The sequence below is a fragment of the Paenibacillus tyrphae genome, assembly GCF_024158745.1.
In the GTDB taxonomy this organism is placed as follows: domain Bacteria; phylum Bacillota; class Bacilli; order Paenibacillales; family NBRC-103111; genus Paenibacillus_G; species Paenibacillus_G tyrfis_A.
Window position 1 is genome coordinate 1 of sequence record NZ_JAMZAW010000035.1, and the last position, 57,671, is coordinate 57,671.

Sequence of the window (57,671 nt, forward strand, 5' to 3'; positions counted from 1 at the left end):
AACCGGAAGGTATTTTTTGAGAAATCTTCCGTCCGGATCTGCCCGGCAAACGGATAAACGTCTTGAAAAATATGATGATGAATCTTTTTTAGGTGGTCCAGGTCAAATTTTCCGGAGGTTGGTTTTTCCATCAATTCAGCCAAGCGATTACCGGTTTGAAGACCTTCAAAAAATTTAAGCTGCTCTTCATCTCGAATGCCGGCATGATTAATCAGAACTTCGGTGCCGGGGTAGCAATATTTAGATTGTACAAAATCACTCACGGGTTGCGAGCTCAACAGACGCCTTTACGAATTCCGCCTGGGAGATCTCCCCCCTTAATTTTTTTCGAATCAGCTCTTCGCCTTCTGCCGTAACCGTAATCCCCTCAATGGCCAAGTTGGCCAGCGCCTGGCGCAAGGCGTCTTCGATCTTTTCATCTTTAGTCATGTTCGATCCCCCCACATGGATTATAGATATTTCAATCGTTGAAGATACTCGATGTACGCCTTTATCTCATTAAGAGTGTCAATACAACCTTCTCGCCAAATATATCTTGGCGATTTTTGATCCTCTGGACTTGGGTGATTTTCCTTTAAAAGATGTTCATTTTTTTTAATTTCCCCTATTAGCCGCGAGTGTACGATAGCAAGAAGCTCTTTTTCATTAAGAGTAATCTCTCTCATTCTTATAAATTCTCCTTATGACGATGGATCCAATAAGCCTATTCTTCATTTTGGCCCTTAAATTGATTCTCGTAATATGACTTTAATTCTGGCTCTCCTGAATGGTTGAAAAACAGAAGGAACTTCGGATGAACTTGATCCGAATGAACTTGTTTCATTATAATTCCTATTTCCCTAAAGTTCGCATCGCTAGGATCTATAATTCTTACTTCTCTAATTACCATGAGCAACCTCCTTACACAACATATTATTCAGTGAATGTTCATCACTACAAGTGAAATCCGCCTACAGCTTCGTCGATAATGTCCTGATTAATTCCGATGTATCGCAGCGTAATGCTTGGAGCTGAATGGTTGAATATCTGCTGGAGCAGTGCCACATCTTTGTATCGCTTGTAGAAATGGTAGCCGAATGTCTTCCGGAGCGTGTGTGTCCCGATCTCGGCCAATCCGACCTCCGCCGCCGCGCGGTTGAGTATACGGTAAGCTTGCACCCTACCAATGTTCTGTTTCGTCCGGTAAGATGGAAAGAGCGGATCGCTGTCCTTCTTGCCGCGGATATACTCATTTATTATCTCTCGCAGCTCGCTGTTGATCGGGAAGCGCCGCATTTTTCCAGTCTTGCGCTCTCGATGCGTCAGATGTGACCTGTTCCTCACATCCTTTACGTGGAGTAGCAACAGGTCGCCTATTCGCAACCCCACATTTATACCCATGACAAGCAGGAACCAATCACGCTCGCTCTGCTGCCGAAGAACTGCCTTCATCGCATCCAGTTTCTCTACACTCCGAATCGGTTGTACAAATTGCATCCGTATCGCCTCCGTTTTAGAACATATACTCCTATACGGATTAGCGAACGAATGTACTCATATGGATGCTTGCTTGTTTATCAACCAGTTCAAAATGTTGCTTAAAGCATTGTTGCCATAGACCATACATAAGACTTGTTGTAACTTGTATCTAACACATAAGGCTCATTTGAATCTTTATAGTTAATATTGCAAGAAATAATTTTAATATAGGTGTCTCCAACATCGAATACTACTGAAATGTGTTCAGAAGCTTCTTTTCGGAATTTATCCGCAGGGTATTTTGTGCGGTGAACCTGTGCATTGTATACCCATGATAAATCTTTTTCGGCAAATTCCTTTACCTTGGACAAAAATTCCGGGTGCCCATTTGTAATTCGTGATAGTTCATTAAAGTCAATCTCCCAGCTTCCTGATTTACCAGCTTCACCCGTTAAGACACCTTTAACTATTTCCTTTTCTGCATACCATTCGCCTGCAATACTGTTTTTTGGCATACGAACACTCCTCACTCAGACACATGATTTTGTCGAAAATATTAGAATGCCCTCTTATGAACAAATTTATTCATTATGATTCATGCTCAAACAGTTCAACTTCAACATCACGCCCAAAAATTAGTCGCATCTTGTGCATTATCTCCGATTCACGACACGACAATTTAAGTTGTACCCTATCGTCACCTTCCAACTCAAACTCATGCGTATAAGGCAAACTGCTAATCATAATCCATTTCATACATGTAAACCTCCTATTCATTTTGTTACTTTTTTGAAAACCAATTCGGTATTCCAACTAAAATAAATAATAGAAATAACAATGAACCTGATAACCAAACTAAATATTCGATGAAAGATTCCATGATTTACACCTACTATTCATTTTGTTACTTTAAGAATGATTTTTTCAGCCAAAGCGCCCACAAAAATAAATGAGAAAGCACCGATAAACATAAGCCAGGTATTCCAACGAACCCCATCTATAGGGATACCATGAAATTTCGCGTAAATAAATGCCCCCGATACTAAAAAGATCATCAATACCATTGGAAAGCAATAGAATATGCGAAAAAGCATCAAAGTTTTAACACCTCGCTATTCAATATGTATCATCATGACTACGTGGGACGGACGTTATAGCATTGTTGCCATTTGGCTTATGAATGGTTTCGGGTAACTAGCTATTGTTACGAAGCTATTCCCATCCTGATGATCGGTACAGCATGAAAATAGATTAATAAAATTGCCATAAACATCAAAAACAATCGCTATGCGTTCGTATTTTTCTGCCCCTTGAATATTCTCCAAATTAAACCTATAGACGGCAGCATTTTTAATCGAGAGAGTCCCATAATCATTAATAAACTCCGATACCTTATGAATAAATTGAGGATGGTTATTCGTAATTAGAGCAAGTTCATCCATGTTGATTTCCCATTTCGGGCTTAGCGTTGTGCCGATGTTTGTTACCACCCTTTCAACATTTTCTTTTTCCTCATACCAAAGTTCGCTTCTATCCATTACCGCAACTCCTTATGAAAATGTATATTCATCGAATTACTTAATACCACATACCATCCGTTGCATAATGCCACCATTCGCCATCAGTAAAATGAACATGTAAGCATTTCTCTTTGGCATTCCATGTAATTTTACTGATGTTATCTCTGGAATATTTCTTTCTCATTTCAGAACCCATTGCATTATGATGACTCTCGAAAACTCGTTCAAAAAGTCGCTGCTGATCTACAGTCAACAAACTAAATCCAGTCGAATAAAATCCCATATTCTCATGCACACTCCTCTATTCAATATGTTCCTTAACAGTCGGAGACAAGGGAAATTGATATTCAAATTGTTACTTCCTCGATCTACGATTTCGGTAGGGACTCCAAAATCTATCTATCGTTCTAGTCAAAGCAATTCCGAAACAAAGAACTAAAATTCCACCAAATATAAACAATAGCCATCCCCAGAATCCCATGAAACCACCTTATTCATTTTGATGTTTTGAAGATTTCAGAAAAGAGAATCCATGCATCATCCTCATTTTGTTCAGCCGTAACATGGACCTCAACAAAAACTGAAGAGAACATTTTATTTGTGAATTGATACTTGTTCATAGATGATGTTGCACCGATTATTTCAATACTCCATCCATTTTTCAAATGTTCCATCAATACATCCTCCTTGCCCCGTTCCAGTCCTTTGAGATATTGTTCAAGTGCTTGCTGAATCCCTCTATAAAAGTCGCTGTCAGCATCCATCTTCTTATGTTTTTCCTGTGGGTTCTCCACCCCGTCAGCAAAAAAGCTTGTGTCTAATAGCGGCTTCCCTTCCCTAATATCGAACCGGAAATGAGTTTTTTCAAATTCGTTAATTTGGAGAATCCCCCAAGAACCCGCCTGAGGCATTTCTAGTTTCGTTATCCGATAGTAACTCATATCATGCACGCTCCCTATTGGTAATTCTGCAGCTACTTCCAGAAGTCTTTCAGCTTTATGTTATTTGCCTTTAGAAGAAATATCGCAAGTCCTACAAGACCCAAGAACATAAACACATACTGCATAAGGCCGCCCCTTTCGTCGCTTCACTATGAATTCACCCTCTGGATCATTTCTTGAAATTTCTTAGTAGCCCAGATGTAAAATTTATCGTGACGATCAGAAGAAAAAGAATGATACTCCCAAATACAACTCTTAAGCCCCTATACGGGTTACTTCGCAATAGTTTTAACATTAATTTGGCTTTTTCTTTATCGGATAGAGAATTGCTTCGAAGTTGCCGTTCAATTTCAACATTTTTGGAGATGCTATCCATAGTGACCTCCTTCAACTTATTGATCTTCGTAATATTCCCTTAATTCTGGCTCCCCTGCTCTATGGCCAGAACGTATACTTAACGAATTAAGACTCGCGGCGAACAGATTTCCAAGATTTAGATGACTCTGGATTTTGATCAACCCGCTCTATTTGTTGTAGCAACGTCAGTTCTTCTTGTCTTTCCAATTCAGCCAATCGCTCGTACATAGCTTCAAACAGCTCGTAACTAACAATGACCGTTTCTACATTTCCATTCTCAGTAATGAATTGTGGTAAAGATTTGGCTCTTTTCCGCACTTCACCGAATTTCTTTGATGCTTCCGAGCTCGAAATTAGCTGGTCAACATCGAATTTGGGCTTATACTTCGACGTACCCATCTTCTGATTCCCCTTTACCAAAAATACAATTCTACTTACTTATTATACCATAAAGTACCGTAAAATGATACGGAATATTTAACGGAATCAACTTCTGTCTTGGCCAATTTACGCGAGCTTTAGTTGAACCAAAGAAAAACAAAAATGCTCCGAGGGCAAAGTCCCACGGAGCATTTTGACCGATGCTTTCGGATTTATAAATAAAATACCATATATTTCTTTAATTGTCTATTACCTCGATCTGTGTTGCCTCCAATACTCGTCATCATCAATGATAATCGGAACGTCCACCGATTTCTGGTACCCGGTCGATGAAGTCGCCGTGAATCGGAAAATCACCGTGCCATTCTTCCAGCGCATCATTGATTCGTCCCACAAGCTTCCCGTCCAAACACCATCAAACTGTCCGCCGCTGTCTTTTGTCAGCCTCGTCGTGAAAATCATGTCCATAATGTTCACGTCCACGTTAACCACATTCCCTATGGTGTCCGCTTTAAGCAGGAATTTTTCGCCTGGGAAAAAGACATCGTAGGTTCTCGGAGCATTCTCTGTTTTGGTCTTGGAAAGATTGTACTGGATCCGGTTTTTATTCCATTCGTCGGTATGGTTCACGTAGCCGACCAATACGATAGGGCTGACCACAATTCGTCTCGTGACGCTATGGCTCGCGCCATAAGGATCGGTCGCCGTCAGCGTCACATCATAGTCTCCAGGCTTTGCAAACCGAATCAGCGGGTTTTCGGCCGTATCGGTACGAACCGTGTTCCCCGGCTCATGGATCTGCCAGTCATACGTGAGCGGATCCCCATCGGGGTCTGTAGACTGATTTATCAGCTGGATATGATCGCCTTCCCATGCCGGGCCTTCGAAGATATCGGTCGGCGGGTTGATCTTCCACGTGAAAGCAGCTACAGGCGGACGGTTCGTAAACATCCAGCGCGTTTGCGACCATGCCGAGTCCGTGTACTCGTCCCAGACCTTCACTTTTACTTGCACTTTAATGCCGGCCGGAAGTGGATCCACCACCTGGAAGCTGCCGGTCCCTTCTTTCGTGTTCCGCATCATTGGGCCGGTATTCACGAGCTCGGTACCGTCCTCTTTCGCGATAATCAAGTGATATTTGGTGAACGTGGTGTCTGGATCCGGATCGGTCTGATTCCACGTAATCAGCGGCTTCACGCCGCCAATGGATGGATTGTCATACGTTCCTGTTGGAAACGTCAGCTCGGCAACCGGCGCAAAGTTGATCCGGAACCATCCGATATTCGACCAGTTGGACCACAGGTCACCGTCACTTACCATTACTTTCGCATAGAGCAAAACGCCATGAGGCAAATGGCTGTCTACCGTAAAGTCTCTCGGCCCCGGTGGATTGTCCTGATTTCGAGTCACATCGTAAACGACGTTTTCCTTGCCGTCTTCATACCGCTGAATGACCTGCAGCCTAAAAGCTTTCAGGTTCTGGCCATCGATATCGTTCTGGATCCAAGACATCGTCGGTGTCGTCGTGCCGATAATGTTTGGCGAGCTTTCATTCGGCCCGTTCGGGAACGTCAATGTCACCGTTGGCGGACTGTTGAGCCTCATCCACCCAATGTTTGACCAATCCGAGGACCGATACGCATTCTCCGCCCGTACTTTCACTTGGTACAATTCCCCACGCTCGATATCCATAGGCAGCTGCCACGATGCCGAGCTGTGCGGCGGCGCGTATTGGTCCTTTAATCCGCTGCCGACGACCAGGCTACCGAATTTGTCCAATACTTGCACCTCGTAACCGGTGAAGTTCAGGCCCGAATTATCGTCTTGGTTCCAGGTGATGGTTGGCTTCGTTGTATAGACGATCGTCGGGGCATCCTTCGAACCGGTTGGATGTGTCAGCTGCACAGTTGGCTTGCCGATCTCTGGCACTCCACCCCGGAGGGTAATGGTTGCCGTCGCCGGGTACGACTTCGCACCATACTCGTCAATGACCTGCAAATATACGGTATATGTCCCCGCCTTTTTCGGCCTGGTCAGTTTCTCCGCGACAAACATGCCGTCCGGATCGACGTAACCATATTCCCGGGACACGATCCCGCGCATGCTGCAATAATCGTAGCCCGTCACATCGGGCGCGCTGCAGCGTGCCGGGTCCCCCACCGCCCGATTCGGATCGAATCGGTCCGGATCATAGGACGTATCGTTCCAAGCGACTGTGCCGTCTCCGTTCTCCGCGAGGGTGAACTGCGCGACTGGCCTGCGGTGAACGATCAACTTTTTCTGGAACGTATTGGACCATTTGCGGTATTGATCAAATACCATGCTCGCCCATAAATAGTTCCGGTTCGGATCGTCCTGCGCCCGTAGCGTGAGCATGTATACCCCAACCGCATCAAAGGTTTGCTGCGGAGCGTCGAACGTCTTCCCGTTCAGTGTGGACAGTCCTTGATTGTTTAGGAACTTCGGCGTATGCGTTACTCCCCAGCGGAAGTTGCCTGCCATCGGATCATTTTCCGGATCTTCAAACAGAATATTTTTATACCGGACGTTGGCCGATGCCGATCCGTTTTCCCAAATAGCGTAGTCGGACATCCAATCCCGGCTATCCTGATTCTGCTTGATTGAAATGGCCGTGAATGTGACAAACGACTTGTCAGTGAACGGCCCCATCTTTCCTTCCGCGAACGTGGCGTCCTGTACCTCAAACACTGGCACGCCGTTCATGAATACCTGAATGTTATCGCCTGATAGGCTGATTTTGAATAGATTGTCCGTGTTATCGAACGGCCACGCCTGGCTGCGCAACACGGTTCGGCTCCCGCCGACGTAACGGCTTAGATAGAGCGTAGAGCCGTCCGTTTCCAAGCTGTACCGGTTGGTCGGGTCGAGCATCCGGAACGAAAAGCCGCTTAGGCTTGTATCCTCGTTCGGACTTGTCATTTTCATTCGGAACGTAATGTCCGTATCACGATAGCTGTCCGGAGAAACGAACTGACCGAGAACAAACCCTTTCCGTAGTACCGGATCTTGATCCAAAGGACCGCTTTCGAGATACATGTACTTATCGGTTTCCGTGAAGTAATAACCATTGCCCATTTGTCTTTTTACCGTATTGTACATCCCCAAAAACAGGCCGTCCCCTACATAAAATCCGCCTAAGTAATTGTCTCCTCGCTCTTGTTCATTCGATGCTTCATTCAATAATTCGCCCTCATGAACATTGAAACGGCTGCACTTTCCATCCGTCCCCCAGGAGCAACCTCCTCCACCATCATTGAATCCGCCACCAGGAGTTATGCCAACTGTGTACGGATAGTTGTATGGAACAGGTCCGTCCGATACCGCGCCGGTGTCCATATTCACGTATTGTCCGAAGCTGTGGTGGTCGCCACGACCGTTCATCAGATCCATATTCGTGTAACTGCGGGTCAGCAAGGTCCGGTTATATGGATTTACAACGAGCGCCGTAAAATTGTTGTAAAGCATTTCTCCACCCAATGACGTGTTGGAAGGATAGAACCAGTCCATACCCGCCAATCTGGCGGTCCATCCCATGCTCAAGTCGTTGTTGATGCGCAGCAGATAAACGCCGATCGGGGCATCCTCGTTATATCTTCTGTCGATTTTAATGTATCCGTCGGCCCGGTCGCAGGAGCGTTTAATGTAGGTATAAAACTCCCCGTCCGGCCCTTTCCATAACCCGTTTAGATCACTGTATTTACATTGATAGTCTTCGACATACTGCTCAGGAACCGGGCGCCCCAGCATCGTATTATAATATTTTCTTTGGTATTTAATCGTGCTGTCCGGGAACGATTGTCCGCCTCTTCTGACTTCCTGGAGCTGCGGATTAATCTCGACGAACCCAATGGCAGACGCCCCATTACTAGAGTTCTTCTGATACACGATGACCAGGCTTTCGCCTTTTGTCATCAGCGAGAACGTCTTCCGTCCGACATAATCCTTTTCATCAACCGACATTCCGAGTACTTCCCAGCCGCTCTTGAGCGGATTGTCCTTATTGCTCGAAAGCAGCTTACCGGTATACGCATCGTATGCCTCAATCATAAAGGAGTTGTTGGCCTTGCCGACGCCGCACGTCCAGCTTCTCGAACCATCGTCGTTGCGGCAAGTGGTGAAATAATCGTACATTTTGATGTTCGAAACCTTGTAGATGATTCCGCCTGCGACCTCATACTTCACAGACCCTTGATACTCGCTCTCCAAGTATACTTCTTTCGTATAGGTCGGCCCATTCGGAGAATCGCGGAACGGTACGGCGACAGTATACTTGTCCGGCGCGAGGATAAAATCATACGGGTCCCGATCCCATAGATGAAACAGGTTGTTAGCTGCATTGTTCCATTTTCTGCTGTACTGCGGCAGCTTCTTTTTATTAAATGCGTACAGCTTCGAGCCCTCGTCAAAATAAAGATACGTTTTGTTCGTACGTACGAGCGAATTGAACTTCGCTGGAGCATATCCGGGTACATACGTCCTCGCATCCGGATCCCAGATCGTTGATGGGACTAAGATGGGGGTACTGGTCAGCGTGGATCTGCCGTTCACCCACTGATAAACCGTACCTTTATACGAGCTGACAAAGTTTGCGCCGAACCCGAGGTCCGGCCATAGGAACGTTCCGAAGACGTTGGTCGGTCCTTGTGGCGGATTATCTCGCTTGATGATGCTTTCCTGGCGCTCCATCTCTCTTCCCAAGCCCGCCCGCAGGACAGCGCTGCCCTCGGCAGCCCACCGGTAAACATAGTTATTGATCCGGTTATTCGTGTTCGTATCGAACAGCGCCCACGAACTTACGATTGTACTCGCGTTAAACATAATAGGCGGATTCATGCCTGGCTGATCGTTCTGCCCTTCAATGGCAAAGAAAACGTGCGGCGCATTATTGACAATATCCAGCGTTCGCGGCGCTTCCGGCTGCGTATCGGATGCCATGGCGCTTTTCCCGTAATCCTCCGTCACTTGGACATCAAACAGATACTTACCAACCATGTCGGCCTTAAATACAAGCGTGTTGTTATCAAAGGATACGACTCTTCCGTCTGTTCCTAGAACATCCAGCCACGGATCGTCTTGGAAACCGTTGTTTGCAGCGTCGTATTTGAACCGCCATTTGACGGAAACGATCTGATCGCCGTCTGGTGAGTACGATTGGTTCCGGATGGTGACCGTTTGATTCCGGATACCGAGCGGCGGCACGACGATTTTACCGACCGGGGGTAAATCCGGATGCACGATAATGTCGCACGAGCTGGAACTGGTCGATTCCAAGCCTGAGTAATCTACGACTTTGGCCAGCGTGACAGTCGCTGTAACGTCCTGCAGGGTACCGTTATAGTACTTATCGAGCTTGTTTACCCATAAGTCCTTTGAATGGTCGATAGACTTCCTCGCCGGGCTCCAGCTCTTATCTGCGTGGATCGCTCCAGGAGGGACAGGACGATTTTCTTTAATCTCCTTGGGCGCTGTACAAACCGCAATAGGGTTCGGCTCCAAAACGTTCAATGTCACAGTTTCCGTTCGCGTTCCGCCGCGCCCATCGTCGGCGGTTACTTTGACATTAAACATTCCCGCCTTATCGGCCTTGATCCGATAATAGCCTTCCGCATCAAGTGTCTTGCCCCATTCCTCGTGCAGCTGCTTCCCTATTTTTTGGACCCATGGATCTGTGTTTGAGTCGAAGTCCCACTTCCACCGAATCGGATCGTTGTCCGGATCGGAGGGTGACTTCGGATCTGAATTATTATCGTGGATCACGCGGACGTTCACGATATCATCAACCAAGAAATATTCCGGTGGAAAAATACCGTACCGATCTTGGTTATAGAACCAACCGGCTTTAAAATATGGCGGTCGATTATTCGGATCCGGGAGAACTGTTAGTGGTTTTTCCTTAATCCAGTCCGTTTCTCCGCAGGAAGTTTCGATTTTGATGGCAATGTTATTGACTCCCTCCCCGAAGTAAAACGGCCGGCCGTTCGGATAAGGGAACTGGCTGTGGACGGTTTGGCCGTTGACCCGGTTCGTCTTCCAATACTGACCCTGGTATATAAACCGGTAGCTGTGGCCGGTATATGTACAACCAGGCGGGATTTTGAAGTTAATTGGCTCCAGCTCGAAATTATCCCGGATTTTGATCGTTTGGCCGGGTATAATTCTAAAGTCGCCGTCAATGCCAACATCTACAGGAAAATCGAACGGCTTGTAGTTGTTGTCTTCCCCGCCGTCCGGGCCTTCGTCGATCGTATTGTCCGAATCGACAAAAAATCCGATCAATAGTTTTCCTGGCTTCATCGCCGTATACTGAAACGTGCCGGTAATATCCACGTTCTGAGCTGCGTTTGTAAAGGATTCTTTATAAATCGTTTTGCCATTGGACCGGTCTTGAAACAGGATCGAAAAAGACTTGTTTTTAATCGGCTCCCCGACATTCCGGAACGTGTACGTGAATGTTGTCGGCTCTCCGATCTTCACTGGCCCGTTCGATACAAGATCAATAGGAATCAAGTCTGGAAAGGTTGGCTTTTTGTAGAACACTTCAATCCGGCCTTCGAACTTATAGGTTTTGGCGCTCCAGCGGGTATCAGCGTCCATAACATAATTTCGGCCTTCTTGATTCTTGTTATAATTTTGGTTACTTTCGGGCCAAAGAATATAGTCTGTTTTTCGAGAATTAAAAGCTGATGTAAAAGGCTTGGAAACTTTTAAGTATCCGAAGCCATCTACTTTTCTCCCAAACTCTTCTACTTGAAGCCCTCTGGCGACTGTAACCGCCTTTGTAATTGTAATGCTTTTAGGCTCTATACGATCCGGCGTAATTTTTTCCCCATTAAGACTTTCATCAAAGTAAAAATCTTGTGGAGGCTCAACCTGATACGCTGTCGTAACCGCTGATCCGTCCCATTTCCGCAAGTCAGGTTCGTTAAAAGTAATATATTCGCCTGACGGATAAAGCTGGGCGTCACTGGGAAACAAACCAGGGCAAGGAGATGGTATCGAATCAGGCGAACCGTTACAACTTCCAGGAAATTGATAATGCTTGGTTCTTTCTCCCTCCGTATCCCAATATTTCCCGCTAGGGTCACGCCAAATAATATGACCAGGATTAGTATAACGTTTTCCATATAACGGGACAGGAACACCGCCCGTTAAATTTTTAAACATGAGATTATCATTAGTCACTTCATAAGCATTTGAATCAATTTTTCTTTCCGCGCCGGTCTCATCCTTCATGTAAACTTCAACACGCTCAATTATCTGAGTTCCTGAATTTAACGGTACTGAATAATTCGTTAGTGTTGATGACTGCTCGAACGTTTTAAAGTTGATCGCGGCCATGATATAGTCCGGTCTTAGCAAGACGAACACGGAGACACCTAAAATAAAAATTGTGGCTGCTGCAATGATTTTCTTCCATTTTTTTGATATAAGCATAGCAGCCTGCCCCCTTAACTATTCTTTTTTTGCAAGATCAAATTCAGCCCCATTGTTTTCATACATTCGAAGACTTGCATAACCGTATTTTTTCATTTGATCTTGAACTTGTTCCCTTGGCAGTACGAAAAAATACCATCCATCAGGAGCAAAATCTGATGCACCAATCCCTGGAATAAAAAATCTATTATCTACTTCACCGTTCACGTCAACAATGTTTACCCTCATAGATCCAGTCACAGGTGCTAATTGCCCCCATAATGTATATGTAAGAGGGGCTTTCGTTTCATTCGTTATCTTCAAATTCAAAGCAACAAGGTAATCATCTTTACCTATAGGTTTTCCATCGACTTTCTCTAGTTTCCCTTCAAAAGTGGACCTAAAAGCTCCGTCTTTCTCCTTTAAATCCATAATTAAAACTTGGTGTACTTTTACGGTTGCGGTGGTTTTCTCCAATGGCATCTTATAAGGCAATTCAACAACGTGCCCCCCCCACATGGTTTGCACGTTGCTGCCGGTCAGCTCCACTTCGGCATAACTCGCCGCACGCTTATCAACTTCAAGCTTCTTGCCCTGGCTCACATCCAAGATCCGTTGAATGATTTTAACAGACTGTGCCCGCGTGGCCGACTCTTCTTTACCGAGCTGGCCGTCAGCCATGCCGGTAATCAAACCTTTCTGCGTGGCCAAAAACATAAATTTCTTGGCGTCGGTGTTATCCTCCGGCGCTTGCAGCGTCTTGTCGGAGGCTCTGACGGCCAGCCGTGCCATTTCCATCCGGGTAATAGGGGTATTCCAATCCCCGGTTGTAAAGTCCTTGTATTGGTGAATTCCGGCTTCTACGAGAGCGGCCACATACGGGGCGTACCATTCACTATTTCCCTGCACCGGCTCCGCCTTTAATCCGGCTGCTTTCGCCGTCATGGTCATGAACTCTGCCCTCGTAACGGTGTGATCAGGCTTAAACGATCCGTCCGGATAGCCGTCGATGTATCCGGCTGCCACGATGGCCTTAATATCCGGCTCTGCCCAGTGACCGGAGATATCGCTTAGAGACACTCCGGCTTTTTGTTCTGCAGCCACCTTTGGTTGCTCCGCAGCTGCCGGCGTCGTAACTTGATTTGCATTCGCGCTGCAGGCGCTCATTAACAACATGGTCAACATTAATGGCATAGTTTTCAATACTCGTTTCATTGAAAATTCCTCCTAAAAAGATTTCCCATCACTTCACCTTATTAAACTTTGCGGTTGTTCTAGAGGCCGTAAGGATCATCTGTCCATTCTCTAATTTGAAATCACACACCGCAGAAACCCCTCCGAAATTGAATTGGAGCTTCTTATTCTCATCTAGAAAGCTATATTTTCCACTGCTTGAATCGGCTAATACGTAAGTTCCATCTTTAAGAAACTCAATGGTTTGACTGAATGGCCCCGTGTGAAGCTTATCAATAATTTCCCATTTACCTACGACATCTGGCTTGTTATCGCAAGCGGCCATTACAGTTAGCAAGCTTATAAGCAAAAGAACAATATAAGATATTTTCTTTAGGTTTCTCTGATATATGTTCAACGTTTTTAAGCTCCTTCCTAAGATTATCTTTCCTTCCAGGTATGAGCCGCCGTCCGGAATACCGGTGGTGCGTTCTTGAACACGGCTCTGTATCTCGGCCTGCCGAGATTCACGGTGATTACAACAGTAGGATTCGTAATGACCATCGTAAAGTAATTGGACTCGTGCTCGTATAGCTTCGGAAAGGTCGTATTGGATTCGTCAAAAAATTCGATTTTATAGCTCATTTGATCGAGCCAATAAGTGCCGGGGATCGGCTTAAATTGGTTGTCCAGGCTCAAGTGCGTTTTGAGCATGTATTCCGCTGCCTTGATCCCCTCGGCTTGGTTAAAGACCATTCTTCCTTCTGCATATTGATCGTTCTGGATATACTGAGCAGCTGCAGCAGCTGCTTCCTCGGCTGCGTATTTGGCTCGAAAATCGTAACGCTGGAACCGATCATGGTCTTCCTGGAAGTACAGAAACGCGGTGCAGAGCAGGACCATTGCAAAGCCCAAAAGAAACGTCTTCATGGGGCCGGGACCTCGCTTGCTACGGCGTCTTTCAGAATGTAATCCGTTTTATTGGCTTCATCCGTGACGCCAAAAAATCGACTTAGCGCTAAGATCCGTTTTATGGGAACCTTCACTTCGTAATAGATCATTTCCCGTTGATCGAATGCATTCATCCGATATTTGGGAGTCGTTGTTGCCGTTACGCTAATTTCGCTTTGATCGACGTGTAATTTTGCCGCAATATCGGCTTTCATCGTATTGATGTTGTCCGTCGTAAAATATCCGTCTGTGCGGGCCTTTTGAGCAGCTTTATGAACAATCTCATTCACCGTCTGCATGTTGTAATGGTTCGTGCTGTTAAGCACATACTGAACCGGAAAAAACATTAGGAGCATGATCATGCCGCTCATGATGATGAATTCTTTCAAACGTTTCGCTCCTTCCTATCGAAAGAGGACTAAGCCCTCTTTCTTTACGGAGTCGTAACCGTACCTGCTTTTTCGATCTCTTTATAGTTGTTGATCATGGTCCCTCCGGTACGCACAGATTCGCTTTTTAACGAATTCGTGTTACCGGAGACGAAGATATTTATAATAAGAACTGCCAGAACAACAAATGTAACAACAGCTATGAATTTTGATACCATGGAATGATTCCTCCTAAATTTTGAATTAAGGTCTTGTGACGTTTCCCGTTTTTTCGATTTCTTTCATGTTATTGATCATGTTATTGCCTACGCGTGTAGACTCGCTTTTCAGCGAGTTCGTATTTCCAGAAACGAAGGTGTTAATGATAAGAACCGCCAAGACGACAAATGTGACAACAGCTATGAATTTTGATACCATGGATTTCTCTCCCGCCCTAGTTAATTGTTTTCATGCCTTCTAGCATGTCGATGAAGAACGCTACTGTGAGAAAATTTAGTAGTGCAGCAAACGAAGCGATACTTACTACGGCATAAATCAGATAAGCTTTGGCTTGATTTCGCCGCATCTTTTGCGTTTCGCGTTCGCGTTTTACGATCTCCTGAAAGAGAATCATCTGTCCCTTCAGCTCAATAGGATTCAGCACTTCCAGCTTGTACAAAATGTTGGCCAGCTCCTCACCTTCCTTGGTGCCGACCGCTTTTTTAAAGTACTCGCAAGCCTCCTCCCTCATCCCCATACTCCACATAGCAATCATTCGGTTAAAAATGGGCCTCATAATTTTTGTGAATTTCCGGAGCTGATCGAGGATGAAGCCCGATCCGGGAGGTTTATTTTGCTTAATCACGGCTAAGTTTTTCAGCTGCGAGATGGCCCTGTAAATCTCTAGATTTTTTTTATACCGGTGATTCTCCGTTAAAAAATCAATCGCCATTTTGAACGGTGTTTTCCGGTTAAAAATATGGGTTTTAGGGGCGCTGATTAAAAACAAGATGATCACATACAGCAATTGGTTTTGAATGGCAGTGCCGTCTTTCATTTGGAGAATCAGCAGAAAAAACATCCAAACGACGAAAACAACATAACGACCGATTTGATATTGTACTGCATTAACCCGGATCCCCGATTCCTCGAACATCGGATTTAACGTTTTTTCGTCGATCCGATTTTTTACGATTTCTTGAAGCTGATTAAATCGATTTCGTCTGAGCTGGACTTTATCGAAATTAAAGGCAAACTTCATTTGGTAAAAGCATAAGAACGCCAGCATAGCGAACAGCAGCACGACGAGATAATAGACTACGTTAACCGGTAGAATAGAGCTTCCCTCCTTTTAAAAATCATTTTTGGGTCGCCTGACGAAGTAGTATACGATCGCGTTAATTAATATAAATAACATCGTAAAGATAAAAAACTGAAATCCCTGCGGATTTTGAAACTGGTAAGCGATAAACTTCTTAATGTTAAAGCCGAAGAACTGGAACATTGAGAACACGCTGGCGATATACAGCCCCGGTGCCAGGTATTTGATCATGATAAACGATTCGGTATTGAACTGCTTGTCCTTTTCGGTAATTGCTTTAAGCTCTTTGAGTTCTTCGAGAATGTCTTCTAAAGAGACTTGTACGTTATCACCATATCCAATGGATAGGAACATGTTATTTGCCAGCAGAATCGCCCATTCTGTCTTGATGGAATAGGTAAATTCTTGGATGATCTCGTCAAGCTCCTCAATGTTTCGGTACTGTTTTAGTTCAATTGCCATTCGAAACAGCGCTCTTCTTGTAAACGGTTCGTTCTTCAAATGCGGAACAGTTCGATCCACGGCCTCGATCATATTAAACCAATTGATCTTGTACTGGTTGATCAGCTCGGTCACGAGTCCAACAGCTTCATAGCTGCTTTTCACGCGAATAACGTACAACCGAAGCAATAGAAAAACGTAAGGTGATATACCGAACCCGAATGAAAACATCAAGCTTGTGAGAAGAGGCTGTTTGGCGCTGAGACAAAACAGTAACGCAAGGACCATAAGCACCGCTGACAGCGTTAGAAATGTCAGGATGATATATGGTGACTTTCGATTGAGCGTAACTGAAATCAGCAGCTCCAAATGCCGGTAGTATTTATTTTTCTTTTTTGATCCCTGCTCTTTCTGATTGTCACGATAGCGCTTGACCGTCTTTCTGCTTTTCAAGGAAGGCATAAGCAACGGCATTATAACAAGCCATGAACCGGCCAGGATCAAAAGATAAAAAACGAAACGGATTACCATCTCCATATTTCCGGACATCTTAGGATATCACCCCCTATTTGGAATTAGCGGCATCAGCTTGTCGCTTGGCTAACGAATACCGCATCGAGTTTACATCGTTGAATCCGCCTCGCCCGATCGCCATCCGGAGGCTCGTTGCGCCGGTGCCTTTCCGGTGCAATGAGAAGATGGCTCGGTGTGTCAAGGGGACCGTGGAATACCGGACCGGAGGGAGGATATGCCGCGAAAGCCCCTTGATGCACCGGAGGGCTGCGGTACACTCCGAGCGCAGCGACAAGGGGAGCCAAAAGGCCGCGAGCTTCCGGCTTGCCGGAAGGTATCCATCTTTCTCAATAACGAACAATCATCCCTTGATGAACTTCATGTACGGCAACTGGAATACAGATTGGCCGTTCATAGGCTTTTGTTCCGCAAGCTTCTTCAACTCTTTTTGAAATACTTGGAACGCCTCATAATCCTCCTGCTGGGCGATGGCTTCTTTGTCAGCTCCAATGTCGTATTTAAAGGTCCAGTCGTCTTTTAAAAAGTCATAACGGCAAATTTGGTGGATTGAAATCTCAAGCGTGTTGGGGTTATAGCGAATTTCAAAGATTCCTTTCAATCGCTTCTGAGATTTATCCTTAAGCTGCGTGAATTCAAAGAGGTAATGATACCCCTTGGCCATTTTGATTGTGGTCGCCCAAATATCGCCACCAAACTGCTGCACAATTTCCGTAGCCACGTCATAACAAAAATCGATCGGGTCGGATGTATGATAAGTCATTTTGACCCGCCTGGTCCCCTTCTTAGTCACATCCAGAGAGATTTTTAGGGCAATGCCGTCCCTAGCCTCCGCCGTGATTAAATAGTCCCCGTCGGACCGCATGAGTGGTTTAATTATCTTACTCAGCCGGTCGCCGTCCGCAATCATTTGTATAATCGGTGCCTTCGGCATGATGACATGCAGAGGAATCTCCGGATCGGTCTCGATCTGAATTCCTTCCAGCGCCGGGTCCTCGTATGATTGCCACGTCGTCAAAAATGTCGTTTTCGCGCTTCGGACCGGGCCGACAAAGGCAACGTTATAACCTACTCGAACTTGAGCCTCAAGCATAGGAATGATCCCCGCAGGGATTGTTCCTAGCTCTGCTTGTTTTTCAAACGTATAAACGTCCACAACGTACTTACGGAAAACAACGCTTGTCTCCTTGGCCAGCGAATCCTCGTAAATCATGATCCGGGTGCCATCGAGCATATAAACTTCGTGATAATCTTCATCACGCCGTTTTTCCGGCGTGCGAAGTAGCAACGCCGAAATGAGTTGGTTCAGCCGGTCACGGGAAATTGTCTGTTCGCGAAGCTCGGGGCGACCGTTCATCAAGAAATAAATCCGTTCCCCGATGATCTTGGCCGACGAGCTGCCAGGCATGTTTTTCCATTCGTAGATCCCGGCCACGCCCCAAACTTCCTGAAAAATAGCCGTAGTAATATCGGGGTACCATTTTGGCTTCCACTCATGGATCAGATTATTTTTTTTTAAGTACTCTTCAATCTTTCCCTTAAAGAAGTTAACCTCGGACGAATATCCAATAATCGCCTTCTTATGACGCTCAAGGAGTTTGTCGGATGATTCCTGGCCTTTTCCTTCCGAATCTTCCCACTCCGCGTTGAAGTACATCTTAACGGACTCACATATTTTCTGAAACCGCTCGAATTGCGTGTTCGTTGCTTTGACGATTCGATCTTGCTGTTTTGTGGACTGGCGATGCTGCTGCTCGATGTATTCGTCCAGAAAAAACGGTTGCGATAAGGACATAACTATTCGCCCCTCCGTTTACTCCCTACAATCCTAGAAAGCCAGCCTGCTTGCGGCTGCAGATTGTTTTTGTATTCAATCTTCATTTGTGCAGCAATAAGCTTGCACACCTGCTCCACCTGAGCGTTGAATCCCTCATTCTCATAATGAATCAATGATTTCTGATCGATTTCAGCTTGCCATCCGGAGAACTCCATATGCGGAATCGTCCCGGCCAAACTCATTTTGTAGAGATCCGCAAGCTGCTTGCCCGTATAGATCGAGCTGGTATTGACATATTTATTTGCAATCAGAAGAAAATCGTTCGTTTCCATTTGCAACGCTTTGAATATTTGAGACTCCATTCGCTCAAATTCTTTTCTGGCCGTTTCCTGTTGGGTTGTCACGAGGTAACGGATGTTCGAGCTTCGTAAAGCTCCGACCGCTAATCCAGTACGAATGTTGAAGCCCGCATCAATGATAATGACATCGAATACTTCCCGAGCCAGTTGGATCAAATTTTCTAAATGCTCCGGATGATAGTGCCGAATGTCCAGCAGGCTTTTAGGCCCCTGCAGCACGAACAGTCCCTTTTGCTGGATGCATGTGTGGAACAGCTCGTCCGCTGTCAGGATGTTGTTGAACAGCCGGATCTTAATATCATCAATGCCGACGTTCTCTTCTTCCCTGATTTTGAAATAATGGGTGCCAGAGTTTTCATTCAGGTGAAGCAGCGCAACTTTTAAATCCGTATTCTTGGCGAGCATCTCGGCGCAAACTTGGGCTGTCATGGTCGTTCCAACCTTGCTGTCTGCACCGAAAAACACGGCAATATTTTGATTTCTGCCCCCGATCTCAGGGAACAATTTTTTAATAATGCGATCGACAATTTGATTCATGGTCAGCATCGGCGGGATCGTAACGATATTTTTCGATTCGCATATCGCCGTAATGTTTTGCAGCGCCTGATCGTTGCTCAGGTTTGAAATCATGAAAAAGACGACTTGATTCTTCTTTTTCTCTTGCCGTCCGCTGTAGAACAGGGACAATTCATTGTGATGCACTTCATGGTCGCTAATCACGACTACCTGACTATCCCGCGTGTCTTCCAGGGTTTGAGCGATTACGACTTCGGTAAAATATCCAGTATCGTTCAATGCTTTTTGCAAGTCTACATCAGCGCTGACCAGGCTTAATTTCATTCGGCTCCTCCCCCTCTGTGTACATGAGTACGAATTTATGCCCGTTTCTCACAGATTCTTCCATGCGTTTCATGTCTTCCAGTGTGGCAATCACTTCAATGTCTTTCACCACGGAGCTGCCGTCTATGCGGTCCACTTGACTCAGTGTGACGACCTCCCTATTCGCGCCATCTTTCACGAAGGCAACAATGGCCTTAAAGATCGAGGTTTTAAGATTGGCCCGCAGCAGCTTCTCCTCTTCGCTGTTATGAAGCGTCAGCGGGGCCTCAGTGCTGACGGTTTCTGGTTCTTTTTTCTGGCCCGGCATTCCGTTTTTAGTGGGGTCAGCCTGCGGCTTTTTATCTTTTTGGGTCAGAACGTCAGCCGCGACCTCGTAAAAATAAACCGTATCGTTTTTACGAATGGTGTTTGGTACCGAATAAATCCACTCGTTCGGTATCTTGACAAGCAACTTGTTCCCATCGGTAATTCGTTCCTGCTTATCGAAGTATTGCGGATCGAGTTGGGTATGTTTTGGTATGTAGTGCTTGGCGACCATTTGGACGAGCTGGCTCTTTTCCGTAATGGCATTTGTTATTTTTTTACTCTCTTCCACCTTGATTGCGGAGATCATTCGGTCTTCAATAACAGCTCCTCGCTTCACATCCTCGTTTAACACTAGGACTTCATGGTAGAAATACCGCTCGCGGCCATCGATTTCCCACCACCACATGACAGCAATCAGTAACCCAATTAGTACAATGCCGGTTAGCGGCAAAAGGAATACCATCGCTTTCTTGATACTTGTTTGAAGCTTTGAATTGTACAAGCTTCTGCTCCTCCCATCTCTCTAATTCATGGTCCGATTTACCTATGAATTTAGTTGCATATTTTACAATCTTTATAGTACTATAATACCATATTTACAAAATGCGGTAAAGCAGTATTACAGTAATACGGTATAAAAAGTAAAAAAAAAAACTCCCTCCTTTGATACAATTACATTCGCATTGTCGATACTGGGTAGTTGGAAAAGGAGGGTTGAATGAGGAGTGACTAAGTTGTATTCGGATCCCAAGTTGCCGGACGTAAAGAAGTGGTCGGTCTATGTGCCAAAAGACCGAATTTACAAAAAAATGAAACAGCTTTCTATTGAGCATGATGAACATATTAACAATATGGTTATCGAAGCATTCGAAATTTACATCAAGATATTCCCGGACATTAGCGTTCTTCGAAAGGAAGCCGAAGCACTTCAAATTCCCCTTGATGAGTATATCAAACACATTATTTCGAACCGCCAACAGGAGCAACAGGACTAGCATGATAGGGCTATCTCCAAGTCGATGTCGCTGTATGGATGTTGAAGGAAATGATCGGCACCCACGCGCAGAGCAGAGAGCAGATAGGAGTTACTTGCTTCCTCACTAATGACAACGACCTTCATATGCGGATAGTCCGTCTTGATTTTTTCAACAAAGCTAAAGGCTTCCAATTCCGCATGCTGGATATTGATCACGCAAATTTCGATAGGATTGTTTTTCAGCGTTTCCATTGTCTCATGGGAACTGGTTTCAAATATTTCGAGTTCATCAGAGAAAAAATATGGACCCCGGCCCCTTTGATCCACTAGAATAACCCCTTTTTTTCTCTCTCCTTTCTTTTTGCCATTCTGGCCAGATAAAATTACCTGATTTCTCCCTTGAAGTTTCGCTTCATACGCAGCATCATCGGCAAGCTTGATCCATTCTTCCAGGCTCATACCGTCCCTCCACTCACATACGCCAGCTGAGAAGGTGACAAAGCGTTGTTGATCGCCGTCGTGAACGGCCACCGGCTCGCGACGTGCCTGCTCCAAGATGCTGTTAATTTTCTGATAAGCGTCCTGACCGCTACATCCCGGCATCAGTACGACAAATTCTTCACCGCCGAATCGCCCCAGGATATCACCACCACGGAGATTTCGCTGAATCAGATTCGCCAGTCCCTGCAGCACAAGATCCCCTACATGATGGCCAAAGGTATCATTGATGGACTTGAACCGGTCCGCGTCGGTAAAACTTAGCGACACAGGCGTTTGTAACCGGCGCGCTCGCTCCATCTCATACCGGAGCTGTTGTTCAAAATATCGGCGGTTGTACACTTTAGTCAGCGGATCTCGAAAGGCTGTTTGTTCCAGCTCGTAGGCATGGTCAACAAGGTTTTGGATCCGCGTCAGCAGCTCCTCAATCTCGAAGGGATGTATGAGGACTTCCATGGCCCCGAGCTGAAAGTACTTTTCCTTTTGCTTTTTGTCTTTCGCGAGCACACATACGGGCAAAAAGCGAAGCAGCATGTCTTCCTGCAAAAATTTGAAAAGCGTTTCGACCGGAAAAAAATCATCTTCCTGGTATAGCAGAAATTGAAACTTCTCTTCCTGCAGGAGCTGCTTCGCTGTTTCTATATTGCCAGCTGTACTTGTTGTAAAGCCTTTAGATTGAAGCACGGCGGACAAATTAACACGAAAGTCCTTGTCCCGATCTACAATGAGTATCCGATACAAAACTAACCCCTCCCCTTTTTAAATATTTTGGAGAATAATCCGGGCTTACGGACCAACGGCTGCAATGGAAAGGACGGCGGGACAAGCTTCCGGATGAGCGGATAGCAGGCTGCTAGAAGCTTTTGTGAAATTTCCGGGTGATCCTGCACCAACTTCCCCTCCCATATCGACTCTATGATGTCCTGATAAGGGACATAAGGGTGTATGCACGTCGGCAATATAGGGAGTGAGCGGATCCATTCACTTCGATGATTGGTCAGCTGCGTCTCAATATCCCGATTGGCCACAACATGGACCGTTTTCCCTTTTTTCTTCAAGTCAGCAAGAAATTCGGTATGCTTGAGCGTATCGGGCCGATCGAATTTAGACGGCGCCGGATCACAAACAAAGACGACTTCGTCCGCATCCAGACAAATGTTTTTGACGCTATCATGCTGCCAGGCATGGGAAACGTCGTATAAAACGATCGGACTTTTCACCGAAAGAAGCAATTTGTACGTATGCTCGTAGCTCCATTCCTGCTTAAATGTCGGTTTAGGGTTAGCCGGATACCAGGTCGTCCCTCCGTCCGTCCATTCGACTTCCCGACTCACGCGAATGCCAGTTAGGATTTGATCTGCCAGAAACGGATATGGTACTTCTCGGCCGTTATCATTCAGAACCGGTGCGTACTTATCGCCATAGAGCAAAGAATAGAGCTCCGGTGTGTTCGCCGGCGATTCGACGAGAGCGTTCGGAACACCCAAATAATTGAGCAATCTTGCAATCGTGATAGCGACAAAAGAGGACCCGGCTCCCGGATATAGGCTCCCGATTACAATCGTCTTATTAGGGAGCACCTTATACGTTTCAACCTGTACAACCTTTTCGACTTCCCGAACGGTTTCTTTAACGACTACTACTTTTTCTTTTTTTCCACGTTTCGATTGCGCTGTGTCTTCTCGTTCGGGCAGCTCTGGCTCCTCGTCAAATAAATGCCAGCGGGCGGCATTTCCAAGGTGGTAACTCATAGAGAGCTGCTGCGAGAGGTACGGCCGTATGTCCAGCTCGTCCGGCTCTTCGTCCTCGTCTTCGGCAACCGGCAAGGCCGGTGAAACGATATCATACACGCCTGCGCCGACAAGAGCGGATATGGTCGAGTCTCCCGGCTGCCTTCCAGGAGCGATCAGAACGACGCGTGAGCTTCTGGCCACACGATACTTACGCAACCCCTTAACGATATCAAAGTCGGAGCTGCAGCACGTTATATCGACGATCAGAACGTCAATTGCGACGCCTGCAGCTGCCGTACAAATTTGGTGAAACTCTTCCGGCTTAAATGAGCCGGTTCTTTCAAACAAAATATGCTTGCCTTCCAGTACATCCTTGATGTCATCTGCGTACTGATTCGCTATGATTCCATACACGCTTTTCTCACCTCGTTTTACGTTTACTGAAAGTATGGCAGCGGATCGACCGGCGTTCCTCCGATTCGGACTTCCAAATGAAGATGCGGACCGGTGCTATTCCCGGTTGTTCCAACCGCGCCGACAACGTCGTTTGCTTTGACCTCTTGCCCGGCTTTTACGGAAATTTTGCTCATATGATAGTATCGCGTTTCCACGTTGCTCGCATGTTGAATAATTACGGTATTACCGGCCGTCCCCATCATTTTCGCGTAAGTGACTTTTCCTTCTTTCACGGCCACGATCTGCGTTCCTTCCTTAGCTCCAATATCCAAACCGGTATGTACCTTGGATGTGAACTCTATAGGGTCTACCCTCGGCCCAAACCGCGATGTGATGGTAAAGACGTTCGGTACAGGCCATACAAAATCTTTGGTCGATGGCATCCAGCCTGGCGGCATCGTTTCGCCCCCGCCCACATCTTTAAACGCAGATGCATCATAAGTCATATATCGCTTCACGTCTTCGATTTTGTCCGCTCCGAGCTTTCCATCGGCCACAAGCATCTGCAGCACCTGATCAAAGTCCCGCTCGTAATATACCGTCCTGTAATACGAGCAATCGAAGCTTACGGTGTTTCCGTTGGCGTCCATTGCGGAACACGTCTGTTCAACTTTTACCTGTTCTTCGCGAATGAAGTATTTCTTGTAACTATAGGCGCGCCCTTCGCTCGATTTGGAGAAATCTTGTTCGAGTAGCACGGCATCGATCGCCATGATTTTTTGCCAGTTGATTAAGACGCCGCCGGTTTCGTTCTGGATCGTCTTCACTGCATTCGAATAAAAATTGAATTCGGCAGTCGTTTTTCCCATTGGAAGATGTTTGTAAATCATGATCGGAGCCGCGAAAAGCATGATGAAAATAACAATACAAGCAAAGGCGGCCCCTAAAATGATTTTTAAGGCTTTATCGGGTGGAACGAGCTGGGCGGCTAGTTTTAAAAGCCATATCGGCATTAACGTCCGCCGCCCTTTCCGAACATTTCAAGCTCAAAGTCAGTTACGTCGATTTTGGCATGGATGCGCCGGTTCCCGGCCACAAGGAGGGCTTCGCCGCGTTTCCCTTCGGTCAGTGTTTGGATTTCCCTTTCCGAGAGCGTCATGAGCTTTGTCAGCGCCTCGATATCTTTGTCACCCTGGCCCATAATGAGCTTGTACACAGGGTTATCAATCAAGGCTTGTCCATACCGCTGCACGGCCGGATCCATGAAGTCTACCATGTTATGCGTGATGACCATAAGTGCTCCTTCGTATTTCCGAATCCGCTTGGATGTATTGCGAAGGAACTGTAATGCCTGTGGCGTATCCGGGTCCACGAGAAGATAGGCTTCATCTACGGCCAGAATTACTTTTTGCGTGCGATCTTTAGCAATTTCGCTCCAAGCCCAAGATAAAACATTGAAGAATTGGGCTTTCCGGATTTCTTCGTCGCCGCCCAGCAGCGTGTGTATGTCCAGTACGACGAAATCAGAATCGGCTTTGATTGTAGTTTCACCGGCCCAGAGCGCCTGATCCGCACCTATCGCGGAAGCACGAAGCATAGTAGCCAATTGCCGCCATTCCGGATCTGCGTTTTCTTCTTTGGATTTGCCATCAACGTATTCAAATAGGTGAGTTGGGTCCGGCCATTCATGATTTTGAATAGTGAGCGGATCCGTGTTCCACGTTATTCCCTTAGCCTTATAGATTTCTTCCCACGCGACCTCCAACAAACCTTGTTGGATCTTCGTTATATTTTTTAAATACAATCTATAAAAGGTCCGCAGGGTTTGGAAATGAAGCGCTAATGGTCCAAGGGTAGATAGCTCGGAACTGTAGAATTTTTCTTCTTCGTCATCGTCGTCATCTTCCGGTACCACGCGCACTTGGAACGGATTAATGCGGCCTTTTCTTCCTCCCCCGCAATCAATCCAATCGCCACCCAGGTTCTTGCACAAGTCCCGATACTCACGCTCCGGATCGATGATGATAATTTTTGTCCCCTGTGCAAATTCGTTCATCAGGATTTTTTTAATTGTCGTCGATTTCCCAACACCTGGACGCCCCATAACCGTCATGTTGGTATTGGTCCGACTTCCTTCACGCATCCAGAAATCGATCAGTACAATACCCCCGGATCGATCTGTTCCCAGCAGTACGCCTTTACCATCATTGATTCCGGAATATACAAACGGATACGATGCTGCGATGGTTTCTACCGGCATATTTCTCGCGCCGATATCTGCAATCTCCGGCTCTAATATTTTGAATGGTCCTGCAGCCCGTAATCCTTCCTCTTGACGAAACATTGGTGTACGCCCACGCATACCGGCAGCGGAAAGAATAGATTCCACACGCTTTTTTCGCTGCTGGAGCTCGTCCGGATCGTTAGCCGAAACGACCATCACAACCGTAATATAAAAAACGTTTTGCTGCTCGCTGTCAATTTTCTTTAGCAGGGTTTTGGCATCTAGATATTGCTGCTCTGACCGTTCAATAACTACCGGACTTCCACTGGACTGCAGCTTTGCAGATAACTCCCCCATAGACACAGTAATTTGTTGAATGAGAGCGATAGGATCAGTTGGTTGAGCATGTATTGAAACAACAACGCCTGGTAATGTCGCTACACGGGAAAGCCATGCAGCTCCAACACGCGGCGGATAATCTGTAACCGTAATAATCGTTTGGTATAGTTCCCCAAACACGAGGTCCTTCGGTTTGAAGTGAATCGCCGTTGGACTGATGATATCCAACAGCGCCGTCATTTGGGGTGTAGGAGCCTGTGTTTTTTTCTTTTTTGGTTTAGTTGCTGCTTCGCTCACTCGTTATTCCTCCCCCATAAAGAGTGTCGGTAATATCATTTGCGTCACAGGAGCTCGTTCATAAGCCGCCTGGTTCGGATTCGTAAAGATAAAGAGTAAATCGCGCAGCTCCTCGTCGTTACAAACATGTCCACTTAAATCCGCGCCGGAAAAGCTTAGGGATAATTCCGTAGCTCTCCGGAATAGATTAGCTTCATCTTTCTGTCCGTTTTTACTTACGGGTTGATCGAGCAAAATATAAAATTGTCTCTCCAAGGCTTCGCCGCTAGTGGCCATTGCGGCCGCATGTGTCATGTAGCCAGCCAAGAGCCGCGATTTGATCCGATCGGTAACATTGCTTTTCATCTCGTCCAGGCTGGCAATGTAGGCGTCAAGATCAACTGGCCGGGCGATGGAGATGATTTGAAAAGGTTGATCGAGTCCATTCAAAACTTCTTCCAGTGCCTTGATTTTCCGCAATTTCTCAGTTTCCGATAACAAATTGAAGTTAACCGGCTGGATACGGATGGCTGCAATCAGCGTACCATCCTTTCGATGAATGAAGCCGTTATATACGTCTTTCACCGGCATCCAACCTTGAGCTGACTTGTCGGAGGTAACCGGTGCAGCTGTAGGAGCTGCAGCCGGCTTTTTTTCTCCTCCCTTGTTTTTTCTCAAGAGTTTTCCGATCATGGGTGTTCTCCTCATTGTTCTTAATTAAGAACTAAAATCGCAGACAAATTATCTTCCGTCGCCAAACCGATAGAAGTACCGGTTACGCTTTGTTTTGAATGCTTTAAATGCTTTAAGAAAGCTAAGTGCATTCATTCCAGTATAGGGATTTGGTTTTCCGAGAAGAAAACCTGCGGTCCCTCCTACGACAATAAATAGCAAGGTAATAAACGAGTGAGTAATGAGGAAGGCGATTCCGAAGAGGAGAATTCCCACTCCCAACCCAATAAGCAAGATGAACAATTCAAACCATCCGAATCCGGTGAAAAACTCCATACGTGTACGAACATTTTTCGGAATCAGAAAATACAGATCCAATGCTTAACCTCCTCTTCATTTCCGTACAAAACTGCCCGCGCGAGCGCTTGTGGAAACGTTGGATGCTACGCTTGAAGCTGCGGCTGAAGCTGCTCCACTGACAGCACCACCACCGCGCATAAGCAGCATTTGAACAGCTGTCTGGGCGATTCCACCGCCAGCCTGTCCTATGCCGGTTGAATGAATATATTGCTTGAGAATCGATGGTGATTTGTACGTAACCCACAAAAATCCGCAAAATAGATATAAATTGATAAGTGGTATACCGGCGAAAGAAAACGACGTGAGAGTGAAAAAACTAACCTTAATTAAGAACATTTGAATGGCTTGGGCCATAGATAAACTAATCATTTCTCGAAACCAGGTGGAAAACGCTTGGCTTCCCCTATTGGTCAATCCCAAAGCCATAAAACTGCCGACAACGGCAGCAACGGCCAGTTCTGCGGCACGAACAAACGTCTGAATCAAAATTATAATAAACACGACAACAGCAAACAGCACACCGACAGCCATAAAAGTCATATATGTTCTGTCAGCAACAACCATGTCCAATAGCTTTTCAAAAGGGGAACCGGCGCTGGCGTAATCTACTCCGGGCAATTTGGCAATGTCCGAAGCTATTTCCCCTCCGAAACCATACATCCAACGCACAAGCCACGGCACCCCTCCTATGAAGGCGGCTGCGGCTGCGGTGCGAAACAACAATCCCCCAGGATCCGCGTCTGAGTCTCCGTTCATACGAAGTATGTAGGTAACCCAAGCTTCGTAGGCAACCTTTGTAACCAGGATTGCTCCTGCGATCGCTTGGCTGTATGCGATCGCTTGGACGACAACCGGCAGATCCAATACTTGTGTGGCCATGCCTGATATCGCCGTCAGGAATTGGAGAAACAAGTTAATCGCTTGTTCAACTTGCTTTTTTAAAAAGTCCTCAACCGCGCCTTCAACAAGCCACGACATCGGATTCATGCGCTATCCCCCCCTTCAACACCTAAATCGTCCAATCTTTTACTTGTAGTAGGAAATGATAAAATCTACAAGCCCGGTAGCCGTTACTGCAATGGCTGCACCGATAAGAGTATGTTTCATTTTTTTATTCTGCTCTACAATAATTCCTGGATTGTCATCGGCCATATACTTCATCATTGCGTGGTAACCTAATTTCAACGCCGCAGAAGTTGGAATAAGAATAAGTAACCAAGTCATAGCATCACTGATTAATTTTTCAGTACCTGAAACAATTTTCGGCTGTGCTGCAAAAGCAGCCGAAGCAAACATAAACGTGGAAATTAACATAAATAAGAAAAACAAAGTAGTCGTGCGGTTAGTAATTTTTTTCATGTACTTATCCTCCTGGTTTAGTCTTCATCGTCCACAAACACAAAATCTTCTTCCTCTTCTTCGTCCCCAGTAGCGACTTCTTCCTCTGCTGGGGCCCCGCCTCCCATATCTGGGATAAAAACAGGCACTTTTTCGATGGTTCTTTCTTCATCACCTCCCACATCGTCAAACACTGCATTAGCTGGCCATTGACTTAGATCCGGAAGAGGCACGCGAGCCGGATCATGCCTGAGCCGAATAACAATTGCTTCATTCTCAGGGAAACGCTCTAGTTCTTCCGGTTTTAATAATCTACGTCCGGTCTTACCGGTGCTCTGACTATGGGAAACATTTCGCCCGCCATCGGTTACGCTTGATCCTTCCGTTTGAATTGTTTTATCACCCAACTTTTTACTAATTTCCTCCGCAGTCTTTGTGCTGGATGTCAACAAATACAGCCAAACATGGCAATTCCCTTTGATGGTATCGGCAGCTCCCTGGTACAGGACTTCGAGTTGCTGAAAATCTTGTACAATGAGATGCCAGCGAATCCCCCGACCCCCTGAAACGGTCAACTTCGTTGCGAAGTCTTTAAACGGCGGCATATTGCCGAATTCGTCAAGGATCATATTCACGCGGACCGGAATTCTGCCTGCATTCTTGTTTGCCAGCTTGACCAATGCTTGATACGTTTGCTCAACGTAGAGCGCAGCCAGTGGATGCCGGGTTGAGTCCTCGTCTGGAATGATCAGGAATACCGCTGTCTTTTCCTTACCAACGCCTTCCAGTTCATGATCCTGTTCACCGGTTAAATATGAAATTGAGGGATCAGCAAAGAACCGGAGCAACGATGCAACTTGAGCGTAAAAGCTGCCGCGCATTCGTTCCGGAGCAAGCCGGGCAGCGATAAATGCATCCCGGGCAGGGTGATCTTTAGGTAAATTTTTCATGTAATCGTTCAAGGGAACATAATCGATAAGCTGTTTTCCAACTAAGACTTTTTGAACCTCGCCCAGCTCACCAAGCATCTTATAAACGCTTGTCATGTGCTTTTGCTTGTTGTCGGGCGCTTCAATCGCCACAGCCAAGCTCAGAGCCGATATGACGCTCTCTGCGCCGTTATTCCACGTTTGATCTCCCTTCTTTGATCCAGGTGTTTGATGAACAAACATGTGAGCCACACTGTTTGCCTGCTGTGCTGCCTCTGACGGTTTGTCTCGTTTGAGTGCATCGACTACAGGATGCAATGGATTCCATCGGTTTCCGCGTCCTGGCTCCCGAAAATCCAGAAAAACAACGTTGTACCCTTTTTCTTTGAGAAATCGATGGGATTTTTCATAGAGCTCCCCTTTGGGATCGGTCAGAACCATACTTTCGCCCGCGTGCGCGAGCTGCCATATTGTCGGCATAACCAATCGCCGGGATTTACCGGATCGCGTTGTACCAATGATGAGAGTATGTAAATCCAAGTCAACGATCCAGGCATAAGCCTTTTTCAGCATCACTCCAACAACTATCCCGCCTTTTTGAACGACCTCGCCAAATTTCCATCTTGTAGTTTTTTTATCTATTTCCTTTGTGGTCATCCAACGGCTTGTACCATACTCCCCGGAGCCGATACCGTCCGGTCCACCCAGGCCAGAGGATCTGTTATTTCCAGTTTTCCAGAAAAGCATAAGTGTGAGAGCAAGAATTAGGGGCTGACAGATCAGCCACAACTTTTGAAGCTGCGGATCTGTCAGCACAAGTTTTCCTGCCTCGATGATATTGAATTCTTCAAGCCAAAATGACGGTGCGCGGGCCTTATGCGTTTTAAAATATTCTGGAAACCGAAGAATCGACGGGAGAAGCAGAATGTCCAAAAGCACGAGGATCGCCATGGGAATCAATTTTTTCATTCGTCGTCATCCTCCCCTAGAAAACCAACGAGGGTACTCATAATGCTTTCCTGCATGGCCTTTTCTTCCTCTGACATTTCCTTTTTTGGAGTCTCTGGAACATCTGGCGTCTTTTCCTGATCGGACAAGGAAAGGGGAACCGAAATTCCCTTTTCCTTCATCTCAAGCAAGAGTTTTTTTATCTCTGTAAGATCTTCTTGAATCGCCTTGCCATGATGCGCGTAAAACTCGATGGCCGTCAGGATAAATTCCGACTTATTTTTCGAATCAAGGTACAGCTTTTCAGCTTCCGGCGAAAATTCAACCTTCGCAGATAACCTATAGTGAGCCAAGGTTATCCTCTTCCCTTCATGACAAGCGCCTGAGCAGCCAAATAGCCTCGGGCATTGGCATATTCCGGTTTTTCAATTTTCGTTAACACAGGGAAACTATTTTCAAAATGGGAATGCAGCGCATCTCCGCCGCCACCGCCAGAAATGATCGAAGCAAGGGTGTTAATGTCATCCCCCCAGCGTCTTTTCAATCTGGAAGTAATCTCGTTCGAGACGTTTGCGTAGGCACGTGCCCGATATGGTTTTAAATCCAGTTCCCCGCCTTTTACGGAGAGCATGCCATTGTGCCAAAGCAACGCCTTTTCGATATCCAATAAGTCCACTTGCTGCCCCCTGAGAGGCTTTAAAATTTCGGTCTGTATTTCCATATGTGCAGTATTCATTCCGATATCTTCTGAGCCGCTGAATGGCTCGGGACGCGCGACCAAACCCTTCTTGCCTCTTACCATGAAAAGAAAATCAGTGGTTCGATAACCAACGTCAATGACCGCGACTTGTTTATTCAATAGGTCAACGTTCTTAATCTCTCCATTGATGTCATGCAGCGCGGCGTAGTATACCCCTGCACCTTGCGGAAACACAAATACGGTATCGACTTGCAATTCCTTGGTTTTCTTCCCGATGACGCAAGTAATATGAAGACCGGTCAGTTTCCGTTGAATCTCTTTTTGCTGGGCTTTAAAAACTGTCATCGGCAGGCCGACCGCAAGTTGTATCGGCTCTTCGTCTTTTTCATTGAGAAGTCCAACTGCTGTAGATATCAGTACTTCAAGATTGCGATTTTTTGCATGTTCCTCTTCCCAGGTCCGGTTCCCGCCTGCCGTCATAGCAGCGTCCCCAACATAGTAGGACTGTGCATCCTCTTCCGGTTTGTCCGGATAGCTGAGCGTCACGATATAATCCTCTTGATTTCCACCCAAGATCCCTTCTAAAGAGCTGGCAAACTTGCGGCCGACAATAGAAGGGAATGTTACTTCTTGTCCTGCTTCGCTAACTGCCTTTGTATAACCAAAACCAATGTCCACGGAAATTCTCATATTTTTATCCTCACTTTCGATGATTAATCTTTTTCATGTTCTTGTTGCTGCTGCCTAATTCGCTGCTGGCGTCTCGCTTCTTGTCGTTTTTGGATCTCGCCCTGGGCCTCGTTTTTCATCCGGGCTTGTTCCATAGCGCTCCATACCGACTTCCATACACTTTTAGCGACATTCGCTTGTTGTCGAGAAGCTTCCCGAACCGCTTTTTTATCCATCAGCTCCTTCTTAAAATCTTCCCGATTGATTTTATTGACTTTTGCCGCACCTTTCAGAAGGACGTTGGCCACCCGATCCCGCAGGTCAGAATATGCTTTATCCTGTGCCTTTTTAATGGCTTCCGGATTGGTGGTATGTAGTCGGGTCATTTCTTCCACGGATGTCATATAGCGATTCAGCGAGTCCTTGAATGCTGGCTGCTGCATCATATGTTCCGCCATTTGTCGCACTTTCGATTTAGCTTCCTCCGGCATGTATTTCAGAGCTACCCTGCCTTTACCTGGCAGCAGCTTAGAAAGCTCGTCCATCTGCACGGCGATTTTCTTGATATCCTCGGGGTATGCTTTCGGTGCAATACCGGGCTTGCCGCCACCGGCTGCTTTAAGATCTAATTCAACAGCCTTCATTTCCTTACGCACGTCATCCATGATCGTCAGAGCTTTTTCGGTGTCGCCTTTGGCCAAGTCCCGGATTAAGTCCCGCATTGCCGTTTTTTCTTGAAATAGACGGGTTTGTTCCTCGGCATAGATCTGTTTCATGAATGATTTTTTTACGTCGATCCGCTCGCCTTTGGAAAGCAGTCCTTTCCTCCGCTCCGGTTCCTTCTCCCAAATGACTAGATGCACGTGGGGATGACCTTGTTCCTGGTGAAAAGCAGCTACCCACCGAAGATTCGACTCACGAATCCCCATTTTAGCAGCAGCTTCCGGAACGGCCGCCCGCAATGCATCCTCCCATTTTGTTCGCGAGTCAAAGTCTAGTCGTTTTGCGTCTTCCTCGGACAAACTTAAAATGGAACGCCACACCACACCCTCATGCTGTTCTAGCTCTGATTGAATTTGCTTTAAATTTGGGGTGTCACCGGCTGCAGAAAATAGCCCATGGCTGCCGGGACGTTCATGTGCGTATTTCACGTGGCCTGCGGCCGATCCTGGGTCTACGGCCAGTTCGTCTGAAATTTCTGAGACACCCTTTTCATCCGCGTCCAGTTCAACGCCCATATCCGCTCCTGGCCTTGTGCCAATATAACTTATATGCGCGGCGTTCTTGGATTTATTTTTTGCAGTCGGCGAATAGAACGACATTTTAAAAATGAACGGTGCTTGAAATCTGCGATGCTCGGAGACGAGGTTTTCTCGCCGTTCAGCCATCGCTGCCTCCCATTAACTGATCGTTTGGCTGCTTCACGAATGCTACGGCTTTTTTACGAGCTGCTTCATAAAGAGCTTTCGAGTCTTTGCCAAACTCCTCATACACTTGCATATTCATGTACATTCCTGTCGCCGCAGCGATCGCCGTTTTCGCATTAATTTTCGCAAGTCGTTCCTCTGCCGGTTTCAAAACATCAGCCATCGCTTGACGGACCGCTACTAAAATCGGATCGATGCCATCTTTAGCAGTTTCTTGTGCAACTGCTTGGCGAAGCAGCCTTCGGCACAGTTCTGCTTTGGATTCCCCTCTTCGGATCGCCAGGGCGCTCAATTGATCGTCCAAGTCTTTTTCCAAACGGATCCGCATGGGGTTTAACAGCTCTTTCGTCATGTTTTCACCCTTTCTCCTACCGTAGTCACAAGAAGCATTTCTATAAGACTATTTTACCACATTTTGTAGTCCAACGAAAGACCTAAATATCATTTTGTAGCCATAATTGTAGTCACCACTTAACCGTATTCTCCCCGGCTTTGCCGGGGATGTGTAGCCCTTGCGCGGCACGCGCCTTATCCTGCCTTAGAAACCTACCCACGAATTCCGGGTAGGTTTCAGCTGCTCCGCAGCGGCCTTCGGGAAATCGCCGTCGTGGTAACGATCCTCCGCGAGCTATCATCCAGCTGAGCCCCTGGGGCCTCCTCTGGCAAAATCGAGATTGAGGTTCCGCCGCTTATAACTACAATTTCGGAAATTGACGGCTCTAATCCCGCAGGCTCTGAGCGATCCACACGCCAAAGACTCTCGGCTGCTTTTGCCGCGGCTTCAAACGTAACATAACCATCTGCCTCGAATTCAACGGTCCCGTCTAAATCGAAAACAACCAATGAATGATTTTCCATGTTCACACCAACTTTCTGCCTCGTGTATTGTAGTAGCATTTTCCACTCTTACATTGTAGCCCAAACTAATCACATAAACAACTAAGTTTTATGACCAAGAAAAACCACATTTTTAAAGGATTATCACGCATTTTATACAAACATATTCATAACGAGATGAAAATTGTTTTATTAACGATTAAAACCTTGTCATATAAGGATTATTTAGCATTTTTCATTGAATTTTTCATAACTGCGATGAACGTCCAGATATTTCTTTATGAAAAATTCAGCGAAAAACAGGTATAAATCCTTATGAATAAAGGTGTTAGGCGGTCATAATTAATAAAGAATTGAGCAACTGCCAATTGCTCATAATCCAGGTATATCTAGCCGGTTAGAGCAAAATTATTGAGTTTCTGTATATTCATTTCCTTGCAATAGCTTTCCCTAAACCGTTTTCGAGAGCCATCAAATAATTTTCATAATAGATTTCTGACCATATAAGCTAATAAAAATAAGGTTTTATTAGGATTTAGTCATAACAAAATTATGAATGCGAAATCATTTAATTTACTTCCAAAACTCCCACCACTTTTTTTCTGCGACTCTCTGCCGTTCTTCTAATGCCTCTCGGACGGCCTTCATAAGCAACTCATCTCGACGATTCAAAGACTCTTCAATGTACTGCTGTTGATCCGCAAGCTGTTGGCGTAATTCCGCTTGTTGTTCATACATTTGCGTTTCCATCCGCTCTAACAAGCTCCGCATATCCTGGAACTGCGTTACTAACTCCAAATAACGCTCATCCGAACGCTTGTTATCAGCGTGAACGACCATGCTTACCGAACCTGACATGTCCTCCTTTTCCTTGTCATAGAGGGCTTTTGCAACTGTTGCCGCGTTCTCCATCGTCATACCATCATCCAACATCACCTTCATTTTGCGGAACACTGGTATATCGCGTTCAACGTAGCATCTTCTATCGTGTTCATCCCTCGCGAACGCATAGCCTTCTGCCTCTAAAGCCAATGACCATTTTCGCAACGTACTTCTTGAGACGTTCAAGATTGTTGCAACCTCGTTTGCCCAGTATACCTTGTTCTCCACCGCGTTCACCTCCGCGTTACTTATTCCTCACGGAGACGAGCTGTTCCTGCCGGTCATAAATCCTGACGATTATTTCTTGCGATATCCCTTGCTTCCTCAGGAGAATAGCCTTGTTTCGCATAAAAACGCTCTTCATAATTTTGTACCCGACGGTTGATTTTCTCCGGCATCGTCTCGGATGTCCAATTTTCTTCTATAGCTCGCCGTAGAAAATTAAGAGGGGAATTCACGGGCCTTGGGGATTGCCTCAGAATCAACATTAAATCTAAGGTCCGTTCATACGGCAAGGGCAAAAGAAGCTCCATGACTTGTTGTGAAGGGTAAGTCAGTGTAGCGATTTGATATGCCATAGCAATTGCTTGGTATCGATCCATTTTGATCTCTCCTTTAGGAATTATAAATTTCGGCTTACGAGCGAGCCCGGGCCCGACGGATCCGGACGGCCAATTCCTACGGCCGAGAACGTCCCTAGAACGGAGTAAGCCGGTGTGCTCGAGCAGCTGCAGCACGGCCACGACAGTCCGGACGGCCAGCTCCTGCAGCCAAGAACGACCCGCGAACGGAGTAAGCCGGTATGCTCGAGCAGCTGCAGCGCGGCCGCGACGGTCCGGACGGCCAGCTCCTGCGACCAGGAACGACCCGCGAACGGAGTAAGCCGGTATGCTCGAGCAGCTGCAGCGCGGCCCCGAAGGTCCAGACAGACAGATCATACGATCAGGAACGAGCAGGAAACGCAGCGTGCCGGTATGCTCGAGCAGCTGCAACGCGGCAGCGACGGTCCGGACGGCCAGCATCCGCGACCAGGAACGAGCAGGGGACACGGCGTGCCGGTGAGCGTCAGTTCCTGCGGCGCGGATGTTGTGGAGGCCGCAGGTGCGGCCAACAGGTGTAAACAGTGGTCTGGAAGGAGACTCATATATATTCGCAGGTAAAAGTCTCCAAAAACAAAACAAACAAAGGCTGTGCATAAAACCAACGGCGGCCGCAGAGTTACCCACAGGGGAAGTAAAGAAGGACGCTTTGCTAACGCAAAGCACCATCTCCGATTACGGGGAAGGAAAGGCACCCGCCCACCATCCCTACCCCCTGTATATGGAGTATGAACTTTTTAATCTGGGCCTTCCGGGTCCGGCTCAGAAGGGGCGCCTTGGTCGACAGCTGACGCAGCTGCTCGATGCTCGATGCGCTGGATTTTCCGCTCCTCGAAATCAGCATGAATGATAACGGTCGTCGGTTGCCGAATCTGTCCCGTTTTCTCGTCGCTTGTTAGCTCTGGGAAAGGTAGTACATTGTCTTCTTCCGGTTCGCTCTCTTGCGGCGGTTCCGGAAAGCGCAAAACGGTCATGCCGCAGCGCCCTTTGCGTACTTCCACGATCACACTTCCAGCAGCTTTCAGCTGGCCAAGAGCGGCCTTAAACGATGTTAGCGGGCAGTTCAAACGCTTCGCAAGCTCCTGCTGCGTTCCTGAAATCTCTTTTTCGACTTCCAACAGCGCAAGTATGTCTGCTCTCCACTCATGCAGATGCACCCGGTCACGCTCGGATCGTGGTTTTGCGCTCTCCCAATGGTTACGCGTTTGGTAGTAGAAGGGAAGGCCGGTCAGTTCCCGGATCTGCTCGGCCTTCGGCGCATGAAGGTTCGACTTGCGGTAGACATAACCTACCTTGTAAACCGCCTCCCGCTGTGTAAACGGCTTTTTGCCAGCTTTTGCGCCTTTGTCACAGCACGCAATAAACCAATCTTGCAGCGCGACTTCTGCGCGGGCCTGTGGCCAATCAGATGCTTTCATAGCCAGCGCTAGGGTAAGGGCGGTTTGTTCGCGCTTTCCTTCCGGACAATAAGCGGTGAGAAGATATTGTAGCGCCGAATGACTCATTAGGTCGCCGGTTTGGATGTTCACGTAACCGGCATTGTCCGGATCGTAAGGGTGGTTGACTTCCCGCCAATTCTTGAACACATCAAAGTCATACCGGATAACTGGATCAAAGTGAATAAGATTTTGCTCGTTTGGCGTGCGAAAAATACGATTCGCGCCGACTGCCGCCAAGTCCGCTCCTAAGTCCATCGCCATGTGTCCCATGATAGCCGAATACAATCGGACAGCCCGTTCCGTCGCTCGAACGGGTTGGGTGAAGAAGTAGGCAATATGAAAGCCTCCGCTTGGCGTGCGAACTACGGCGGTAGGGCAGGGGAGGCCGGCCCGATCGATGCGGTCGAACACTTCCTGCGGCGTTTCGCCATACTGATCCAGGTCAAATACGAACGCATTCAACCATCGCAACGTTTCCGTAAGGCGCTGATCGCGCCGATAATAGCCATTCGGCGTATAGTAGGTTGTATCGACGGTGGAATCCACAAGCACCGCATAGAGAGTCGCCAGCGTGGCCACACTTTTCATGCGCTCTTTGTTGCCAACGAATACCCATTGACGGTCAACGTCATGTTTTCCGGTTCTCTTACGAGGACCGGACCGCTTCGGAAACTGCTTCATGTGACCACCGTACAGCTCGGTAAAAAATCGTTCCGCTTGACTGCGCGGTACAAGCGCTTCTTCGTGGTTTATGATTGCTAAAGACATCGGGCAGTCCTCCCTTAAAAATGCAATAGGAAAGCAGGCCCTCGAATACTATTTTCCAAAAATTAGAAAATGTTCGAGCGCTATACGGTTGTTATCTTGAATTAGACCGACTCTGCAACGCTACCAATTACCAAGTTTCTATGAAAAAAGGCAATAAGAAACTAAGCCCTCGATAGTCATTTTCCAAAAAAAAGGAATTTTATTGAGCGCCGGGTGTTTTCTATGGTCTTTATGTACTATCTATGATTAAAATGGGGGACAGCTTATTAAGCCGTTCCCATCGCAATCCGAGAACGCAAAAAAGCCCTGGTCCTCACCTCACAAGGGAGAAACCAGGGCTCTAGGTCCTACTACAAAATAGTCCTATGTAACTACTTCCAATCGCATCGAAGCGCTTGAAATTCAAGCTTCCCAATGATACAATAAAGGTATATTAACTGGTTTACCAGTTTCAACCCATATTGATTGCTGAAAGTAGGTCATTGATTTGAGCGCCTGTTTCGCCGATGGTATGATCGGACGGAGCAGCTTAGAGCCTAGGAAACTCTAGCCGCTTGAAACGATGGCCTTTTCAGTTGTTAAAAGATTCAGAAGAATCTCGAAAATTCACATTTAATAAACATATAGTAACATAGTTTGAGAGAGTAGGGAAGTCGAAAGAAGGAAAAAAGATGTAAGAGCTGCTTCGTTTTGTCGGGGCAGCTCTTTTTGCGTTTCCCCCGATCCTCGCCCCCCAGGGGGCTTCGGGCAAAGGAACACGGTTCCTCTGCACTCCTTTCTTCACCCCCCGCCCTAAAGGGGGCGGGCCATGCCATAGGGGGCATGGCGGTGTCAAGCGTCGGTTATAGGAACCGCTCGTCAAGGTCGCTCCGGCATATGCTCCCGGCTCGCCGGTCCGCTATTCCTCGCTCGCTTGACGGCTTGGGCTAGGCGCTCGGGAGGGGCGTTTGATCATACATATAGGCTAGTTCGACTCTGACGCTTGCAGCTTAATTTTGAACGTGGTAAGATTTAGTAGTGATATGGCTCATGTTAGCCATAATGAAGATTAGGGCAAGGATCAACCAACGAGCAAATTCGTAACATCCGAAATGTGTCGGCAGTAAAGGACGCTCCCGTTACTTTTCTGTTGTACCGCCCAAAGATCAATGACACGGTTGATGTCGTTGACAATCGAAAGCTCTATGAGTGCGTAGAGCATTGTAAATGTTAAATTCCTTCACTCAGCGAAGGTAAAAAATTTTTCGTAGATTCGTTCGTTCTAAGGATTGATGTCATACACTTCGGGAGCAATAAAAGTGTAGCGACTATAAACAACCACAGGACAAACCGGTATCGCGGAGAATTTCGAGAAATGGAAAATTGGAGCAGCGCTATCCGTCTGCCCATTTTTAGTCATCCATTCATCTCTCGAAATCTCGGCTACCGTGTTTGTCTTTTTTAATGCCAAAAAAGACGCATAGATACAGGGCAGAGCTTCGGGAGAGATGGAGAATCCGGGAGCGCTGCCCTGTTGCTGTTTACCGCAAGCTCGCTTTACCTCGCTTTACTTGCTTTGCCTTGCTTTACCACACTTCACCACCTACAAGCTAAAAGAAAAGGAGAACGTCTACATGAAAATGGGGCAAACCTCGATTAGTATCAGACTCAATGTTATTGGACTCTTGAAGCTTAATTTTGAATCCAAGAAGCCTTCCTGCCAGTCGTGCAGCTGCTGCGAGGGCAAGGCGGTCCGGACGAACGCCAGCGCCTGCAGCCGGGGACGGAACGGATCCCGGCGTGCCAGTCGGCGCAGCTGATCCGCGACTACGGCGTCCGGACGGCCGCCAGCTCGCAGCCGGGGACGGGACGGATCCCAGCGTGCCGGTCCGCGCAGCTGATCCGCGACTACAGCACCCGGACGGCCGCCAGCTCGCAGCCGGGGACGGGACGGATCCCAGCGTGCCGGTCCGCGCAGCTGATCCGCGACTACAGCATCCGGACGGCCGCCAGCTCGCAGCCGGGGACGGGACGGATCCCAGCGTGCCGGTCGGCGCAGCTGATCCGCGACTACAGTATCCGGACGGCCGCCAGCTCCTGCAGCCGGGGACGGGACGGATCCCGGCGTGCCGGTCGATGTGGCTGCCTTGCGGCCACATCGGTACGAACGGCCGCAAGGCCGAAAGCCTTGGGGGGCTTAGCCCTCCAAGGCTTTCTCTGCATCTTCCTCGAATCGGTAATAACCGCTAAGACGGTCAAACGGTACTTCTGCGTCATCGTCTTTGTATTTGGCTGTGCGGCCGATGTAGTAACCGGCTGCAGAGCGTAAAACCTTCGGGTTGGAAACCCATTTCAATTCGGGATACTCGATACCGTCAATCACCATGTTCAGATGACCTCCTTTAGGGTTTGGTGGAGCTGATCTTGCCTATTTTATTTTCAAGGAGCGTTGTTTTCGACGCAGCAAAATCAGCGTTTCCGCGTTTAGAAATCTAGGGTCTGCCCGCAGGGCTGGCGTAGCCACCCTTGATTTCTAAACGTGGAAATGCTTTGCTGAATAGTCGAAAACAACAGCGGATTGAAAATAAAATAGGCAGCGCTAACGTACCGTGAAGGAGACTCAGAACGACTGTGATGCGCGGACACGGCGATCCGGACGGCCGCCAGCGACCGCAGCCGGGGACGGGACGGATCCCGGCGTGCCAGGTCGGCGGAGCTGATGCGCGGCTACTGCGTCCGGATGAGATGCATAATTAATATAGGCGTACTCTATGAATATATGATATAATTTCCATGGATGATAACAGAACGGTGGTGGCCTGCGGCAGATTGCCTTTAAGGAGGTGAATGCCCTGGCCACATTTGCAACGCTTTACACCGCCTTAAAGGTACTGGCCCCCTTGCTGAGTCTTTGGTTCAGCGTTCGGAAGCTGTACAGATGGCTCAAGCGTAAGCGGCGCAAATGAAAAAACCACCGTATGCTTAGAGGGCTCGGTGGTCTTTCCGCTTAATCCGATTTTTCACGCGCCGTGGGCTAATCACAGCTTTGTTATCCATCCGACCATGAACTGTTGGCGCAGTTTCATGGTCTTTTTTTATTGTTACCAAAAGTATAACTTTGTACAACTTTATATAACTTTTCTTTTATCTTAACACGTATGTAATGCATACGCTACAAAAAAGTGTAAAGAGTACGTTACACTTTTACAAATTTTGGATCACAAAGCACAAATTTTGGAACTCGTCTTTTGTATTCTTACTACGACTTTTGAACCAACAAAGCAAGAAGGAATAAAAAAACGAAATGAGCTGGATAAAAGGATCTCCAAAGCCATCTTGGAACCCTAACTCTTTCGGTCCACCTTATGAGGCTTGGTGTATAAGCAATGACAGCTGAGATAACAACGCTGGCGAGTTGGAGCAACCAACCTTTGTAAAAAAGGAAGGCTATATTCAAAAGATAGTGTGCTCCCACCATCTTATGCCCCTTGGTATACCGGAAAATCAGAACGAGCAGGAGCCCGTATGAGCCATAGTCAAAAGTCAAGAATTCCAGCAGGAAACCACCAAGGATAACAATGCCTGCTTTAAGCCCTTTGCTTTTGATCTGATCCAGCGCGTAAAGCACCGCCAGGCTGAGAAAAAGGGTACCAATTGCATTAATACCCTGTACCCTGAGCGCCAGCATATACGGAATCTGGGATACCAGTCCAAGCAAGAAAAGACGAGAAAAATACTTGTTTAGATTACTTGTTCGTTGATAGCCGATAACGATGAAATAGCAATATATCGGAAAAGCCATTCGGCCGATTAGCTGCCACAGGATCACATCCGGGAAAAATATTTTCCCGGTGTGATCGGCAAACATGCTGAACATGGCGAGTATCTGCATGAACGAAGTCCTTTCTTTACTTGACGAACACAAGCCGCCGTTCGTTTTGATCGTATGCTAACGCCGAATCAAAAGTACGCTGCTTACCGGTGAGCCCCTTAATGACATCCGTCTTGCCGTTTTTGAGCAGCTTGCGGATCTGCACCGGTGTGATCGTCTTCCCCAGATATTCCTTCGGTAGCGTGAATTTGCAGCCTTCCTTAAAGCCGGTGCAGCCGTAGAATTTCTCCTTCTCCATCACCGGCTTTTTACAATGCGGACAGCTACCAAGCGACAGCTCGTCTTGGGATGGCTTGCGGGTCTGCAGCTTATTTTCGCTCCACTTCACGAACAAGCTGTAAGGGCCATATTCACCGGGTATATTCTGGAAAAGTACTTCTTTGCCCTCCAAGAGAGCCCGGGCGACTTTGCCCGGTATTTTGACCTTCAAAAACTGCTTCGGCAGCGTGACTTTGCAACCATCTTTGAAGCCGGTGCAGCCGTAAAAGTCTTTCCGTTCGACAATCGGCTTGCCGCAGCTCGGACATGTGGCCACTTCCTCGATGTTCTGAAAAAGAGGCTTGCCCTGCAAACGATCCCGGATATGCGCCTGCAGCTCCGCCCTCGTGGCCAGGATCTCATGTACGAATTGCTTAAACTCGGCCAACGTTTCCGCGGCGAGTCGCTTCCCATCGGCCACTTCGGCCAGCTTTTTTTCAAATTCCCCGGTCAGCTCAATGCTGGCCAGTGGGTGGTTATAGACCAATTCCATGAAGTTGCGGCCTTTGTCGGTAAGGTAAACCAAGCTCTTTTTAATCTCGATGTATTCCCGGTTCGCCAGCTCCTTGATGATTCCCGCTCGGGTCGCCGGTGTACCGATGCCTTTGTCTTTTAGCAGCTCCGCCAGCTCGTCGTCATCCTCGATGATTTTCCCCGCATTCTCCATCGCCTTTTCCAGCTCGTCCTCGGCCATCCGTTTCGGCGGGCTCGTCTTCCCGGTGAGCGTGTCTGTTTTCTGAACGGTTGCTTTGTCACCTTTCTGCAGCTGTGGGAGCTTCGGCTGCTGCGCCTGGTCGATACCTTCTTGTTCTTTGTCCTCGGCCTCCGGCTTCATGATCTTACGCCAGCCATCTTCCAGGACGGAAACGGCTTTGGTGTAGAAGGTTTCACCGGCTACGCCCGTTATTACTTCAATTTCTCGGTCCAAACCTTCCGGATGGTGTGCTGCCAGCGTGTGGCGAAGGATGAGCGCATATAGCTTTTCCTCATCCTCGCTCAAACCGGTTGGATTGATATCGGTGGGAATGATAGCATGATGCTCTGTTGCCTTCGAATTGTCCACGAACCGGCTTTTCCTTTTCAAACTCCGGATTTCGTCCGGAAATAGGTGCTTGTATTTGCTCTCGACGCGGATCGCTGCCAGCCGTTCGGCCAGCTGATCGGCAACGTTCTCGGACAGGTGATGGCTCGATGTGCGCGGGTAAGTCACGAATCCTTTGTCGTACACGCTCTGCAGCACCTTCACTGTCTTTTCCATGCTAAAGCCCAGTTCTTTCCGGGCGGCGGTCTTAATCGATCTTGATTGAAGCAGCTGCGGCGCGTACCGCTTCACTTGTTTTTCCTCATATTGCAAGACTGTACCGGTTTGGCCAGCAATCTTCTTCCGGATCGCTTCCGCATCCTCTTTTGATTCGAACCGGTATATACGGCCTTCGTCCACGTCCTTGAACCATTGAGCCTTGTAGCTGCCGCTTGCCGCCTGCATGTCGGCCACAATGACGTAAAACGGCTGCGGTGTAAATTGCTCAATCACCATTTCCCGATCGTAAACAATCCGGAGCGTTGGCGTCTGCACGCGGCCAGCAGATAGCACCGCCTTTTCGCTAGTCACTTCCTGGGCGGCCAGCGTAAAGAACCGCGTGGCCGTGAAGCCTATCCAGTAGTCAGCATAGGCCCGCACCTTGGCCGATTCGGCCAAGTGTAAGGTTTCGGATCCGTCTTTGAGCTGCTGAAAGCCGGTCCGGATTGTAGCCGGGGTCAAGTCGCTAATCCAAAGCCGCTGCAGCTTCCCCTTGTAACCGCACGCGGAAATGATCGTTCGGCCTATATGCTCGCCCTCCCTGGCTGGGTCTGTTGCGATCACGCAGCAATCCGCTTTGGCCAGCAGCTCCTTAATGATTTTGAACTGGTCTTTTTTATCCGGATCGACTTCTGACATCATCGGCTCCGGTATCACCGGTAGCGACTCCATGCTCCAATCTTTGTACTGCTCATATGCATCGGGCGTTTTCAAACGGATGATGTGTCCGATCGCCCAAGTGACGACATCGCCGTTTTTCAGTTCGATGTATCCCCGGTTCGACTTAGCCGCACCCAACGCCTCCGCAATGTTGCGGCCCATGTCCGGTTTCTCTGCAAGAATCACGTTCATATTTAACCCCTCTATCACACGTAATATTATCGAATTCACCTGAGCCCCAGCAATGACTCGAATACTCCGGGGAAGAAATAGACCATTAACGCATCAAGAATTAAAAAGTAAAAAATATAGAACACTTTTCCGTCTAGTGCCTTCCATCTCCGAAACACGATCAAACTGATAATTACAAGACAGGCTATAATCATAAGCATAATCATGAGCGTCCGGATCGCATCAGCCGTACTTACCCCACTGCTATGTAATTCTGTCACGAAAGCACCGACTTGCTCCTGGTGAGATAGGATGTAATAGCGAATTAGCTTCACCATCAAAACCGCGAAAGCAAAATAAATAGTTCGTTTCAGCAATCTTAGGATATCTATCTTTCGCGAAGCACCCAAATTATCAGCGTTCATAGTCCTCCACCTGTTCTAAAAATATTTACTTGTTCATCTGACGCAATATTTAGGCATTTATGTTCATATTCAATAGGCTTGTTTCGTGTTAGACTATTATCGGCGGTCTCCGGTCTTTTGGAAAAGGATATCCCTGTTATTTCTCTTGGCCGAAGAGAGGGATCCCGGGACTGCCTCCATTTGCACATATCCGCAAACGTCTTTGCTGCACACTCGGATATCGAGCGCTGGCGTATTCGGAATTTCGGTGGCGGTGATTTGGAGCTGCAGCGGTCCAGGCTTTAGCTCAATATATCCTACCGATTCCATCACTCCGGTTTGGCATCGAGGACAATTCATGTGTTCACTCCTTCTCGTAGTAATCCCTATTAAAATTTCGTTCATATGCCGCATTACAGTTCAAACCTAGATTCAAGGACACGATAACGTTTAGACCTTAAAAAGGTGCCTACGTTGTCAATCGAATAGAAAATCACATTCAGCCGGGCAGCTTCTTTTTTGAAAACCATCAACTTTTCGTTAGAGTCCATCAAAATATGTAGAACTTCCGGATCTCTTCTATACATCTGGGAATAGTCATCAATAATTTGTATGGCCTCCTTCTTTTTGAGCATTGGGGTAACGTAATTGCCAGAAGTAGGCGGATTAATACTTAACAATGGCGCTGTCATTCGTTCCCATCCTCCCTTTTACCGGCAGTATCATAGAGGCTCGTCTTTCACGCCTGGCTATGCTTCGAACCCATATACTCCTGCAGGACAAGAGTAACTTGATATTGGTTTCCTGCACCTGACCCCTCCGGGGCCGGAATCAAGAAATACACATATTTCTTTCCTTGTTTAAAAAAAGAAAGCTTAGTTGGCAGCGTCCTAGTATCGATGTTCAAGTCTTCGATCTCTTTATCATCGAGAAGCGATTTGTACAAATTTGCAATGAATTTCGTACATTCGCTATGGGGCATGTAGTCGGTTATTGACTCAACAGGCCCCTTTTTATTCCAACCATCAAAATTAGCCTTCTTACTTTCCCAAATAAGCCGTTTAATGATCCTTGGGCCTATTAAGATTAAGGTTCCAACGAAAGCAGCTATTAGAAGACTATAGACGTAAAGAATAAGCTTTCACCCCTTTGTTGCATCTGGACTCCACGGGACTTCATTGCGGACATCCAATTTTTCAAATAACTCTCTGGCTGTACGTAAGTATTCAAATTGTTACTTCCTCGATCTACGATTTCGGTAGGGACTCCAAAATCTATCTATCGTTCTAGTCAAAGCAATTCCGAAACAAAGAACTAAAATTCCACCAAATATAAACAGTAGCCATCCCCAGAATCCCATGAAACCACCCTATTCAAAAAGTTGCTTAAAGCATTGTTGCCATAGACCATACATAAGACTTGTTGTAACTTGTATCTAACACATAAGGCTCATTTGAATCTTTATAGTTAATATTGCAAGAAATAATTTTAATATAGGTGTCTCCAACATCGAATACTACTGAAATGTGTTCAGAAGCTTCTTTTCGGAATTTATCCGCAGGGTAGATTGTGCGGTGAACCTGTGCATTGTATACCCATGATAAATCTTTTTCGGCAAATTCCTTTACCTTGGACAAAATCTCCCAGCTTCCCGATCTACCAGCTTCACCCGTTAAGACGCCGTTAACTATTTCCTTTTCTGCATACCATTCGCCTGCAATACTGTTTTTTGGCATACAGACACTCCTATTCATTTTGTTACTCAACCAAATGAACAACCCACTCGATATAAAATTCGGGGGGATACAAATTTTCCTCAACTTTCGAGTATCCGGTATAATCCAGCCCACAATGCGGCAAGAACACATCAGGTTCCATTGGGCTACCGGGACGCCAGCATTCACAGATGAGCTTGTTTCCCTCGGCGTTGTACCAAATCGTAAAATCCTCTTCGCCCTCTTCATCATAGAAAACAACTGATTGAACCAAATCAGGATTTGTAACAAGGGAATTAATTGCCTGATTAACATGCTGGAAAGTCTGCCCGTCATCGACACCCGATCGGACACAAAAATAACCATCTTCTAGAAAATCGTTCATAGTAAGCACAAAGATAACCTCCAATTCATCTTGTTACATAGCCAAGAAAATATCCTAAAGCTATCATGACTATGTACATCCCGTATTTAATAACTTTGTTCCTATGCAACATGTCCACCTCCCATTATGTTGTAATTCTTGGAATGATAATATTAACCAAAACCAAAAGTACAAAAGAAAGAGAGGTCATAGCACAGAACAACCAGTACCATTTTTTCGATTCAAAATCCTTATGCTGATACTCGGCTTCATCGTACACATCCAAATGCCGCTCAAAGCTTGGTTGCAACAATTTACTTTCGAATTTATTCCTTAGATTAATACGATAGTGAATACAAAAAGCTGTACCCATTATGCCGATCACAAAGCCAGCACCGGCTATAAAATTAACCACAAATATCCCATCCTTTAGGTTAATCATTTCCGCCGTTTCTTTAATTTAATATTGATATAACCTATGGTTGTTCCTATAGCGATTCCTAAAGCCGCCCATAAGATAAAATATTTGATCCAATTCATTGTTTCATTGTCAAACAAATTTATCGTCTTCCTTTCTACTATCCATAGTTTTCACAGAAATACCCCGCGCTCTCCCTCGCGTCCAAAAGTCACGTGCGAAAATCCGCCGGCATAGTGACCTTTCCCCTGCATGAGGAAAAAACGTTCATAATCTTTGCTCAAAGTAATATCCAGGCTCTCATGTCTGGTTGCCTTGTCGGCTTCGTACTTGATGGCCAGCACCTTGTACCCTTCCTTAAACTTCGTGTAAAGTGCCTTCTCAATATCCGGAAACGCAGCCAGCACAACGATTTGCGCCGGGTTAAGCTCCAACCTATTTTTATTTTCCATTTGCCCCATCCTTTCGGCTATAAATTCAAATTGATACGTGCAGGCTCTTCCTCTTTGATCCCGAGGTAATCCCGCGTTTTCTTCTCAGAAGAATGATTAAAAATTCTCTGAATGGCCTTCAACGGGAAGCCTGCGAGGTAAGCATGATACCCCCACGTTTTTCGTAGGGTTTCCGTCCCTACCTTCTCCTGGATGCCTGCAGCTCGTGCTGCCGAATTAATCACCTTATAGGCCTGGTCCCTATTCAACGCGACTAGGTTCCCGCCGCTTTTTTTTCGGGAAGGAAATAACGGTTCATCTAACGCATTCCAGGAGCGCTTGCTGAGAAATTCCTTGATGGCCTTCACAGCTGCTTCATTCAACCAAAATTCCTTTGCCTTGCCGGTCTCTTTGTCGCGAATCACGACCCGATCCCTCAAGTTCCCTTGTTCGTCTAACACATGTCCAAGCGTGAGACGCAGGAGCTCGTGGATTCGTAAACCACCCCCATTTATTCCAAGGGTGAAAATGCAATAGTCTCTCATGTTGGAAGATTTTAGGATTTTCTTGATAGCCTCAATTTGTTTGCGATCCCGAATCGGTTGCACTTTTTCCAAAATACTTCACCCTTTGATGAATCATTCACAAATATATTATACCATAATTTGTGTATGATTTAAAGGGTTAGATTAACAAAAACCGCAGTCGTGACGCGGGTTTTCGGGTTTTCCCGAATCTACCGAAAATGAATTTGTGTATGATTCAGCAATGGGTATTTTGGATAGGGGAACGCTTGCTGTCCCCCCCACCTACCCGAGCTGGCGCCAACTGAGTCCTGAGCTTCCTACTTGTCAAAATCTATCGTTAGCTGCTCGATAACTTCCACCGTCTGAATTTCCTTAACGCTCTGCTCGATGACTTCCTGGATCTGTTCCCCCTTAGATTCTTGCTCCTGCGCCTGCATGTCTCCCGCAATTAGCTCTACCTGAGCCACATCAACCTGTGGAAACGTCAGTAATTCCCCTTGCTCATTTTTTCCCCATAGCTGCGTACCCATATGGCCGAAATATTTCATATCGATGATATTGCCGTCTACAAACGTAACCCGAACCGGATCATAAAGGGACAACGTTTTTTGTTTTTCCGGAGGCGCAACGTCCGGAACAGAAAGGTCACCGTAAAAATATCGTCCGAGCAAATTACGGTAATTGGAAATTTTAAACGGAAATAGGTTTCCGGCTTTCCCGATATGCAGCTCCACGGTTTTATCGGGTCCGTGGTCTTCGCGTGCGGCGAACATCAATCCTTTTGTGAATGCCCCATAGCCTCCTTTAATCGTATTTTTAAAAATCCGGATGGCATTCAGTTTGTCCGCCTGCAGGATGGCTTCCTTCAGGCCCGGCGTTTGCTCAATGATGTACCGAAAGACAACCTCTAGCGCCTCGCTGTTCGTCATGTCCTCCGCTGGCTTATCCAGCGAAAACTTCCCCCGATGGACCCGAATAACCCGGTCATTTTCATAAATACCGTGATCCTCGTTATTCTCGTCCGTCCCAATCACCCTAGAGGAAAGTGCAACCTTACTTTCTTCCCACCCTGTAGCACGTAATGCCCCGATAGAGGACATCCAGGGGACGTAAAAATAATCACCGGCACGCAATTCCTTCGCATAAATTTCATTTTGGTGTGGCGGTATTTCCGGAATGCCAGATAGCCGGCTATCCTCTATTGGACCCGATGGCTCTACAATGATGGGTCCAGAAAAGTCATTAGGAAAGTCATAGTCTACCTGCGGGATCTCCCAGCTCAATTCCCGTTCAAAGCCGGTTTCGCGTTTTGGATAATAAGAATCGAAAGACATGCGTAAATTCCTCCCTTGGTTTTCTTAAAATCTCGGCCGCAGTAGCCTGCGGCCGCGTTCCTGGCGTAGACGGGAACGTTCCTTCCGCCCTTAGATCAAAATGCCTTGCTCTTTTAAGCTAACAAACCGTTTTTCGCCAATTATCACGTGGTCAAGTACTTCAATCCCCAAGATTTGCCCGGCTTCAATTAGCCTCAGGGTCGAATTAATGTCTTCTTGTGAAGGGGTAGGATCACCGCTCGGATGATTATGGAAGCATACGAGCGAAGCAGCGTTGTTCAAAATAGCCGCTTTAAAAACCTCTCTCGGATGAACAATAGTCGAGTTGAGATTCCCGACAGATAGCACATGTAGCCCAGCAACAAAGTTTTTCGTATTGAGAGTTAAGATTCCAAATTTTTCGCAAGCTTCATGCTCAAGATCCAAAACGGATTGAACGATATTATAAGCATCCTGTGGTGAGCGTATCGCCCGGCTGGATAAGTCATATTTCGCAGATTTTTCTTTGAATTGCTTGACGGTATAGATATTGATAGTAATCATCTTCGCTTAATCCCCCAGTGATTGAATTGCGGCCACATCAGCTTGCCGCTTGGCTCACGCATACCATATCGAAACAACTTCCCCGAATAGGCTTCGCCCGATCGGCGTCCCGGAGGCTCCATTTGGCGCAGCAGAGCGGAGACAAGTGGAGTGGACGCCTCGGTAGGACAAGGGGCGCGAGGAATAGCGGACTGACCGCAGGGAGGGAGCATATGCCGCAGCGGCGCAGCGGACCCCTTGTCCTGCCGAAGGGCTATGGTATCGTGTTGAAGGCGGCAAGAGAGCCAAAAATGGGCCGCGTTCCTGGCGCAGCCGGGAACGTACCTTCTTCCCCTGCCCTCGCTTTCAAAGGGGCTTACCGGCTCTTAGTCGGGCTGTTCTTGCCCGGCTTAGAGCCGGTCGCCTGCTTCGCCTCCTAGCCTCAAAAGATGGGAATGGGGGCCGGAGCCCCCGGAATCTACGGGCACGTTATTCCTCGTCGTCAGCCTCGTAACGAACCCCTTGGATGTAGTCTGCAGCACGTTGCGCTTTGCCTGCAGCTTGTACAATCATGCGCTTATCGTCTTTCAGCGCCCTAAGCCACCCGTTAATGTAGGCCGCACTGTTATCGATCGTTGTATTATCAATGCCGCTGACGCCGCATAGCATGGCCGCGCCAAGCTCGGCAATCAATTCTTCCTTTGAATAATTCTCATCCCCGAACGCGGCCAGCTCGGTAATGCCGGACCGATCAAGCCGTTTGCTATGACCGGTCGAATGCACCAATTCATGAAACAAGGTGCAATAGTATTCCTCGGGCTGCCGATAGTCCTCAAGCGGCGGAACGCTGATCGTATCCTTGCTGGGCCTGTAAAACGCCCGGCCCGGTGCGAACTGGATCGGCGGCCGATCGGTAAAGCCGGTGATAAGCTGCTCGGCTTCCTCGATGGGGTCATGCTCATAAACCGGCTCGTCGCTCCGCTTGCTCTCCAGCCCTTCGCATTGGGTCGCAATATTAAACACCTTGTAATAACGCAGCAGCGGAATTTTTTCAGTCTTGCCGGTTTCCCCGTTCTCTTTCTCCAGCCACTTCCAAAAAACCACGATTTCACCCTTTGCGCCTTTCTTCACGGTGCCACCCGCCTCCGTGATGCGCTTGAACGTTGCATACTCCCCCGCCTCCAACAAAACGGCGTTAATTCCCCGATAAGGCTTTTGCGTCAACCAGTTCACGGCTGCGCCGCTTTTCCACGGCCTGCGCCACGGAACAACGCCACTTTCCAATAGCTTCACAATGCGGTCAGTCACCATTTCATAGATTTTTTGGCTCATGCTGTCTCACTCCTGAATTGGATTACGGCCACATCAGCTTGCCGCTTGGCTCACGCATACCATATCGAAACAGCTTCCCCGAATAGGCTTCGCCCGATCGGCGTCCCGGAGGCTCCATTTGGCGCAGCAACGCGGAGACAAGTGGAGTGGACGCCTCGGTAGGACAAGGGGCGCGAGGAATAGCGGACTGACCGCAGGGAGGGAGCATATGCCGCAGCGGCGTAGCGAACCCCTTGTCCTGCCGAAGGGCTATGGTATCGTGTTAAAGGCGGCAAGAGAGCCAAAAATGGGCCGCGTTCCTGGCGTAGCCGGGAACGTACCTTCTTCCCTGTCCTGGCTTTCAAAATCCCTTCAAAAAGGCTTCGGAACGCAAAGGAGGATCAGCTGGCCAATGGAACGTACCGGCGCTTAGGTGGGCCGCTCTTGCCCGCCTTAGCGCCGGTCGTTCGCTTGGTCGGCCCGACTGAACGAGCTGGGGGATCCAAAAAAGAATTAAGAGGTTGTCCGATGATTTTCTAAGCGAACCGTCCCGACAGCTAAACCCGGCCAGCCCATATATAAAAGCCGGGGGCTCTCCCCCGGCTTAATTCATTTCAATTTTCTTGCGTGAGAGCATTGAATTAACTTGTACTTGATCCATGAACCTTCCTGTTCGGTTTCGGTGCAAATATAATGCTTTACCCGTCTCCCGCCGTTCGAGGTCCGAAAGTATGTCGTTTCTTCTTCCACCTCGAAGATCCCCCCAACATTCTCCCTATACCATCCATCGCCTCTTAAAATTTGTACCTTCATCCGAATAACCTCGCTTTGTATATATTTCATTGCACGTTCTAACCCGGCCCTGATCCCGATCGATTTACCAGCATGAACCGGCTTATTCAGCCGGTGTTATCTCCTTCACATAATTACTTTTGCAATTCGGGCATGTTTCTCCAGAAAAACAACGGAAACAAGCGGTAAATCTGCAAGCGATACACTTCTTTTCAACATGCCGTTCTCCGCACCAGTCGCATTCAGCCTCTTCCTCGCTGCCGTAAACCTCGGCCAATTTCATCAAGGCGAATTCATCCACGGCTCCGATGTAATCCTCAGAGTCCCAGCTGCTTTTTTCGTGAAATCGCATAAACTCCTCCGCCCATTCAAGAATTCTTGAAAATAGCTCTCGCGAATCCATAACATCAATCTCGCCTTTGGTCAACTTGTACCCGGCAGCCATTGAAATATCATGCACGACTTCCATGTCTTGAACTGAATAGTGTTTTGTCATCTCCGATTAGCTCCTCTGCTCGTTTTTCCTTACGCGTAGCACCGCACCACGAAGCCCCGCCAATGCAAGGCTGGACGAATGAAACAAGGGGAGTGAGCCGGTGGTTTTTCCGGCTCGCCCCTGCCGTGGAATGCCCTTCGTCCACCCCGTTAGGGGTTGCCTTGCATTGGTAAAGGGGCGGAGTGGTAAGGTCGGAGCGTAAGGAAAAACGCTTCTAATCCTAAATTCAAAAGGAGCTGCTTGCCAGCTCGTTACCTTTCCTGGCACCTCACGGTTTTAAAAACCGGAACGTTTCCGGAAGGAAACGAACCTTTTCCCCGCGGCCCTGGAAAATTCTTGATAACGAAAAAAATTTTTTTCAAGAGGTATACGAGGTTACTAGAAAAATAATAATGTTTATATAGCCAAATAAGCATTGGCTTAACAAGGGTGAAACCTTGACTTTTTTATAACTTATATGTTATATTTATAACATGAACGTTATCGTTAGATAACGCAAAAAAAATAAGGGGCGATCCTATGTACAAGATTCATTTCTACAGGGATGCCCGCGAAAACTGCCCTTTCGGAAACTTCATTGCTGAGCTGGACCAACGAGCCAAGACGGACAAACGAGCAGCACAACTGCTTAAAAAAGTCTATCATTGTCTTGGCATCCTTGAAGAAGGTGGAACCCGAGCTGGTGAAAAATTCACTAAGCATATTGACGGGAAACTCTGGGAGCTTCGGCCAGGGGACCACCGCGTGTTTTTCTTTTTGTGGAACGGCAATCATTTTGTACTCTTACATACTTTCCGCAAAGAGACGAAAAAAACACCACCGGAGGAAATCGAAAAAGCAAAGCGTGAAATGGAAGATTGGGTTAGTAGAAACGGGCATTGAGGGGTTAATCCCCTCCCTCCTCACGGAGGTTACGTAAAAATGAATCGAGAAAGGACATATTAGAAAGGAAGGTGATGCCTGTGGCCCAATGGAATGCAAAAATTAAAAATCGACGTAGAACCGATCATGATGCAGAATAGCTTCACTCAGATTTAAAAATTTTTAACCAACGTCCGGGACGCCACCTTATTTTTAGCCAAATTTTAAAAAAGCAGGTGAAACCTTAATGAAAAGTTGGGACGATGTGAAACACACGCTCTCGTCGATCCCGGAGGAAGAACGGTACGCAATTGATTTCACCGCAAAACTTGTAGCAAAAATCATCATTCGGCGCAAAGATCTGGGCTGGACTCAGGCCCAACTCGCCGAAGCTGCAGGACTTAAACAATCTGCAGTCGCACGGATCGAGAGCGCGAATTCTATTCCGAGAATTGATACATTACAAAAACTTGCAAAAGCTGTAGGCATGAAAATTGATTTGGTCATAGATGAACAAGCCGCTGCGCTGGCCTACGCGTAATGACAGATCCTCCGTTTAGTAGACGGAGGATTTTTTTTGCAACTTCGAGGGTGGAAAAAACGCGGGGTCTCGGCCCCGCACGCCGCCCAGCGTAGCACGCTGGACCGCTTTTTCCCTCGCCGGGGGCAGCTCCCGAAACGCAAGGTTTCGGAAGGCATAATAAGGGTTGGTCACAGGAACCGCTCGTCAAGGTCGCTCCGGCATATGCTCCCGGCTCTGCCGGTCCGCTATTCCTCACTCGCTTGACGGCTTCCGCTTGGCCCTCTTTCTAGGCTGCAGGTCAATAAGCAGCTGCAGCGTAAAAAGCCCTCCTATTAATCCGGAGGACCGCCAAAGTATATTCATAGAGTTTTCTGGCCATACTTCATAGTATAGGAATCCAGGAAGGATGATCGAACATGAAATGCAGGGAATGCGGCTGCAGCTGCCGAGGCTCTAAAGAGTCGTTTCTGCAGCGCGGAGGATTATGTCTCAATTGCGCCAAAGCCTTAAAAAAGATCGGCAAAAATCTTGATAGAGTCGTGTATCCCCGCTAGTATTCGATCCGGCCGTCCGGATGCCGAACGGGTATAATACGAAACTCTTCAGGGCCGCGGTGTTTTTGCTGCAGCCAATTTATGAAGTCCGGATGATTCACAACGATCCGAATGATCTCACTGGCCAGCTGTGTTTTGTTCGTGTCACACGCCAGCGCCAGGCGCTTCAATTTACGGTGCGTGTCTGAGTCAAGGGCCGGCAAAACTTTATGCTTCTTGTCACTCCTGGTCTTTCTCTCCTGGTTAGCTTGTCCGGTTGGTCCTTTCCCCTGCGTCTGCAATTTCGTTTCCTCCCTCATTTTGAGCCAATAGCCCACTAAATCATTTAACGATTTAGCGATTTATTTATTAAATATGTTGATGGGAGGGAGGCTAGTACCGTTTTCTTTGAGGAAAATAAGAAAAGCCACTCCTTATTTTGGAATGGCCTCCTTACACGCAAAAAACTTCTATTCATCCAGATATCGTTTCATTTTGTTCGTTAACACTTTTACCAATACTGTTACACAAAATAAAAACACCGGCACTAATAAGAACGCTATATCCTCAACGTGTACATCGTTGTAATAGTATAGAGAAATTACCCCCGAAAAAATTATCACTATAAAAATCAAACTAATTGAATAGGAGAAAGTTTTCTCGCTTCTCGTCTCTTCTAATCTATCCTTTTTCACCATGTTCACCTTCTTCCCAAGCAAGCTTTTCACCGCATTGCATAGCGTAAACTTCACATAAATGATGATCGCCCAAAGTAGTTGTTTGGTCGTGATCTGTCACAGGCAACCCACAGTAAAAGCACTTTTCTTTAATTACTTTCGGTTCATCTATCATGAAACCACCCTATTTCATTTTGATACTTATATAAATCAATCAATATTCTTTTCCGCTTCGTCCCATTGCCGATCCCATTTCTCTTGCTGCCCACTATTACATTCTTCACACAAACCGCCGTTAACAGATTCTTTGTTGTAGACTGGCTACTTCTTTTCTACAAATCCGTTAATTATTAAATCGTATATTACTTCTAACTCTTCTCCATTCGTTTCAAAGCCACTATAACGAACATTAGAGGTTTCAATGCTTATTTCTCTTGATTCCACACAGACTCTTAGTTCAAAAAAATCATTTGGATATTCTTCTTCTTGGTGGTACCTTATATAATAATTGAATTCATCATTACTTAACTTAAAACCATATATTTCACTATCAGCAACGAATTTATTCCATTTATGATCTGAAATTATTAGCATTCTTATCTCGCCCCTTATTCCTTGTCTAATACTTTATTTTCGCATCCAATTCATTGAGTAACCCTTTTGGCTGCTCAGTCTAAAACTAATTTGTGCAAAGATAACGATATTCAAAGTGAAAAACCAGGTAAACACAACATCTCTAGTCTTTAAACACTATAGCCATACTGTACCATAGAAAAATAGACCATCATACCAATTTCCAAAAGTTTAGCATTCCTGCTGCAACTCCTGCTCGGCCTCTAAAATAGCTTCCCGACGCGCATCATACAAACACCAGGCCAGGGCAACGAAGACGCCAAAGAATAAGCAGGTCCCCAGGACATTCCACCAAACGGTATCGATCAGATTCATTTTTCAAGCACTCCCTCATTGTGATAAAATAGGGAGGCGAGGGTATCCGGCAAAGATTTCTCGCCTCGAAAAGTCGGCTCATGCAGTCGGCTTTTTGCTTTTTATTTGAGTTTTCATGTGCTGCAGGATCAGCTCGTCCAGCAGCTGCGATTTGGCCAGTACATCGGGGTGACGTTCGCCAAGGGCTGCGCCCAGGTCATTCAGCTCCAACCTGCAGCGCTCGATCGCGGCGGCCAGCTCAGCCAATGTTTGTTCGTCAATCTCTCGAATATTCGTTGTATGTTCTCGTCCATGATTCGTATCGTACAAGTCCGGGACCTCCTTCCATCGGCCCGGCCAGTTCCTTCACGCGGGGCGCATTGATCAGTTTATCATCGGTGCCATTTCGTCGGAAGTCGATCAGTTCGGCCGATAACGGCTTCGCCGGGGTGAATCGGCGTAGCAGCTCCTCCACCGTGATATATTCTACCCCGGCCATGCTCACAATCTGGCAAACCCGCCTGGCCCTCACATGCTCGGCTTGACTCCGCTCTTCCTCCCTCTCGGCCCATTGATCCCGGATCTTACTCATAAGCATTCAGCTCCTTTGATGGTAAGGTAAAAGCCGGAAAGTCGGCTCAACTGGTGAAAACCCGTTCAGCGATGATTGTAAAAATCTCGTCGATAGTGGACTTTCCAGCAAGCAGTAACTTGGCCACTTCATCCGAGCCGACAAGCGATTGGAGCAACATGAGCTTCAATCGCTGTTCGGGTGTCAGCGAGTTCATCAGCTTTTCCACCCGCCGTTCGGCGGCCAGTTCCGGATCGCGGACAGCCTGGACGGGAAATTCGATGACTTTTCCCCATCCTTGCGGAATAGAAGGCGATGCCTGTTCTGCTGCAGGCGCTTCGATTTCTTCCGGATCTGCGGCAACCGGTTCCGGAAGCTGTGAAGGAAAACCCTGCAGCTGGCCTTCATCGATCAGCTGCTTTTCGGCTACCGCCCATTCGAAAACACAAAAATCCCCATGTATGTCAGGCTCGAAGAGTTCCGATAGCTTCGCCTCAATAGCGGCCTTCCTTTCCGGCGAAAGCTGCCGCGAACTGCTAAAGTGCTCAGCTCCAATCACGGTCTTTCCTTCCCACTCATAGCCGGTGGAAACGTACATATCCTCTCCACCATCGAAATATCCGGACTTGAACCGGCTCAGGATCTCATTTACGTCGCTCTGCAGCGGCCCGTCCGTCCAATGGACATACACGTTTGACCCCATCGAATACGTGCTGCTCCGGACGGAAAACTTGATGCTAGGGAATGCCTCTTTCAGCATTTTGCGGATCTTCTTAGCGGTTTCGGCTGCCGTTTCGTTTTCGTAAATTCGTTCCTTTGTCATCGGGGATTGCTCCT

Annotated in this window: 62 protein-coding genes and 1 pseudogene; 5 read left to right on the plus strand and 58 right to left on the minus strand. The window is 47.1% G+C overall.

The window, feature by feature from the left end; genetic code table 11:
- From NI000_RS33160 to NI000_RS33265, 22 genes and pseudogenes are all read right to left on the minus strand, one after another.
- Positions 1 to 263: pseudogene (locus NI000_RS33160) on the minus strand (hypothetical protein); the annotation flags it as partial.
- The gene (locus NI000_RS33165; protein WP_253415596.1) at positions 256 to 429 is read right to left on the minus strand and encodes an antitoxin VbhA family protein; all 174 of its coding nucleotides are present in this window, start codon (positions 427 to 429) and stop codon (positions 256 to 258) included. The gene NI000_RS33165 and the pseudogene NI000_RS33160, both read right to left, overlap by 8 nt.
- Positions 430 to 449: 20 nt before the next feature.
- Positions 450 to 665: a hypothetical protein gene (locus NI000_RS33170; RefSeq protein WP_253415597.1), complete on the minus strand. Its 216-nt coding sequence runs from the start codon at positions 663 to 665 to the stop codon at positions 450 to 452.
- 268 nt (positions 666 to 933) lie between these two features.
- Complete coding sequence (locus tag NI000_RS33175) at positions 934 to 1,476, minus strand: site-specific integrase (RefSeq protein WP_253415598.1); 543 nt, start codon at positions 1,474 to 1,476, stop codon at positions 934 to 936.
- A gap of 101 nt (positions 1,477 to 1,577) precedes the next feature.
- Entirely contained in the window at positions 1,578 to 1,973 is a 396-nt protein-coding gene (locus NI000_RS33180; RefSeq protein ID WP_253415599.1) for a hypothetical protein, read from the minus strand.
- Between the two features lie 73 nt (positions 1,974 to 2,046).
- The gene (locus tag NI000_RS33185) at positions 2,047 to 2,214 is read right to left on the minus strand and encodes a hypothetical protein (protein ID WP_253415600.1); all 168 of its coding nucleotides are present in this window, start codon (positions 2,212 to 2,214) and stop codon (positions 2,047 to 2,049) included.
- 140 nt (positions 2,215 to 2,354) lie between these two features.
- Complete coding sequence (locus NI000_RS33190) at positions 2,355 to 2,522, minus strand: hypothetical protein (protein WP_253415601.1); 168 nt, start codon at positions 2,520 to 2,522, stop codon at positions 2,355 to 2,357.
- Positions 2,523 to 2,609: 87 nt separating this feature from the next.
- Complete coding sequence (locus tag NI000_RS33195) at positions 2,610 to 2,996, minus strand: hypothetical protein (protein ID WP_253415602.1); 387 nt, start codon at positions 2,994 to 2,996, stop codon at positions 2,610 to 2,612.
- Between the two features lie 40 nt (positions 2,997 to 3,036).
- Positions 3,037 to 3,261: a hypothetical protein gene (locus NI000_RS33200; RefSeq protein WP_253415603.1), complete on the minus strand. Its 225-nt coding sequence runs from the start codon at positions 3,259 to 3,261 to the stop codon at positions 3,037 to 3,039.
- A gap of 211 nt (positions 3,262 to 3,472) precedes the next feature.
- Complete coding sequence (locus tag NI000_RS33205; protein ID WP_253415604.1) at positions 3,473 to 3,919, minus strand: hypothetical protein; 447 nt, start codon at positions 3,917 to 3,919, stop codon at positions 3,473 to 3,475.
- Between the two features lie 462 nt (positions 3,920 to 4,381).
- On the minus strand, positions 4,382 to 4,675 hold the full coding sequence (locus NI000_RS33210) for a type II toxin-antitoxin system Phd/YefM family antitoxin (protein ID WP_253415605.1): 294 nt from the start codon (positions 4,673 to 4,675) through the stop codon (positions 4,382 to 4,384).
- Between the two features lie 231 nt (positions 4,676 to 4,906).
- Complete coding sequence (locus NI000_RS33215) at positions 4,907 to 11,272, minus strand: PKD domain-containing protein (protein WP_253415606.1); 6,366 nt, start codon at positions 11,270 to 11,272, stop codon at positions 4,907 to 4,909.
- Positions 11,273 to 12,130: 858 nt separating this feature from the next.
- Positions 12,131 to 13,306 carry an S-layer homology domain-containing protein gene (locus NI000_RS33220; RefSeq protein WP_253415607.1) on the minus strand — a complete coding sequence of 392 codons (1,176 nt, stop codon included), beginning with the start codon at positions 13,304 to 13,306 and terminating at the stop codon, positions 12,131 to 12,133.
- 28 nt (positions 13,307 to 13,334) lie between these two features.
- Positions 13,335 to 13,682, minus strand: a complete 348-nt coding sequence (locus NI000_RS33225) for a hypothetical protein (RefSeq protein WP_253415608.1) — start codon at positions 13,680 to 13,682, stop codon at positions 13,335 to 13,337.
- 23 nt (positions 13,683 to 13,705) lie between these two features.
- Positions 13,706 to 14,194: a hypothetical protein gene (locus NI000_RS33230; protein ID WP_253415609.1), complete on the minus strand. Its 489-nt coding sequence runs from the start codon at positions 14,192 to 14,194 to the stop codon at positions 13,706 to 13,708.
- A complete protein-coding gene (locus NI000_RS33235) occupies positions 14,191 to 14,604 on the minus strand; it encodes a hypothetical protein (RefSeq protein WP_253415610.1) in 414 nt (137 codons plus the stop codon). Before NI000_RS33235 ends, NI000_RS33230 begins: the two co-directional genes overlap by 4 nt.
- Before the next feature lie 44 nt (positions 14,605 to 14,648).
- Complete coding sequence (locus NI000_RS33240) at positions 14,649 to 14,822, minus strand: hypothetical protein (protein ID WP_253415611.1); 174 nt, start codon at positions 14,820 to 14,822, stop codon at positions 14,649 to 14,651.
- Between the two features lie 215 nt (positions 14,823 to 15,037).
- Positions 15,038 to 15,739 (minus strand): hypothetical protein, encoded by a 702-nt coding sequence (locus tag NI000_RS33245; protein ID WP_253415612.1) that lies wholly within the window; start codon positions 15,737 to 15,739, stop codon positions 15,038 to 15,040.
- Positions 15,740 to 15,934: 195 nt separating this feature from the next.
- Entirely contained in the window at positions 15,935 to 16,894 is a 960-nt protein-coding gene (locus NI000_RS33250; protein ID WP_253415613.1) for a hypothetical protein, read from the minus strand.
- Between the two features lie 325 nt (positions 16,895 to 17,219).
- Positions 17,220 to 18,671, minus strand: coding sequence for a hypothetical protein (locus NI000_RS33255; RefSeq protein ID WP_253415614.1), 1,452 nt, complete (start codon positions 18,669 to 18,671; stop codon positions 17,220 to 17,222).
- Between the two features lie 2 nt (positions 18,672 to 18,673).
- Positions 18,674 to 19,852 carry an AAA family ATPase gene (locus tag NI000_RS33260; RefSeq protein WP_253415615.1) on the minus strand — a complete coding sequence of 393 codons (1,179 nt, stop codon included), beginning with the start codon at positions 19,850 to 19,852 and terminating at the stop codon, positions 18,674 to 18,676.
- Complete coding sequence (locus tag NI000_RS33265) at positions 19,827 to 20,660, minus strand: SAF domain-containing protein (protein WP_253415616.1); 834 nt, start codon at positions 20,658 to 20,660, stop codon at positions 19,827 to 19,829. The genes NI000_RS33260 and NI000_RS33265 overlap by 26 nt, the downstream gene beginning before the upstream one ends.
- Before the next feature lie 223 nt (positions 20,661 to 20,883).
- Here NI000_RS33265 and NI000_RS33270 point away from each other — a divergent pair, with 223 nt between their 5' ends.
- The gene (locus tag NI000_RS33270; RefSeq protein WP_253415617.1) at positions 20,884 to 21,153 is read left to right on the plus strand and encodes a hypothetical protein; all 270 of its coding nucleotides are present in this window, start codon (positions 20,884 to 20,886) and stop codon (positions 21,151 to 21,153) included.
- Here NI000_RS33270 and NI000_RS33275 read toward each other — a convergent pair.
- The 16 genes from NI000_RS33275 to NI000_RS33350 form a co-directional block, all read right to left on the minus strand.
- Positions 21,150 to 22,373 carry a GGDEF domain-containing response regulator gene (locus NI000_RS33275; RefSeq protein WP_253415618.1) on the minus strand — a complete coding sequence of 408 codons (1,224 nt, stop codon included), beginning with the start codon at positions 22,371 to 22,373 and terminating at the stop codon, positions 21,150 to 21,152. The two genes, NI000_RS33270 and NI000_RS33275, sit on opposite strands and share 4 nt — an antisense overlap.
- Before the next feature lie 2 nt (positions 22,374 to 22,375).
- Positions 22,376 to 23,779 (minus strand): hypothetical protein, encoded by a 1,404-nt coding sequence (locus tag NI000_RS33280; RefSeq protein WP_253415619.1) that lies wholly within the window; start codon positions 23,777 to 23,779, stop codon positions 22,376 to 22,378.
- 23 nt (positions 23,780 to 23,802) lie between these two features.
- Positions 23,803 to 24,630: a M23 family metallopeptidase gene (locus tag NI000_RS33285; protein ID WP_253415620.1), complete on the minus strand. Its 828-nt coding sequence runs from the start codon at positions 24,628 to 24,630 to the stop codon at positions 23,803 to 23,805.
- Positions 24,631 to 24,773: 143 nt separating this feature from the next.
- Positions 24,774 to 26,621 (minus strand): VirB4 family type IV secretion system protein, encoded by a 1,848-nt coding sequence (locus NI000_RS33290; protein WP_253415621.1) that lies wholly within the window; start codon positions 26,619 to 26,621, stop codon positions 24,774 to 24,776.
- A gap of 3 nt (positions 26,622 to 26,624) precedes the next feature.
- Positions 26,625 to 27,293, minus strand: a complete 669-nt coding sequence (locus NI000_RS33295; RefSeq protein WP_253415622.1) for a hypothetical protein — start codon at positions 27,291 to 27,293, stop codon at positions 26,625 to 26,627.
- A 48-nt stretch (positions 27,294 to 27,341) separates the two neighbouring features.
- Positions 27,342 to 27,650, minus strand: coding sequence for a PrgI family mobile element protein (locus NI000_RS33300; RefSeq protein ID WP_253415623.1), 309 nt, complete (start codon positions 27,648 to 27,650; stop codon positions 27,342 to 27,344).
- Positions 27,651 to 27,665: 15 nt separating this feature from the next.
- Positions 27,666 to 28,619 (minus strand): conjugal transfer protein TrbL family protein, encoded by a 954-nt coding sequence (locus NI000_RS33305; RefSeq protein ID WP_253415624.1) that lies wholly within the window; start codon positions 28,617 to 28,619, stop codon positions 27,666 to 27,668.
- 39 nt (positions 28,620 to 28,658) lie between these two features.
- Positions 28,659 to 28,991, minus strand: coding sequence for a hypothetical protein (locus NI000_RS33310; RefSeq protein ID WP_253415625.1), 333 nt, complete (start codon positions 28,989 to 28,991; stop codon positions 28,659 to 28,661).
- A 17-nt stretch (positions 28,992 to 29,008) separates the two neighbouring features.
- Complete coding sequence (locus tag NI000_RS33315; protein ID WP_253415626.1) at positions 29,009 to 30,868, minus strand: VirD4-like conjugal transfer protein, CD1115 family; 1,860 nt, start codon at positions 30,866 to 30,868, stop codon at positions 29,009 to 29,011.
- Complete coding sequence (locus NI000_RS33320; protein WP_253415627.1) at positions 30,865 to 31,200, minus strand: hypothetical protein; 336 nt, start codon at positions 31,198 to 31,200, stop codon at positions 30,865 to 30,867. The genes NI000_RS33315 and NI000_RS33320 overlap by 4 nt, the downstream gene beginning before the upstream one ends.
- Positions 31,201 to 31,202: 2 nt before the next feature.
- On the minus strand, positions 31,203 to 32,237 hold the full coding sequence (locus NI000_RS33325) for a ParM/StbA family protein (RefSeq protein WP_253415628.1): 1,035 nt from the start codon (positions 32,235 to 32,237) through the stop codon (positions 31,203 to 31,205).
- A 23-nt stretch (positions 32,238 to 32,260) separates the two neighbouring features.
- Entirely contained in the window at positions 32,261 to 33,604 is a 1,344-nt protein-coding gene (gene mobP3, locus NI000_RS33330; protein ID WP_253415629.1) for a MobP3 family relaxase, read from the minus strand.
- The gene (locus NI000_RS33335; RefSeq protein WP_253415630.1) at positions 33,597 to 33,995 is read right to left on the minus strand and encodes a ribbon-helix-helix domain-containing protein; all 399 of its coding nucleotides are present in this window, start codon (positions 33,993 to 33,995) and stop codon (positions 33,597 to 33,599) included. The genes mobP3 and NI000_RS33335 overlap by 8 nt, the downstream gene beginning before the upstream one ends.
- 1,058 nt (positions 33,996 to 35,053) lie before the next feature.
- Positions 35,054 to 35,599: a MerR family transcriptional regulator gene (locus NI000_RS33340; protein ID WP_253415631.1), complete on the minus strand. Its 546-nt coding sequence runs from the start codon at positions 35,597 to 35,599 to the stop codon at positions 35,054 to 35,056.
- Between the two features lie 44 nt (positions 35,600 to 35,643).
- Complete coding sequence (locus tag NI000_RS33345; protein ID WP_253415632.1) at positions 35,644 to 35,964, minus strand: hypothetical protein; 321 nt, start codon at positions 35,962 to 35,964, stop codon at positions 35,644 to 35,646.
- A 734-nt stretch (positions 35,965 to 36,698) separates the two neighbouring features.
- Positions 36,699 to 38,168 (minus strand): hypothetical protein, encoded by a 1,470-nt coding sequence (locus NI000_RS33350; protein WP_253415633.1) that lies wholly within the window; start codon positions 38,166 to 38,168, stop codon positions 36,699 to 36,701.
- 1,705 nt (positions 38,169 to 39,873) lie between these two features.
- On the opposite strand from NI000_RS33350, the gene NI000_RS33355 reads away from it, so the two are divergent.
- Positions 39,874 to 40,476: a hypothetical protein gene (locus NI000_RS33355; protein ID WP_253415634.1), complete on the plus strand. Its 603-nt coding sequence runs from the start codon at positions 39,874 to 39,876 to the stop codon at positions 40,474 to 40,476.
- A gap of 930 nt (positions 40,477 to 41,406) precedes the next feature.
- Here NI000_RS33355 and NI000_RS33360 read toward each other — a convergent pair.
- The 11 genes from NI000_RS33360 to radC form a co-directional block, all read right to left on the minus strand.
- Positions 41,407 to 42,039 carry a TraX family protein gene (locus NI000_RS33360; protein ID WP_301292800.1) on the minus strand — a complete coding sequence of 211 codons (633 nt, stop codon included), beginning with the start codon at positions 42,037 to 42,039 and terminating at the stop codon, positions 41,407 to 41,409.
- Positions 42,040 to 42,055: 16 nt separating this feature from the next.
- Positions 42,056 to 44,449 carry a DNA topoisomerase III gene (gene topB, locus NI000_RS33365; RefSeq protein ID WP_253415636.1) on the minus strand — a complete coding sequence of 798 codons (2,394 nt, stop codon included), beginning with the start codon at positions 44,447 to 44,449 and terminating at the stop codon, positions 42,056 to 42,058.
- Positions 44,450 to 44,484: 35 nt separating this feature from the next.
- Positions 44,485 to 44,853 (minus strand): hypothetical protein, encoded by a 369-nt coding sequence (locus NI000_RS33370; RefSeq protein ID WP_253415637.1) that lies wholly within the window; start codon positions 44,851 to 44,853, stop codon positions 44,485 to 44,487.
- A 392-nt stretch (positions 44,854 to 45,245) separates the two neighbouring features.
- Entirely contained in the window at positions 45,246 to 45,524 is a 279-nt protein-coding gene (locus tag NI000_RS33375; protein ID WP_253415638.1) for a hypothetical protein, read from the minus strand.
- A gap of 693 nt (positions 45,525 to 46,217) precedes the next feature.
- A complete protein-coding gene (locus NI000_RS33380; RefSeq protein WP_253415639.1) occupies positions 46,218 to 46,568 on the minus strand; it encodes a hypothetical protein in 351 nt (116 codons plus the stop codon).
- Positions 46,569 to 46,590: 22 nt separating this feature from the next.
- Positions 46,591 to 46,932: a hypothetical protein gene (locus tag NI000_RS33385; protein ID WP_253415640.1), complete on the minus strand. Its 342-nt coding sequence runs from the start codon at positions 46,930 to 46,932 to the stop codon at positions 46,591 to 46,593.
- Positions 46,933 to 47,056: 124 nt separating this feature from the next.
- Positions 47,057 to 47,326 (minus strand): hypothetical protein, encoded by a 270-nt coding sequence (locus tag NI000_RS33390; protein ID WP_253415641.1) that lies wholly within the window; start codon positions 47,324 to 47,326, stop codon positions 47,057 to 47,059.
- Between the two features lie 176 nt (positions 47,327 to 47,502).
- Complete coding sequence (locus tag NI000_RS33395) at positions 47,503 to 47,781, minus strand: hypothetical protein (protein ID WP_253415642.1); 279 nt, start codon at positions 47,779 to 47,781, stop codon at positions 47,503 to 47,505.
- Between the two features lie 17 nt (positions 47,782 to 47,798).
- The gene (locus NI000_RS33400) at positions 47,799 to 48,368 is read right to left on the minus strand and encodes a tyrosine-type recombinase/integrase (protein ID WP_253415669.1); all 570 of its coding nucleotides are present in this window, start codon (positions 48,366 to 48,368) and stop codon (positions 47,799 to 47,801) included.
- A gap of 236 nt (positions 48,369 to 48,604) precedes the next feature.
- On the minus strand, positions 48,605 to 49,621 hold the full coding sequence (locus NI000_RS33405; RefSeq protein ID WP_253415643.1) for a hypothetical protein: 1,017 nt from the start codon (positions 49,619 to 49,621) through the stop codon (positions 48,605 to 48,607).
- Positions 49,622 to 49,711: 90 nt separating this feature from the next.
- Positions 49,712 to 50,164 (minus strand): RadC family protein, encoded by a 453-nt coding sequence (gene radC, locus NI000_RS33410; protein ID WP_253415644.1) that lies wholly within the window; start codon positions 50,162 to 50,164, stop codon positions 49,712 to 49,714.
- Positions 50,165 to 50,286: 122 nt separating this feature from the next.
- On the opposite strand from radC, the gene NI000_RS33415 reads away from it, so the two are divergent.
- A complete protein-coding gene (locus tag NI000_RS33415) occupies positions 50,287 to 50,583 on the plus strand; it encodes a hypothetical protein (protein WP_253415645.1) in 297 nt (98 codons plus the stop codon).
- Positions 50,584 to 50,632: 49 nt separating this feature from the next.
- Here the strand turns inward: NI000_RS33415 and NI000_RS33420 are convergent, their stop codons facing one another.
- The gene (locus NI000_RS33420; RefSeq protein WP_253415646.1) at positions 50,633 to 51,475 is read right to left on the minus strand and encodes an ArdC family protein; all 843 of its coding nucleotides are present in this window, start codon (positions 51,473 to 51,475) and stop codon (positions 50,633 to 50,635) included.
- 874 nt (positions 51,476 to 52,349) lie between these two features.
- Positions 52,350 to 52,742, minus strand: a complete 393-nt coding sequence (locus NI000_RS33425) for a hypothetical protein (RefSeq protein ID WP_253415647.1) — start codon at positions 52,740 to 52,742, stop codon at positions 52,350 to 52,352.
- 519 nt (positions 52,743 to 53,261) lie between these two features.
- On the opposite strand from NI000_RS33425, the gene NI000_RS33430 reads away from it, so the two are divergent.
- Together NI000_RS33430 and NI000_RS33435 are read left to right on the plus strand one after the other, a co-directional pair.
- Positions 53,262 to 53,624 (plus strand): type II toxin-antitoxin system RelE/ParE family toxin, encoded by a 363-nt coding sequence (locus tag NI000_RS33430; protein WP_253415648.1) that lies wholly within the window; start codon positions 53,262 to 53,264, stop codon positions 53,622 to 53,624.
- A 226-nt stretch (positions 53,625 to 53,850) separates the two neighbouring features.
- Positions 53,851 to 54,144 carry a helix-turn-helix transcriptional regulator gene (locus NI000_RS33435; protein WP_253415649.1) on the plus strand — a complete coding sequence of 98 codons (294 nt, stop codon included), beginning with the start codon at positions 53,851 to 53,853 and terminating at the stop codon, positions 54,142 to 54,144.
- 532 nt (positions 54,145 to 54,676) lie between these two features.
- Here the strand turns inward: NI000_RS33435 and NI000_RS33440 are convergent.
- The 7 genes from NI000_RS33440 to NI000_RS33470 form a co-directional block, all read right to left on the minus strand.
- On the minus strand, positions 54,677 to 54,961 hold the full coding sequence (locus tag NI000_RS33440) for a hypothetical protein (RefSeq protein WP_253415650.1): 285 nt from the start codon (positions 54,959 to 54,961) through the stop codon (positions 54,677 to 54,679).
- Positions 54,962 to 55,340: 379 nt separating this feature from the next.
- A complete protein-coding gene (locus tag NI000_RS33445) occupies positions 55,341 to 55,511 on the minus strand; it encodes a hypothetical protein (RefSeq protein WP_253415651.1) in 171 nt (56 codons plus the stop codon).
- 146 nt (positions 55,512 to 55,657) lie between these two features.
- Positions 55,658 to 55,930: a hypothetical protein gene (locus tag NI000_RS33450; RefSeq protein ID WP_253415652.1), complete on the minus strand. Its 273-nt coding sequence runs from the start codon at positions 55,928 to 55,930 to the stop codon at positions 55,658 to 55,660.
- 210 nt (positions 55,931 to 56,140) lie between these two features.
- Complete coding sequence (locus tag NI000_RS33455) at positions 56,141 to 56,284, minus strand: hypothetical protein (protein WP_253415653.1); 144 nt, start codon at positions 56,282 to 56,284, stop codon at positions 56,141 to 56,143.
- A gap of 78 nt (positions 56,285 to 56,362) precedes the next feature.
- Positions 56,363 to 56,593, minus strand: coding sequence for an aspartyl-phosphate phosphatase Spo0E family protein (locus NI000_RS33460; protein ID WP_253415654.1), 231 nt, complete (start codon positions 56,591 to 56,593; stop codon positions 56,363 to 56,365).
- Positions 56,541 to 56,855: a hypothetical protein gene (locus NI000_RS33465; RefSeq protein ID WP_253415655.1), complete on the minus strand. Its 315-nt coding sequence runs from the start codon at positions 56,853 to 56,855 to the stop codon at positions 56,541 to 56,543. The genes NI000_RS33460 and NI000_RS33465 overlap by 53 nt, the downstream gene beginning before the upstream one ends.
- Before the next feature lie 46 nt (positions 56,856 to 56,901).
- Positions 56,902 to 57,657 (minus strand): LPD29 domain-containing protein, encoded by a 756-nt coding sequence (locus NI000_RS33470; RefSeq protein WP_253415656.1) that lies wholly within the window; start codon positions 57,655 to 57,657, stop codon positions 56,902 to 56,904.
- Positions 57,658 to 57,671: the final 14 nt, after the last annotated feature.

Excerpts from the sequence above, each read along its gene's own strand:
- NI000_RS33305 (WP_253415624.1), bottom strand. The coding sequence starts at position 28,619 with ATGAATCCGATGTCGTGGCTTGTTGAAGGCGCGGTTGAGGACTTTTTA.
- NI000_RS33465 (WP_253415655.1), bottom strand. The coding sequence starts at position 56,855 with ATGAGTAAGATCCGGGATCAATGGGCCGAGAGGGAGGAAGAGCGGAGT.
- NI000_RS33315 (WP_253415626.1), bottom strand. The coding sequence starts at position 30,868 with ATGAAAAAATTGATTCCCATGGCGATCCTCGTGCTTTTGGACATTCTG.
- NI000_RS33190 (WP_253415601.1), bottom strand. The coding sequence starts at position 2,522 with ATGGTATTGATGATCTTTTTAGTATCGGGGGCATTTATTTACGCGAAA.
- radC (WP_253415644.1), bottom strand. The coding sequence starts at position 50,164 with ATGATTACTATCAATATCTATACCGTCAAGCAATTCAAAGAAAAATCT.
- NI000_RS33170 (WP_253415597.1), bottom strand. The coding sequence starts at position 665 with ATGAGAGAGATTACTCTTAATGAAAAAGAGCTTCTTGCTATCGTACAC.
- NI000_RS33425 (WP_253415647.1), bottom strand. The coding sequence starts at position 52,742 with ATGACAAAACACTATTCAGTTCAAGACATGGAAGTCGTGCATGATATT.
- NI000_RS33210 (WP_253415605.1), bottom strand. The coding sequence starts at position 4,675 with ATGGGTACGTCGAAGTATAAGCCCAAATTCGATGTTGACCAGCTAATT.
- NI000_RS33255 (WP_253415614.1), bottom strand. The coding sequence starts at position 18,671 with ATGTCCTTATCGCAACCGTTTTTTCTGGACGAATACATCGAGCAGCAG.
- NI000_RS33175 (WP_253415598.1), bottom strand. The coding sequence starts at position 1,476 with ATGCAATTTGTACAACCGATTCGGAGTGTAGAGAAACTGGATGCGATG.
- topB (WP_253415636.1), bottom strand. The coding sequence starts at position 44,449 with ATGAACGTGATTCTTGCAGAGAAACCGGACATGGGCCGCAACATTGCG.
- NI000_RS33375 (WP_253415638.1), bottom strand. The coding sequence starts at position 45,524 with ATGACAGCGCCATTGTTAAGTATTAATCCGCCTACTTCTGGCAATTAC.
- NI000_RS33435 (WP_253415649.1), top strand. The coding sequence starts at position 53,851 with ATGAAAAGTTGGGACGATGTGAAACACACGCTCTCGTCGATCCCGGAG.
- NI000_RS33380 (WP_253415639.1), bottom strand. The coding sequence starts at position 46,568 with ATGCCAAAAAACAGTATTGCAGGCGAATGGTATGCAGAAAAGGAAATA.
- NI000_RS33350 (WP_253415633.1), bottom strand. The coding sequence starts at position 38,168 with ATGTCTTTAGCAATCATAAACCACGAAGAAGCGCTTGTACCGCGCAGT.
- NI000_RS33220 (WP_253415607.1), bottom strand. The coding sequence starts at position 13,306 with ATGAAACGAGTATTGAAAACTATGCCATTAATGTTGACCATGTTGTTA.
- NI000_RS33450 (WP_253415652.1), bottom strand. The coding sequence starts at position 55,930 with ATGCTAATAATTTCAGATCATAAATGGAATAAATTCGTTGCTGATAGT.
- NI000_RS33445 (WP_253415651.1), bottom strand. The coding sequence starts at position 55,511 with ATGATAGATGAACCGAAAGTAATTAAAGAAAAGTGCTTTTACTGTGGG.
- NI000_RS33185 (WP_253415600.1), bottom strand. The coding sequence starts at position 2,214 with ATGAAATGGATTATGATTAGCAGTTTGCCTTATACGCATGAGTTTGAG.
- NI000_RS33295 (WP_253415622.1), bottom strand. The coding sequence starts at position 27,293 with ATGATCGGAAAACTCTTGAGAAAAAACAAGGGAGGAGAAAAAAAGCCG.
- NI000_RS33470 (WP_253415656.1), bottom strand. The coding sequence starts at position 57,657 with ATGACAAAGGAACGAATTTACGAAAACGAAACGGCAGCCGAAACCGCT.
- NI000_RS33395 (WP_253415642.1), bottom strand. The coding sequence starts at position 47,781 with ATGGAAAATAAAAATAGGTTGGAGCTTAACCCGGCGCAAATCGTTGTG.
- NI000_RS33205 (WP_253415604.1), bottom strand. The coding sequence starts at position 3,919 with ATGAGTTACTATCGGATAACGAAACTAGAAATGCCTCAGGCGGGTTCT.
- NI000_RS33165 (WP_253415596.1), bottom strand. The coding sequence starts at position 429 with ATGACTAAAGATGAAAAGATCGAAGACGCCTTGCGCCAGGCGCTGGCC.
- mobP3 (WP_253415629.1), bottom strand. The coding sequence starts at position 33,604 with ATGGCTGAACGGCGAGAAAACCTCGTCTCCGAGCATCGCAGATTTCAA.
- NI000_RS33325 (WP_253415628.1), bottom strand. The coding sequence starts at position 32,237 with ATGAGAATTTCCGTGGACATTGGTTTTGGTTATACAAAGGCAGTTAGC.
- NI000_RS33180 (WP_253415599.1), bottom strand. The coding sequence starts at position 1,973 with ATGCCAAAAAACAGTATTGCAGGCGAATGGTATGCAGAAAAGGAAATA.
- NI000_RS33240 (WP_253415611.1), bottom strand. The coding sequence starts at position 14,822 with ATGGTATCAAAATTCATAGCTGTTGTTACATTTGTTGTTCTGGCAGTT.
- NI000_RS33285 (WP_253415620.1), bottom strand. The coding sequence starts at position 24,630 with ATGGGAAAAACGACTGCCGAATTCAATTTTTATTCGAATGCAGTGAAG.
- NI000_RS33455 (WP_253415653.1), bottom strand. The coding sequence starts at position 56,284 with ATGAATCTGATCGATACCGTTTGGTGGAATGTCCTGGGGACCTGCTTA.
- NI000_RS33215 (WP_253415606.1), bottom strand. The coding sequence starts at position 11,272 with ATGGACGCTGATACCCGCTGGAGCGCCAAAACCTATAAGTTCGAAGGC.
- NI000_RS33310 (WP_253415625.1), bottom strand. The coding sequence starts at position 28,991 with ATGAAAAAAATTACTAACCGCACGACTACTTTGTTTTTCTTATTTATG.
- NI000_RS33260 (WP_253415615.1), bottom strand. The coding sequence starts at position 19,852 with ATGAAATTAAGCCTGGTCAGCGCTGATGTAGACTTGCAAAAAGCATTG.
- NI000_RS33405 (WP_253415643.1), bottom strand. The coding sequence starts at position 49,621 with ATGTCTTTCGATTCTTATTATCCAAAACGCGAAACCGGCTTTGAACGG.
- NI000_RS33430 (WP_253415648.1), top strand. The coding sequence starts at position 53,262 with ATGTACAAGATTCATTTCTACAGGGATGCCCGCGAAAACTGCCCTTTC.
- NI000_RS33345 (WP_253415632.1), bottom strand. The coding sequence starts at position 35,964 with ATGGATCGATACCAAGCAATTGCTATGGCATATCAAATCGCTACACTG.
- NI000_RS33385 (WP_253415640.1), bottom strand. The coding sequence starts at position 46,932 with ATGAACGATTTTCTAGAAGATGGTTATTTTTGTGTCCGATCGGGTGTC.
- NI000_RS33195 (WP_253415602.1), bottom strand. The coding sequence starts at position 2,996 with ATGGATAGAAGCGAACTTTGGTATGAGGAAAAAGAAAATGTTGAAAGG.
- NI000_RS33370 (WP_253415637.1), bottom strand. The coding sequence starts at position 44,853 with ATGAACGCTGATAATTTGGGTGCTTCGCGAAAGATAGATATCCTAAGA.
- NI000_RS33245 (WP_253415612.1), bottom strand. The coding sequence starts at position 15,739 with ATGTTCGAGGAATCGGGGATCCGGGTTAATGCAGTACAATATCAAATC.
- NI000_RS33200 (WP_253415603.1), bottom strand. The coding sequence starts at position 3,261 with ATGGGATTTTATTCGACTGGATTTAGTTTGTTGACTGTAGATCAGCAG.
- NI000_RS33420 (WP_253415646.1), bottom strand. The coding sequence starts at position 51,475 with ATGAGCCAAAAAATCTATGAAATGGTGACTGACCGCATTGTGAAGCTA.
- NI000_RS33250 (WP_253415613.1), bottom strand. The coding sequence starts at position 16,894 with ATGTCCGGAAATATGGAGATGGTAATCCGTTTCGTTTTTTATCTTTTG.
- NI000_RS33335 (WP_253415630.1), bottom strand. The coding sequence starts at position 33,995 with ATGACGAAAGAGCTGTTAAACCCCATGCGGATCCGTTTGGAAAAAGAC.
- NI000_RS33230 (WP_253415609.1), bottom strand. The coding sequence starts at position 14,194 with ATGAAGACGTTTCTTTTGGGCTTTGCAATGGTCCTGCTCTGCACCGCG.
- NI000_RS33360 (WP_301292800.1), bottom strand. The coding sequence starts at position 42,039 with ATGCAGATACTCGCCATGTTCAGCATGTTTGCCGATCACACCGGGAAA.